General features: G+C 76.8%; 46 protein-coding genes, 2 tRNA genes and 1 pseudogene. 17 read left to right on the top strand and 32 right to left on the bottom strand.

What is annotated here, in order from left to right; genetic code table 11:
- Positions 1 to 7: 7 nt before the first annotated feature.
- Positions 8 to 1,819: a hypothetical protein gene (locus WDV85_RS06780; protein ID WP_339569913.1), complete on the bottom strand. Its 1,812-nt coding sequence runs from the start codon at positions 1,817 to 1,819 to the stop codon at positions 8 to 10.
- 192 nt (positions 1,820 to 2,011) lie between these two features.
- Here WDV85_RS06780 and WDV85_RS06775 point away from each other — a divergent pair, with 192 nt between their 5' ends.
- Entirely contained in the window at positions 2,012 to 3,274 is a 1,263-nt protein-coding gene (locus tag WDV85_RS06775) for an isochorismate synthase (protein ID WP_339569912.1), read from the top strand.
- A gap of 33 nt (positions 3,275 to 3,307) precedes the next feature.
- Here the strand turns inward: WDV85_RS06775 and WDV85_RS06770 are convergent, their stop codons facing one another.
- Together WDV85_RS06770 and WDV85_RS06765 are read right to left on the bottom strand one after the other, a co-directional pair.
- Positions 3,308 to 5,671 carry an HNH endonuclease signature motif containing protein gene (locus WDV85_RS06770; protein ID WP_339569911.1) on the bottom strand — a complete coding sequence of 788 codons (2,364 nt, stop codon included), beginning with the start codon at positions 5,669 to 5,671 and terminating at the stop codon, positions 3,308 to 3,310.
- A 192-nt stretch (positions 5,672 to 5,863) separates the two neighbouring features.
- Positions 5,864 to 6,637: an HAD family hydrolase gene (locus WDV85_RS06765; RefSeq protein WP_339569910.1), complete on the bottom strand. Its 774-nt coding sequence runs from the start codon at positions 6,635 to 6,637 to the stop codon at positions 5,864 to 5,866.
- 296 nt (positions 6,638 to 6,933) lie between these two features.
- Between WDV85_RS06765 and gndA the strand changes: the two genes are divergently transcribed.
- Positions 6,934 to 8,457 (top strand): NADP-dependent phosphogluconate dehydrogenase, encoded by a 1,524-nt coding sequence (gndA, locus tag WDV85_RS06760; protein WP_339569909.1) that lies wholly within the window; start codon positions 6,934 to 6,936, stop codon positions 8,455 to 8,457.
- Positions 8,458 to 8,517: 60 nt separating this feature from the next.
- Here the strand turns inward: gndA and WDV85_RS06755 are convergent, their stop codons facing one another.
- Complete coding sequence (locus tag WDV85_RS06755; RefSeq protein ID WP_339569908.1) at positions 8,518 to 10,893, bottom strand: putative bifunctional diguanylate cyclase/phosphodiesterase; 2,376 nt, start codon at positions 10,891 to 10,893, stop codon at positions 8,518 to 8,520.
- Positions 10,894 to 11,072: 179 nt separating this feature from the next.
- On the opposite strand from WDV85_RS06755, the gene WDV85_RS06750 reads away from it, so the two are divergent.
- Together WDV85_RS06750 and WDV85_RS06745 are read left to right on the top strand one after the other, a co-directional pair.
- The gene (locus WDV85_RS06750; protein WP_339569907.1) at positions 11,073 to 11,861 is read left to right on the top strand and encodes an SDR family NAD(P)-dependent oxidoreductase; all 789 of its coding nucleotides are present in this window, start codon (positions 11,073 to 11,075) and stop codon (positions 11,859 to 11,861) included.
- A 131-nt stretch (positions 11,862 to 11,992) separates the two neighbouring features.
- Complete coding sequence (locus WDV85_RS06745) at positions 11,993 to 12,691, top strand: hypothetical protein (RefSeq protein ID WP_339569906.1); 699 nt, start codon at positions 11,993 to 11,995, stop codon at positions 12,689 to 12,691.
- Between the two features lie 61 nt (positions 12,692 to 12,752).
- Here WDV85_RS06745 and WDV85_RS06740 read toward each other — a convergent pair whose 3' ends face one another.
- From WDV85_RS06740 to WDV85_RS06695, 10 genes are all read right to left on the bottom strand, one after another.
- Positions 12,753 to 13,775, bottom strand: coding sequence for an aldo/keto reductase (locus WDV85_RS06740; protein ID WP_339569905.1), 1,023 nt, complete (start codon positions 13,773 to 13,775; stop codon positions 12,753 to 12,755).
- 88 nt (positions 13,776 to 13,863) lie between these two features.
- A complete protein-coding gene (locus tag WDV85_RS06735) occupies positions 13,864 to 14,835 on the bottom strand; it encodes an aldo/keto reductase (RefSeq protein ID WP_339569904.1) in 972 nt (323 codons plus the stop codon).
- Positions 14,836 to 14,971: 136 nt separating this feature from the next.
- Entirely contained in the window at positions 14,972 to 16,192 is a 1,221-nt protein-coding gene (locus tag WDV85_RS06730; protein ID WP_339569903.1) for a multidrug effflux MFS transporter, read from the bottom strand.
- A gap of 86 nt (positions 16,193 to 16,278) precedes the next feature.
- On the bottom strand, positions 16,279 to 16,665 hold the full coding sequence (locus WDV85_RS06725) for an STAS domain-containing protein (RefSeq protein ID WP_339569902.1): 387 nt from the start codon (positions 16,663 to 16,665) through the stop codon (positions 16,279 to 16,281).
- Positions 16,666 to 16,825: 160 nt separating this feature from the next.
- Entirely contained in the window at positions 16,826 to 17,758 is a 933-nt protein-coding gene (locus WDV85_RS06720; protein WP_339569901.1) for an ATP-grasp domain-containing protein, read from the bottom strand.
- Positions 17,755 to 18,630: an ECF transporter S component gene (locus tag WDV85_RS06715; RefSeq protein ID WP_445263251.1), complete on the bottom strand. Its 876-nt coding sequence runs from the start codon at positions 18,628 to 18,630 to the stop codon at positions 17,755 to 17,757. The genes WDV85_RS06720 and WDV85_RS06715 overlap by 4 nt, the downstream gene beginning before the upstream one ends.
- A gap of 80 nt (positions 18,631 to 18,710) precedes the next feature.
- Entirely contained in the window at positions 18,711 to 20,486 is a 1,776-nt protein-coding gene (locus WDV85_RS06710) for an ABC transporter ATP-binding protein (protein WP_445263250.1), read from the bottom strand.
- 17 nt (positions 20,487 to 20,503) lie between these two features.
- Complete coding sequence (locus WDV85_RS06705; RefSeq protein WP_339569898.1) at positions 20,504 to 21,568, bottom strand: CbiQ family ECF transporter T component; 1,065 nt, start codon at positions 21,566 to 21,568, stop codon at positions 20,504 to 20,506.
- An 88-nt stretch (positions 21,569 to 21,656) separates the two neighbouring features.
- Positions 21,657 to 22,490 carry a hypothetical protein gene (locus WDV85_RS06700; RefSeq protein WP_339569897.1) on the bottom strand — a complete coding sequence of 278 codons (834 nt, stop codon included), beginning with the start codon at positions 22,488 to 22,490 and terminating at the stop codon, positions 21,657 to 21,659.
- A gap of 379 nt (positions 22,491 to 22,869) precedes the next feature.
- Positions 22,870 to 22,942 (bottom strand) — tRNA-Arg (locus WDV85_RS06695).
- 139 nt (positions 22,943 to 23,081) lie between these two features.
- Here WDV85_RS06695 and WDV85_RS06690 point away from each other — a divergent pair.
- Positions 23,082 to 23,169: transfer RNA gene (locus WDV85_RS06690), tRNA-Ser, on the top strand.
- 84 nt (positions 23,170 to 23,253) lie between these two features.
- On the opposite strand, the gene WDV85_RS06685 is transcribed toward WDV85_RS06690, so the two are convergent.
- A complete protein-coding gene (locus WDV85_RS06685) occupies positions 23,254 to 24,738 on the bottom strand; it encodes an LCP family protein (protein WP_339569896.1) in 1,485 nt (494 codons plus the stop codon).
- Between the two features lie 282 nt (positions 24,739 to 25,020).
- Between WDV85_RS06685 and WDV85_RS06680 the strand changes: the two genes are divergently transcribed.
- Complete coding sequence (locus tag WDV85_RS06680) at positions 25,021 to 27,057, top strand: penicillin-binding transpeptidase domain-containing protein (protein WP_339569895.1); 2,037 nt, start codon at positions 25,021 to 25,023, stop codon at positions 27,055 to 27,057.
- 58 nt (positions 27,058 to 27,115) lie between these two features.
- On the opposite strand, the gene WDV85_RS06675 is transcribed toward WDV85_RS06680, so the two are convergent.
- The 7 genes from WDV85_RS06675 to WDV85_RS06645 form a co-directional block, all read right to left on the bottom strand.
- On the bottom strand, positions 27,116 to 27,682 hold the full coding sequence (locus WDV85_RS06675) for a DinB family protein (RefSeq protein WP_339569894.1): 567 nt from the start codon (positions 27,680 to 27,682) through the stop codon (positions 27,116 to 27,118).
- Positions 27,679 to 28,128: an SRPBCC family protein gene (locus WDV85_RS06670; protein WP_339569893.1), complete on the bottom strand. Its 450-nt coding sequence runs from the start codon at positions 28,126 to 28,128 to the stop codon at positions 27,679 to 27,681. Before WDV85_RS06670 ends, WDV85_RS06675 begins: the two co-directional genes overlap by 4 nt.
- Before the next feature lie 198 nt (positions 28,129 to 28,326).
- The gene (glgX, locus tag WDV85_RS06665) at positions 28,327 to 30,372 is read right to left on the bottom strand and encodes a glycogen debranching protein GlgX (RefSeq protein ID WP_445263249.1); all 2,046 of its coding nucleotides are present in this window, start codon (positions 30,370 to 30,372) and stop codon (positions 28,327 to 28,329) included.
- Between the two features lie 142 nt (positions 30,373 to 30,514).
- Positions 30,515 to 31,771: a hypothetical protein gene (locus tag WDV85_RS06660; protein WP_339569891.1), complete on the bottom strand. Its 1,257-nt coding sequence runs from the start codon at positions 31,769 to 31,771 to the stop codon at positions 30,515 to 30,517.
- On the bottom strand, positions 31,764 to 33,419 hold the full coding sequence (locus tag WDV85_RS06655; RefSeq protein ID WP_339569890.1) for a hypothetical protein: 1,656 nt from the start codon (positions 33,417 to 33,419) through the stop codon (positions 31,764 to 31,766). Before WDV85_RS06655 ends, WDV85_RS06660 begins: the two co-directional genes overlap by 8 nt.
- Before the next feature lie 208 nt (positions 33,420 to 33,627).
- The gene (locus tag WDV85_RS06650; RefSeq protein ID WP_339569889.1) at positions 33,628 to 34,980 is read right to left on the bottom strand and encodes an MFS transporter; all 1,353 of its coding nucleotides are present in this window, start codon (positions 34,978 to 34,980) and stop codon (positions 33,628 to 33,630) included.
- A complete protein-coding gene (locus tag WDV85_RS06645; RefSeq protein WP_339569888.1) occupies positions 34,977 to 35,642 on the bottom strand; it encodes a GntR family transcriptional regulator in 666 nt (221 codons plus the stop codon). The genes WDV85_RS06650 and WDV85_RS06645 overlap by 4 nt, the downstream gene beginning before the upstream one ends.
- 88 nt (positions 35,643 to 35,730) lie before the next feature.
- Between WDV85_RS06645 and WDV85_RS06640 the strand changes: the two genes are divergently transcribed.
- Both WDV85_RS06640 and WDV85_RS06635 read left to right on the top strand, forming a co-directional pair.
- A complete protein-coding gene (locus WDV85_RS06640) occupies positions 35,731 to 36,783 on the top strand; it encodes a TIGR03885 family FMN-dependent LLM class oxidoreductase (protein ID WP_339569887.1) in 1,053 nt (350 codons plus the stop codon).
- Positions 36,780 to 38,417 (top strand): alpha-amylase family glycosyl hydrolase, encoded by a 1,638-nt coding sequence (locus tag WDV85_RS06635; protein ID WP_339569886.1) that lies wholly within the window; start codon positions 36,780 to 36,782, stop codon positions 38,415 to 38,417. Before WDV85_RS06640 ends, WDV85_RS06635 begins: the two co-directional genes overlap by 4 nt.
- A gap of 108 nt (positions 38,418 to 38,525) precedes the next feature.
- Here the strand turns inward: WDV85_RS06635 and WDV85_RS06630 are convergent, their stop codons facing one another.
- The 5 genes and pseudogenes from WDV85_RS06630 to WDV85_RS06615 all read right to left on the bottom strand — a co-directional run bounded on the left by WDV85_RS06630 (position 38,526) and on the right by WDV85_RS06615 (position 45,119).
- Positions 38,526 to 39,536, bottom strand: a complete 1,011-nt coding sequence (locus tag WDV85_RS06630) for a GntR family transcriptional regulator (protein ID WP_339569885.1) — start codon at positions 39,534 to 39,536, stop codon at positions 38,526 to 38,528.
- Between the two features lie 41 nt (positions 39,537 to 39,577).
- Positions 39,578 to 40,651: a 4-hydroxythreonine-4-phosphate dehydrogenase PdxA gene (pdxA, locus tag WDV85_RS17080; RefSeq protein ID WP_445263248.1), complete on the bottom strand. Its 1,074-nt coding sequence runs from the start codon at positions 40,649 to 40,651 to the stop codon at positions 39,578 to 39,580.
- A gap of 174 nt (positions 40,652 to 40,825) precedes the next feature.
- A pseudogene (locus WDV85_RS17075) lies at positions 40,826 to 42,085 on the bottom strand (four-carbon acid sugar kinase family protein); the annotation flags it as partial.
- Positions 42,086 to 42,144: 59 nt separating this feature from the next.
- Positions 42,145 to 43,110: a 2-keto-3-deoxygluconate permease gene (locus WDV85_RS06620; protein WP_445263247.1), complete on the bottom strand. Its 966-nt coding sequence runs from the start codon at positions 43,108 to 43,110 to the stop codon at positions 42,145 to 42,147.
- A 473-nt stretch (positions 43,111 to 43,583) separates the two neighbouring features.
- Entirely contained in the window at positions 43,584 to 45,119 is a 1,536-nt protein-coding gene (locus tag WDV85_RS06615; protein ID WP_339569882.1) for a cryptochrome/photolyase family protein, read from the bottom strand.
- Between the two features lie 66 nt (positions 45,120 to 45,185).
- Here WDV85_RS06615 and WDV85_RS06610 point away from each other — a divergent pair, with 66 nt between their 5' ends.
- On the top strand, positions 45,186 to 45,893 hold the full coding sequence (locus WDV85_RS06610) for a hypothetical protein (RefSeq protein ID WP_339569881.1): 708 nt from the start codon (positions 45,186 to 45,188) through the stop codon (positions 45,891 to 45,893).
- On the top strand, positions 45,815 to 46,798 hold the full coding sequence (locus WDV85_RS06605) for an LLM class F420-dependent oxidoreductase (RefSeq protein WP_339569880.1): 984 nt from the start codon (positions 45,815 to 45,817) through the stop codon (positions 46,796 to 46,798). Before WDV85_RS06610 ends, WDV85_RS06605 begins: the two co-directional genes overlap by 79 nt.
- Positions 46,799 to 46,984: 186 nt before the next feature.
- Here the strand turns inward: WDV85_RS06605 and WDV85_RS06600 are convergent, their stop codons facing one another.
- From WDV85_RS06600 to WDV85_RS06580, 5 genes are all read right to left on the bottom strand, one after another.
- On the bottom strand, positions 46,985 to 48,172 hold the full coding sequence (locus WDV85_RS06600; protein WP_339569879.1) for a cysteine desulfurase family protein: 1,188 nt from the start codon (positions 48,170 to 48,172) through the stop codon (positions 46,985 to 46,987).
- Positions 48,169 to 49,074: a carboxylating nicotinate-nucleotide diphosphorylase gene (gene nadC / locus WDV85_RS06595; RefSeq protein ID WP_445263246.1), complete on the bottom strand. Its 906-nt coding sequence runs from the start codon at positions 49,072 to 49,074 to the stop codon at positions 48,169 to 48,171. Before nadC ends, WDV85_RS06600 begins: the two co-directional genes overlap by 4 nt.
- A gap of 53 nt (positions 49,075 to 49,127) precedes the next feature.
- Positions 49,128 to 50,684: an L-aspartate oxidase gene (locus tag WDV85_RS06590; protein ID WP_445263245.1), complete on the bottom strand. Its 1,557-nt coding sequence runs from the start codon at positions 50,682 to 50,684 to the stop codon at positions 49,128 to 49,130.
- A 68-nt stretch (positions 50,685 to 50,752) separates the two neighbouring features.
- Complete coding sequence (nadA, locus tag WDV85_RS06585; RefSeq protein WP_339569876.1) at positions 50,753 to 52,057, bottom strand: quinolinate synthase NadA; 1,305 nt, start codon at positions 52,055 to 52,057, stop codon at positions 50,753 to 50,755.
- Between the two features lie 102 nt (positions 52,058 to 52,159).
- Complete coding sequence (locus tag WDV85_RS06580) at positions 52,160 to 52,852, bottom strand: NUDIX hydrolase (protein WP_339569875.1); 693 nt, start codon at positions 52,850 to 52,852, stop codon at positions 52,160 to 52,162.
- A 164-nt stretch (positions 52,853 to 53,016) separates the two neighbouring features.
- Here WDV85_RS06580 and WDV85_RS06575 point away from each other — a divergent pair, with 164 nt between their 5' ends.
- The 7 genes from WDV85_RS06575 (at position 53,017) to WDV85_RS06545 (ending at position 57,658) form a co-directional block, all read left to right on the top strand.
- Complete coding sequence (locus WDV85_RS06575) at positions 53,017 to 53,397, top strand: ArsR/SmtB family transcription factor (protein WP_339569874.1); 381 nt, start codon at positions 53,017 to 53,019, stop codon at positions 53,395 to 53,397.
- 92 nt (positions 53,398 to 53,489) lie between these two features.
- Positions 53,490 to 54,206 (top strand): cation transporter, encoded by a 717-nt coding sequence (locus tag WDV85_RS06570; protein WP_445263244.1) that lies wholly within the window; start codon positions 53,490 to 53,492, stop codon positions 54,204 to 54,206.
- A 95-nt stretch (positions 54,207 to 54,301) separates the two neighbouring features.
- The gene (locus WDV85_RS06565) at positions 54,302 to 54,685 is read left to right on the top strand and encodes a PGPGW domain-containing protein (RefSeq protein ID WP_339569872.1); all 384 of its coding nucleotides are present in this window, start codon (positions 54,302 to 54,304) and stop codon (positions 54,683 to 54,685) included.
- Between the two features lie 70 nt (positions 54,686 to 54,755).
- A complete protein-coding gene (locus WDV85_RS06560) occupies positions 54,756 to 55,190 on the top strand; it encodes a DUF1810 domain-containing protein (protein WP_339569871.1) in 435 nt (144 codons plus the stop codon).
- A gap of 60 nt (positions 55,191 to 55,250) precedes the next feature.
- On the top strand, positions 55,251 to 55,883 hold the full coding sequence (locus WDV85_RS06555; RefSeq protein ID WP_339569870.1) for a hypothetical protein: 633 nt from the start codon (positions 55,251 to 55,253) through the stop codon (positions 55,881 to 55,883).
- Positions 55,884 to 56,049: 166 nt separating this feature from the next.
- Complete coding sequence (locus WDV85_RS06550; RefSeq protein ID WP_339569869.1) at positions 56,050 to 56,862, top strand: YcnI family copper-binding membrane protein; 813 nt, start codon at positions 56,050 to 56,052, stop codon at positions 56,860 to 56,862.
- 109 nt (positions 56,863 to 56,971) lie between these two features.
- Entirely contained in the window at positions 56,972 to 57,658 is a 687-nt protein-coding gene (locus WDV85_RS06545) for a copper resistance CopC family protein (RefSeq protein ID WP_339569868.1), read from the top strand.
- The last annotated feature ends 13 nt before the right edge of the window (positions 57,659 to 57,671 follow it).

The raw sequence follows: 57,671 nt of genomic DNA, 5'->3' as shown, positions 1-57,671 counted from the left end.
CTACTCCCTACTGGTAGGAGACGAAGTCGGGCATCGGCTCGACGGCCATCGTCTCCGCCGGCGTCATCGTCGGGGTGTCCTCGTCGTAGAAGTTCTTCCAGCCCCAGCGCATGCCCTCGGGCGCGTCGGTCTGCAGCGCGCGGTAGGTGTCGAGCTTCTGGCCGGGCGTCCCGTGCCCGTCGGCGTGGACGAGCGGGACGAGCTCGTCGTGCGACATGTCCAGGCGCTCGCGGTCCACGATCATCCGGGTCTGGAACTGGTGGAGCAGGAAGACCTTGGGCGGCAGGTCGTCCTCCCGCACCAGCTCCGCCAGCCAGTCGCCCACGGCGTTGACCTCGTCGACGCCGACCTGGCCCACCTGCCGCAGGTGCCGCTGGTCGGGCTCCAGCCGCCACTCCGGGTCGAGCGCGAGGCCGACGCCGGGGTGGGTGAGCAGGTCCTCGTAGCGCTGCGCCTGCGTGAGGAAGTCGGTGCGCCCCGGCTGCAGGTCGAGGACGACGTACACGCCCGCGTCCGCCGCCGCCTCGATCCACGGCCGGATGACCTCGGGGTCGAGCTCCTGGGAGTAGTCGCCGTCGTCGCCCGCCGACGCGGAGGCGACCGTGGTGATGATCTCGAAGGTGGGGACGACCGGGTCCTCGACGAGGTCGTCGTACTCGGCGGCGACCTCCTTCGCGCGCTCGACGGCGGCGTCGACGTCCTGCTCACCCATGACGCCGAGCGAGGGAGTCCCCGGGGCGCCGTAGAGGGCGATCATGTGGCGGCCCGGGAAGGGCACCTGCCCGCCGCCCGGCAGCTGGTAGCCGGTCTCGACGACGTCCATGCGCTGGGCGAGGCGGTCGGTGTCGCCGAAGTCCGGCGACAGCGCGAGGACCGACGCGGGGGGCGCCGCCGAGGCGCTCTCGACGAGCGCGCCGTCCGCGCGCGGGTCCCCGCCCGGGACCTCCTCGACGCTCGCCCCCGCGGCCCGCGCCGTCGCGGCCGGGGCGAGGTCGGCGGCCTCGCCCGTGGACAGGACCAGCAGGCCCTCGCCCGCCGCCGACCCCTCGTCGGTGGGGGCGGCGGAGGGGGTGGCCGCACCGTCCGCGGAGGGCTCCGCCCGCTCCGGGGCCTCGACGTCGTCGCTCGCCGCGTCGAGCACCTCGGCGTCGAGGGCGCCCTCGGCCCAGGCGCGGGAGTCCTCGTCGGCGGCCAGCACCTGCTCGGCGCCGAGGCGCTCGACCTCCGCGACGACGGCGGCCGGGTCGGCGCCCGGCACCGCCGGGGCCGGCGGCTCGGCGGCCGGGGGCGCGCCCTCGACGACTCCTCCCCCGTCGGTGGTCGCGGTGGCGTCGTCCGTCGGGGTCGCGCTCGTCGTGGCGGCCTCCGTCGGGCCGCTCTCCGTCGGGGCGCCGTCCGTCGGGGTGGCGGTCGAGGGCGCTCCGCCGCCCGAGGGCGAGGCCGACGGCGCGGGCGCGGGGACGGCGACGACGAGCAGCGGCACGCCCAGCTCCTCGGCGCGGGAGCCCGCCGCGGCGACGTCCGCGTCCGCGGCGACGAGGACGACGAGCGGCGAGGCCGCGAAGAGCGCCTCGCTGGCGGGCACGGACCGGTCGCCCTCCGCCTGGAGCACCGAGACGGCCGGGAGGGCGGCGAGCTCGACGGTCGGCTCGTCACCGCCGCCCAGGAAGCCGCCGACGCCACCGCCACCGCCGCCGCCGTCGCCACCGGTGCAGCCCGTCAGCAGCAGGAGGCCGACGACCCCCGCCGCCGCGGCACGGGCGGAGCGGCGGCTGCGGGTGCCGCTCGACGGGTACGGGGCGGGCGTCGTCGTCCTCATCACCGCAGACGGTAGCCGCCGCGCGGTGCTCGACCGGGTCACGCGCGGCCCTCGGCCGCGTCCCGCTCGAGCGCCGGGCGCCCGTCGCTCCCGCGAGGGGCCGGCGGTCGGTGGAGGCGCCGGCGGTGCGAGCGCTCGGGCCGCCGCCGGGGCGGCGTCGCCCGGCGCGCCGGGCGGGGGGATGATGGAGCCGTGGCAGCAGCGGGCAGCGGGACGGCGCGGGCGCAGCGCGGAGCGCCGCCCCCCGTGGCGCCGCCCCGCGAGGGCGGCGAGCGCGCGCCCGCACCGGCGGACCTGCTCGCGGCCCTGCGACCGCACGAGGACGTGCTGTGGTCGTCCGCCCGCGGCACCGCCCTCGCGCGCGGGACGGCCGAGCGGCTCGACCTGCCGTGGACGGTCGACCTGCCGGGTGCCGTCGCCGACCGGCTCCGCGCCGTCGCGGCCTCGCGCGCGGGAGAGGCGGTCGTCGTCGGGGCGCTCCCCTTCCGCACGGGGGAGCCCGCGGCGCTGGTGAGGCCCGAGCGGGTGCTGCGGACCCCCGGGCGGCTCGGCCCGGCGGCCGCGCGCGGCGCCGCCCCGGTGGTCGTCGCCGAGGAGCCGTCCCCGGCGGAGGACGTGTACCGCGACTCCGTCCGCACCGCCCTCGACCTGCTCGGAGCAGGGGACCTCGAGAAGGTCGTGCTGGCGCGGGCGCTCGACGTGACGGCGCGCGAGGACGTCGACGTCCGGGTGCTCGTCGCCGCGCTCGCCCGTCCCGACGACGACGCCCGCGTGTTCTCCGTGCCACTGGCGACGGACGCCGGCGGGGTGACGTCCACGGCCTCGGGCGTGGTCGGTCGTCCGCCGGTGCTCGTGGGCGCGAGCCCGGAGCTGCTCGTGTCCCTGACCGCCGGGCGCGTCCTCGCGACCCCGCTCGCCGGCTCGACGACCCGCGCGGCCGACCCCGAGGAGGACGCGGCGCGCGCCCGGGCCCTGCTGGCCTCGGACAAGGACCGCCGCGAGCACGCGCTGGTCGTCGAGGCCATGGTCCGGGCGCTGCGGCCGTGGTGCGCCGACCTCGTCGTCCCGGAGGCTCCCGAGCTGGTGGCCACGCCGACGGTCTGGCACCTGGCGACCCGGCTCGAGGGGCGCACGGCGGACCCGTCCACGACCTCGCTGCACCTCGCACGCGCCCTGCACCCCACGCCCGCCGTCGGCGGGACGCCGTCGGGCCCGGCCAGGGCGGCGATCGACCGGCTGGAGCCCGTCGACCGCGGCTTCTACGCGGGCGCCGTGGGCTGGACCGACGCCTCCGGCGACGGCGAGTGGGCCGTCACCATCCGCTGCGGCGTCGTCCAGGGGCGCTCGGTGCGGCTGCACGCGGGCGCGGGCATCGTCCGCGGCTCCGACCCCGACGCCGAGCTGGCGGAGACGACGGCGAAGCTCGCCCTCCTCCGCTCCGCGCTGGGGGCCTGACCCCCGCAGCGGGCTCACGGACCGGGCGGGTCGTCAGTACGGCGGGGCCCCCTCGTCCCATCCGCCTGCTCCGCCCGTGACGCCGGTCGGGTCGTCGCCGGGACGAGCAGGCACCGGGCCGCCGCCCTCGAGCTCACGCTGCTGCCGTGCGAGCTCGGCGTGCACCCGGGCGAGGTCGTGGGCGGCGGAGTCGCGGGTCGGGTAGCGCGCGGGGCCCAGGAGTCGCTCCTCGAGCGCGGCGGCGGCTGCGGACTCGGCCCTCATCGCGGCACGGACGGCGTCGGCGACAGGCGGCGCGGGGCGCGGCAGCAGGGGCTGGACGGAGACGTGGACGACCTGGCCGAGCGGGGTGATCCAGGTCAGGCCGGGGTCGCGGGCGTCGTCGGTCATGGGCACGGCCTTCCATCCGAAGTGGTGCTTGGCGAGGTGGTGGCGCCGGCACAGGACGTCGAGGTTGCACGGGCACGTCGGGCCGCCGGTGGCGTGGGGGGTGCGGTGGTCGAGGTCGCAGCGGGTGGCGGGCATCCGGCAGCCGGGGGCCTGGCAGCGCGGTGAGCGGGTGCGGACCCAGCGGGCGCAGGCCTCGGTCGGCGTGTACGGGCCGGGTCCGCCGGTCGCGGCGGCGTAGGAGCAGGCGGACCGTCGGGCGGCGCGGCGCAGCGAGGCGTGCCGCGAGGTCGGTGAGGAGCCCGTCACCGGGCCCGGCGGGGACGGCGGCGGTGACGGGAGCGGCGGCGTGTCCCCGGCTGCCCGCGCCTCTGCCGTCCCGACCGCGGATGCGGTCGCGGGCGCGACCGCGGCTGCGGCTGCGGCTGCGGGCGCGACTGTCCGCCCAGCTACGGCTGCGGCTGCGGTCTTGGCGGGGTCGGTGGGTGGCGGCGCTGGCGACTCCGGCGCTTCCGGTGGCGACGGCGCGGGGTCGTCGGGGGTGTCGACGCGCACGGTGATGGCTTCCTTGCGGCCGCGTCGGGCGGGTGTGGTCCGGGGGCCCTTCCCCGACGGACCGGGTAGCGGCGCGGCCGTGGTGGTGGGGTCGAGGGTCATCAGGTGGCCGTCGAGGCCGACGAGGTGGCCGGAGACCGGCGCGGTCAGGGCGCGGCGGAAGCGGTGCCCGGCAGCCAGGAGCTCGGCGACGGCCACCGCCGGGACGGGTCCGAGGGTGGGGTGCTGGGCCGGGTCGTCGTCCAGGCCCAGCAGACTGGTCAGGGCCACGGTGACCTGCGGGCCGTGCGGGCTGCGCGCCCGTGGCGTCACCGGGCTGGTCGCCGAGGCCGACTGCCCGGTCCCGGCGGTGTCCCCAGTGGCCGTAGCCCCGCCGCGAGCACCGGCACCAGCGCCGGCGACCAGGTCGGTGGTGCTGGCCGGGTCGGTGGTGGTGGCGAGGTCGACGAGGGCGTCGAAGCGGCGCGCGTCGATGCCCCGCCGGTCCGGCAGCCCCGCAGCCGCGTCGCCCAGGGCGAGGGGGTCCAGGCCCGCGGACGTCGCGGCGTGCGGGTCGACCCTGCCGTGCTCCCCGGCCCGCGCCCGGGCCGTGGTGGGCAGGCGCTCGAACACGCACGCCAGGTCCAGCACCGGGCCCGTCGCGACCAGCTGGGCCATCCCGTCGTCCACCGGGAACAGGCGCACCCCGCGGGCGCAGGTCGCGCGCCGCACCCGCCGCCGCACCGCCTCCGGGTCCGTCGTCGCGACGAGATGACGCACCCGCGCCCGCAGCGCCGGGACGGTGAGCGGGCCGAGGTCGCCGGCCAGGGCCGCGTCCACCTCCGCCGCGTGAGGGGCCGAGAGAGCGACGGTCTCGTCGGCGACCAGGCGGGAGCGCTGCGGGTCGATCCGCCCGGCCTCCAACGCGGCTAACGTCACCGGCAGGCGGGTCGTCACCGCGAAGGCCTCGGCGACCAGGTCCTGCGCCCGCCGCAGCGGCACCACCAGCGCGACCGCCAGCTCCGCCGCGGCGGCCTCGAACGCCAGACCCGCAGCCCACCCCGACCCCGACCCAGGCATCGACGCCGGGCCTGCACCCGCGCTCCCTTCCGCGACCCCGACCGTGCCCATCGCGCGCCCGCCCGTGCTGTGGCCGTCGTCGTCGGCCACCGGTGCCGCCGGCCCACCCGACGCGCCCACCTCGTCCACCAGCGCCGCGACCTGCCGCAGCAGCCCCGCCCACGCCACCGACCGCGCCGCCTCCAGCGCGACCACCGCCTGCACCCGACCCAGCGCCCCGGCCCGCACCGCCGCCCGCACCCGACCGACCTCACCCACCAGCTCGACGGCACCGCCGTCCCGGCCCGCGGCCGCACCCGTCACGTCAGGGGCGCCGGCGCCACGACCGGCGCACGGCGAGGCGCACGGCAGGACGGCGTCGTCCCCCTCGGTCCCGCTCCCGCCCGTCTCGAACACGCGTACGACGCTAGGGGTGGGGTCCGACAGCGCCCCGCCGGCTCCGCGGCCTGTGGACGAGACACCGCTCCGCCAGCCTGTGCGCAGCCGCCGGACACCGCCATCGACTCGGCTCGGGAGGGAGAACTGCCCTGCGCAGGAGTCGAAGGCCCGCGCCGCCGGCCGTCTCGCCGACCGGGTCCGGCCTCCCTCTCACGCGCGTCGCGCGCCGACCTCGCCGCCCCCGGCGTCGACGACGTCGACGGGATCGGCGGCCCCCGTTCCCGCCCAGCGCAGCACCTCGACGTCCCGGCCCAGTCCCCTGCGGAGGCGACGCAGGTCTCGGCGCGTCGGGTCGACGACGTGGGGCACCCGCGCCCCGCGCAGCAGGGGCAGGTCGCGGGCGCTGTCGGAGTACGCGTGGTCCACGGGCAGCTCGACGCCCGCCGCCCGCAAGGCGGCCACCTTGCCCGGCCCTCGGGCGTGCACGACCGGCGGTGGCGGTCGCCAGCGGTGGCGGACCAGCCGGGTCGCGACCACCTCCACCTCGTCCAGGCCCAGGACGTCGCGCACGGCCAGCGCCAGCGGCTCCGCGCACCCCGTGGCGAGGACGACCCGGTCCCCGCGGCGCAGGTGCTCGCGCACGCGCGCCACCCCCGCGCCCGCGACCCGCCCCCCACCCGCGTGGACGGCGGCGACGCGCCCGACCTCGGCGGTGAAGGCATCGCCGTCGAGCCCCAGGCCGGCGAGCCACACGAGGCCGCGCTCGGCGGCCGAGCGCGTCGGCGGCAGCACCAGCGCGGGCCCCCACAGCGGCGCGGCGACGACGGCCACCAGCAGGCGCAGCCGGTGGCGGGACAGCAGGTGGCGCAGGAGGGCGCCGAAGGCGTCACCCGCGACGAGCGTGCCGTCGAGGTCGACGACGACCGTCGCGCGCTCCCCGCCACCGCTCCCGATGTCGGGTGACGACGGCGCGGAGGTGCCCATGCCGCCACCGTGGCAGGCGCCGACCCTCCCTGCTCGCCGCGCGCGACGACGACACCGGCCCGCTCGTGCCCGGCGACGCCGGGCGCCTGAGCCCCGGCCCGGCGGACGCGGGCTCCCCGGTCCAGCGCACGACCGCACCGCGGGTCCGGCCGACGGACCGTCCTGCCGGGCGCGCCGGTGTCGGGCACGATCGGCAGCGGCCCCCGGCGCCCCGCGCCGGCGGGCGCGACGCTCCCCTCGAGCGCCCTGACCCCGCCCCGGGCCGCTGCGGCGGCCCCGACCCTCCGGGAGACCGCATGGCCGGCACGACCGACACGACCTCGAGCACCCCCGCGAAGCCCGACCCGGGCGGCCTCGCCGACGTCGGCGTCACCGGCCTCGCGGTGATGGGGCGCAACCTGGCCCGCAACATCGCCCGGCACGGCCACGCGGTGGCGGTGCACAACCGGACGGCGTCCCGCGTCGACGAGCTGGTGGCCGAGCACGGCGACGAGGGCGACTTCCGCCCGTCGCACTCGCTCGAGGACTTCGTGGCCTCCCTCGCCAAGCCGCGCCGCGTGATCATCATGGTCAAGGCCGGGAAGGCCACCGACGCCGTCATCGACGAGCTGGTGCCCCTCCTCGAGGAGGGCGACATCGTCGTCGACGCCGGCAACGCGCACTACGAGGACACCCGCCGCCGCGAGCACGACCTGCGCGAGCGCGGCCTGCACTTCGTGGGCACCGGCGTCTCCGGCGGCGAGGAGGGCGCCCTCGAGGGGCCGAGCATCATGCCCGGCGGCTCGCGCGAGTCCTACGAGGCCCTCGGACCGATCCTCGAGGACATCGCGGTCGACGTCGACGGCACCCCGTGCTGCACCTACGTCGGCCCTGACGGCGCGGGCCACTTCGTCAAGATGGTCCACAACGGCATCGAGTACGCCGACATGCAGCTCATCGCGGAGGCCTACGACCTCCTGCGCCAGGGGCTCGGCCTCTCCCCCGCCCAGCTCGCCGACGTCTTCGACGAGTGGAACGAGGGCGACCTCGAGTCCTTCCTCGTGGAGATCACCGCCCGGGTGCTGCGCCACGAGGACGCGAGCACGGGGCAGCCCTTCGTCGACGTCGTCGTCGACCAGGCCGAGCAGAAGGGCACCGGCCGCTGGACGGTGCAGTCCGCGCTCGACCTCGGCGTGCCCGTCACCGGCATCGCCGAGGCCGTCTTCGCGCGCGCCCTCTCCGGCGCCGCGGGCCAGCGGAAGGCGGTGCTGGACAAGGGGCTCGCCGGCCCGAGCGGCGGCCGCCTCGAGGGCGCCGACGCCGAGGGCTTCGTCGACGCCGTCCGCCAGGCGCTCTACGCCTCCAAGGTCGTGGCGTACGCGCAGGGCTTCGACCAGATCACCGCGGCCAGCCAGGAGTACGGCTGGGAGATCGACCGCGGGATGATGGCGACGATCTGGCGCGGCGGCTGCATCATCCGCGCCCGCTTCCTCGACCGCATCAAGCAGGCCTACGACAAGGACCAGCACCTGGCCTCGCTGCTGCTCGACGACTACTTCGCCGAGGCCGTCGCCGACGCGCAGGACGCCTGGCGGCGCGTGGTCGCCACCGCGGTCCGGCTCGGCGTCCCCGCCCCCGGCTTCTCGAGCGCGCTGGCCTACTACGACGGCCTGCGCCGCGACCGCCTGCCGGCCGCCCTCGTCCAGGGGCTGCGCGACCTCTTCGGCGCCCACACCTACCGGCGCGTCGACGCCGAGGGCACCTACCACGTGCTGTGGTCGGAGGACGGCTCCGAGGAGCGGCAGGACACCCAGGACCAGGGCTCCCACAGCCCCCACTGAGCCCGCCCGACCCGCTCGGCGGCGCGGGCCCGGCACCCCTGGGGTGCCGGGCCCGCGTCGTCAGGGGACGGCGTCCGGGAGCGGCGCGGACGGCAGCGCCTGGAGCGGGACGGCGGGGGCCGGCACGGGCGCGCGCCCGCCCGTCGACCGGGTCGACCGGTCCCCTGGCACCGGAGGCACCGGAGGCACCGGAGGCAGGAGCCCCGCCATGTGCTCGGCCGCCAGCGCCGGGGAGAACAGGTGCCCCTGCCCGTAGCGGATGCCGAGGTCCACGAGCGCGCTGCGCTGCTCGGTCGTCTCGACGCCCTCGGCGAGGACGTCGAGGCGCAGCGCCCGCGCCATCGCCGCGATGCCGGCGAGGAGGTCGAGGTCCTCCTCGAGGGACGTCACGAGCGAGCGGTCGAGCTTGAGCAGGGAGACGGGGAAGCGCTGCAGGTAGCCCAGCGAGGTGTAGCCGGCCCCGAAGTCGTCGAGGCTGATGCGCACGCCCGCGTCCTGCAGGGCCCGCAGCTCGCGCACCACGGCCGCGGACGCGGGCACCTGCTCGTGCTCGGTGATCTCCAGCCGCAGCAGGGACGCCGGGACGCCGTGCCGCCGCAGCTGCCGCTCGACCCGTGAGGCCAGACGCCCCTCGACGAGGCTCGCCGGGGTGACGTTGACGCTGACCGGGACGGCGTCGAGCCCCCGGCCGCGCCAGTCGGCGAGCTGGCCCAGGGCCAGGTCGAGGACGTGGGCGTCGACGTCGACGTCGCGACCCCCCTCGTGGGCGACGGGCAGGAAGTCGGCGGGCGGCAGCAGGCCCAGCAGCGGGTGGTGCCAGCGCACGAGCGCCTCGGAGCCGACGACCTCCCCGGTCTCGAGGAGCACCAGCGGCTGGTGGTGGACGACGAGCGAGCCCACCCGGGCCGCCGGCGCGCCCTCGAGGACGAGCCGCAGGTCCTCGGCGAGGCGCTGGCGGCGCTGCACCTGGGTGCGCATGCGCGGCCGGTACGTCGTCACGCCGGCCTTGCCGGCCGCCTTCGTCTCGTAGAGCGCGATGTCCGCGCGCGTCAGCGCCTGCGGCAGCGAGGACGGGGCGCGCACGTGGACGACGCCGACGCTCCCGCTGCCCCGCAGGTCGTGGCCGGCGACGGTGCGCGGGCGCTGCAGGGCCTCGACGAGGCGCCCCGGGGTCCCGTCGTGGAGCCGGCGGCGCTCGGCGTCGACGGCCCCGGACGCGGACCCGCCCGGGGCCAGCGCCTCCGGGGTGGCGGGCAGCAGGACGACGAACTCGTCGCCGCCCTGGCGCGCGACGACGGCGTCCGGGCCCGCCGCGCGCACGAGCGCCGCGGCGACGTCGCGCAGGAGCTCGTCCCCCACCTCGTGGCCGTGGGTGTCGTTGACGGCCTTGAAGTCGTCGAGGTCGACGAGGCACAGCAGCAGGCCGTCGGGCCCGCGGACCATGCGGCGGAAGGCGGCGTCGAGGCCGCGGCGGTTGCGCAGCCCCGTGAGGGCGTCGTGGTCGGCCGCGCGCTCGCTCGCCCGCAGGGCCACGACGCCGCGCAGCATGCCGAGGGCGGCCAGCAGGGCCCCGCCCCCCACGACGGCGCCGGCCGGCAGGGCGGCGCTGCCGGAGGTCCGGTCGAGCGCCCACAGCGCCGGGGCGACGACGACGAGGGGCACGAGGCCGAGGAGGCGCCCGGAGGCCGGTCGAGCCGAGCGCCCACCCGGCTCGAGGGCCCCGTCCATGGAGGGCAGGAGGGCGGCGCCGCCGAGGACGACGAGGCAGACGGCGCCGAGCACCTGCAGCAGGCCGCCCGGTGCGGCGGCGGAGGGGTGGACGGCCGCGCCGAGGTGGTAGCCGACGCCCGTCAGGGCCCCGACGACGAGGAGGCGGGCCGAGGCGCCGAGCTCCGTGCGCGAGAGGGCGAAGCGCAGGACGAGGGCGAGCAGGACGACGTCGAGCGCGGCCCCGGTGGCTCCCGGGCCGTCGGCCCCGTCGCGCAGGAGGCGCGCGACGAGGTCGGCCACCGCGAGCGCCACCACCGCGGCCAGGAGCAGGTGCTCGAGGAGGACGCCCGGGTCGCCCTCGCGCCCGCGTCGTCGCCGACGCGGGAGGCCGCCGGCGACGAGGCGGACGACGACGCCCGCACCGACCACCTGGCCCACCGCCACGGCGTCCTGGGGTAGGCCGCTGCCGGGGGCGACCAGCGCGGCCGTGTGGCCGACGGCCCAGCACGCGAGCATGAGGCCGGTGGCGGCCCACGCCCGGCGGTGCGGCGGCCGGTGGACGACCACCCCGACGAGGACGGCGGCCACCGCGGCCCAGGCCGCGGCGGCGAGGAGCGCGGGGCGCAGGCCCGGCGCCGCGGCACCGGCGAGCGCGGCACCGGCGGCCACGACCAGGACGGCTCCGAGAGCCGCGCGCTCGGCGCGCGCCGACGACGGTGCGGGCACCGGCCACCTCCCCCGCCGCCCGGCCGGGCGCCGGGCTCACGCCTCCTCCCGTCGGCGGGCGCGACGACGCTCCTGAGGCGCGGCGCCGCCCGGAGGCCCAGCACCGCCCGTCCGGCCCCCCGGCCCCCCGGCCCGGCCCTCCCCGCTCCTGCCCCTCAGGCGCCGCTAGCCTCGCCGCCGTGCAGCTGGAGCGGACGACGGCCCTGGTCACCGGCGCGGGCAGCGGCCTCGGGGCGGCGACGGCGCTCGAGCTCGCGCGGGCGGGCGCCCGCGTCGTGCTCCTCGACCGCGACGCCGACGCCGCGGCCCGCACGGCCCGCGCGCTCCCGTCGTCCGCCGCGGGCGCGCACGCCGCGCTGGGCGGGGACGTCACCTCGGAGGCGGACGTCGGAGCCGCCGTCGAGGCCGCCGGCGCCGTCCCGGGCGCGGCGCTGCGGGCCGTCGTGCACTGCGCCGGGGTCGGCACCCCCGGCAAGGTCCTCGGCCGCCGCGGGCCCCTGCCGCTCGAGGCCTTCGAGCAGGTCGTCCGGGTCAACCTCGTGGGGACCTTCAACGTGCTGCGGCTGGCCTCCGCGGCCATGGCCGCCTCCGAGCCCGCCGGCCCGGACGGCGAGGAGCGCGGCGTCGTCGTGCTGACGGCGTCGGTGGCCGCCTTCGACGGCCAGGTCGGGCAGCCCGCGTACGCCGCCTCGAAGGCCGGGGTGGCGGGCCTCGTCCTCCCGGCCGCCCGCGAGCTGGCCGCGCACCGCGTGCGCGTCGTCGCCGTCGCGCCCGGCGTCTTCCGCACGCCCATGGTGGCGGGACTGCCCGACGAGGCCGTCGCCGGCCTCGAGGCCGGCGTCCCGCACCCCGGCCGGCTCGGGCGGCCCGAGGAGTTCGCCGCGCTCGCCCGCCACGCCGTCGAGAACCCCTACCTCAACGGCGAGGTCGTGCGGCTCGACGGCGCCCTGCGGATGCCGCCGGCGTAGCGCTCGCGCCCGGACGGGGGAACGGCGGTCACGAGACGGCCACGCCCCGGCGGAACGGCTGCGCGACGGCGTCGCGGTGCGCTCTCCTCGCCTCCTCGCCGTCGCCGACGGCCCCGCCACGAGGAGGCGCGGTGACGCCGCCCCAGCCCCCCGACGAGCCCCCGCGTCCCGCCCCCGACGGGTGGACCGCCGTCTGGGCCCGCCCGGGCCCGTCGGCCCCGGCGTCGGGCGTCGAGCCGTCGACGGCGCCGGGCGCTGCGCCGGCGTGGGGCGCCGCGCCGCCCCCACGGCCTCCGCGTCCGGCGTGGCGGTGGGTCGTCGGCGCCGCGGCCCTCCTCGTCGTCCTCGTCGGTGGCGCCGTGCTCGCCGTCACGGGCGCCAGCGCGGCCTGGGACGCCCTCGGCGGAGGAGCCTTCCTCGGCGTCGAGGACGGCGAGGAGTACGGCGACAACCCGGTGCTCGACGCGCTCTGGGACGAGTGCGAGGCCGGCGACGGGCTGTCGTGCGACGACCTGTACTACTCCTCCGAGGTCGGCACCGCCTACGAGACCTTCGGGCTCACCTGCGGGGAGCGCTTCTCCGAGGCCCGCGCCCCCGAGTACTGCGAGGACGAGCTCGACGGGTCCCCGGCGCGCGAGGACGTGCGCCCGGCCGACGACGCCGTCCTCGACCGCCTCCGCGACGGCTGCGGGGCGGGCGACGGCGTGGACTGCGACGAGCTCTACGCCCTGGCCGAGGAGGGGTCGGACGACGAGGACTTCGGCCTCACCTGCGGCGAGCGCTACTCGGAGCTGCGCGCCCCGGACTTCTGCGCCGAGGCGCTGGGGTAGGGCCATCGGGGCCCGGTGGGTCGGCGGGAGGGGCCGCCCCAGCGGGCGGCCCCTCCCCTGCTCAGTCGAGGGTGCGCGTGCGCTGCGCGACCCCGGCGGGGCCGTAGGGGTAGTCGGCCACGACGGGGGCGCTGGCCTCGTCGAGCTTGGCCGTCTCGACGTCGGTGAGGTGCAGGCCGACGGCGCCGAGGTTGCCCTCGAGCTGCTCGGGGGTGCGGACGCCGAGGATGACCGAGGAGACGCCCGGGCGGTCGTGCAGCCAGGCGAGGGCCACCTGCGCCATCGTCGCGCCGCGCCCCTCGGCGACCTGCTGCACGGCCTCGAGGACGTCCCACGTCTGCTGGCTGCCGCTGCGCTTGTCGTAGGCCTCCATGCCGCGCTGCGGGTCCTCGCCCAGGCGCGTGGCCCCCTCGGGCCGGGCGTCGCGGCGGTACTTGCCGCTGAGCCAGCCCCCGGCCAGCGGGCTCCAGGGCAGCAGGCCGAGGCCCCCGGCGACCGCGGCGGGCACGATCTCGTGCTCGGTCTCGCGGACGAGCAGGTTGTACTGCGGCTGGTGGCTCACGAGCGGGAACCGCCCGGCGGCCAGGGCGGTCATCGTGGCGGTCTGCCAGCCGGTGTAGTTCGACAGGCCCGCGTAGCCGATCTTGCCCTGGTGCACGGCGTCCTCGAGGAAGCCGGCGGTCTCCTCCATCGGCGTCACGGCCTCGTGGGCGTGCACCTGGTAGAGGTCGACGTGGTCGACGCCGAGCCGCTGCAGCGAGCGGTCGAGCGAGCGGCGCAGGTTGCGGCGGGAGCCGCCGGCGTCGCGCGGCTCGACGCCGCGGCTGGGGAAGCGGCCCTTCGTGGCCAGGACGACGCGGTCGTGCGTGCTCGAGCCCTGCGCGGCCATCCAGCGGCCGATGATCGACTCGGACAGTCCGCCGGCGTAGACGTCGGCCGTCTCGAGGACGACGCCGCCGGCGTCGACGTACTGCGACATCATGCGGTGGCTGCTGGCCTCGTCGGCCTCCGCGCCGAACGTCATGGTGCCGAGCGCGTAGGTCGAGACGGCCAGGCCGCTGCGGCCGAGGGTGCGGTGCTCCATCGCGGTGCTCTCCTCCGGTGGGGTGTCCGCCCACCCTGCCCCTCGGGGACGTCCCGGGCGAGGTGGGACGGACCGCCCCTCCCCCGGCTCAGGCGAAGCCGGCGTTCTCCCGCGGCGCGTAGTGCTCCTCGAGGCGGGCGGCCTCGTCGTCGGTGAGCTCGAGCTCGACGGCGGCGACGGCGTCGTCGAGGTGGTGGGGCTTCGTCGTCCCGACGACGGGCGCGGACACCGCGGGACGGCGCATGACCCAGGCCAGCGCCACCTGCGCCGGCGTCACGCCGCGCTCGCGGGCGACCTGCGCGACGGCGTCGACGATGCGCGCGTCGTCGTCGCGGTAGAGGCCCTTGCCGAACTCGTCGGTGTCGCTGCGCGCCGTCTCGGAGTCCCACGGCCGCGTCAGGCGGCCCCGGGCCAGCGGGCTCCAGGGGATCGCGCCGACGCCGGTGGCCTCGCAGTACGGCAGCATCTCGCGCTCCTCCTCGCGCATGAGGAGGTTGTAGTGGTCCTGCATGGAGACGAAGGGCGTCCACCCGTGGCGCTCGGCGACGTGCTGCATCTGCTGGAACTGCCAGGCCCACATCGACGAGGCGCCGAGGTAGCGGGCCTTGCCCGCGCGCACGACGTCGTGGAGGGCCTCCATCGTCTCCTCGACCGGCGTCATCGGGTCGAACCGGTGGATCTGGTACAGGTCGACGTGGTCGACGCCGAGCCGCCGCAGGCTGTTGTCGACCTCCGTGAGGATCGCCCTCCGCGAGAGCCCGGCGCCGTTCGGGCCCGGGCGCATGCGGCCGTGGACCTTCGTCGCGATGACGACGTCGTCGCGGGAGGCCATGTCGCGCAGCGCGCGCCCGACGATCTCCTCGCTCGTGCCGTCGGAGTAGACGTTGGCGGTGTCGAAGAAGGTCACGCCCGCCTCGAGCGCGCGGCGGATGGACTCCCGGCTCTCCTCCTCCGGCATGGACCAGGGGTGCCCGCCCCGCTCGGGGACGCCGTAGCTCATGCACCCCAGGGCGATCCGCGAGATCTCCAGCCCGGTGCTGCCCAGCCTCGTGTACTGCACGTCGACCTCCTGCTCCGCGTCCCGGGCGGGTCCCGCGGCGCGGTGACCACGCGACCACGTCCGCGCCCCCGCCGCACCCCCGGGCCGCGTGCCCGGGCCGGACCGCGGGCCGGACCGCCCGGCGTCCCCGCCCCGGTCAGGCCGTCGCGCGCCGCGACGCGAGGAGCGCCAGGGACAGGCCCAGCGTCATCAGCGCCGCCATCGGCACCACGGAGCCCGTGCCGACGGCGCCGGTCACCGGGATGACGAGCGCGCCGCAGGTGAAGGCGAGCCCGCCGCTCAGGGCCGAGGCCGTGCCGCGCGCCCGGTCCCCGGCGGCCTGCGCGAGCGCGAAGCCGGCCGGCAGCACGAGCCCCATGCCCGCGGTGAGGCCGGAGAGGAGCACCCAGACGAGCGGGAAGGGCGGCGCCCCGCCGGCCACGGCCGGCGCCAGCAGGGCGGCGACGAGCAGGAGGGCCGACGACCCGGCGGCCACCGCGAGACCGGTGCGGCGCAGCGCCGTCGCCGGCCAGCGGTGCACGAGGCGGGCGAAGGCGAAGCTCGTCGCCGCCATCGCCGCGCCGTTCGCCGCGAAGACGAGCCCGTACGTCGCGGCGCCGACGCCGTAGACGCCCTGGAGGACGAGGCTCGAGCCCCCGATGTAGCTGAAGAAGCCGACGGTGGCGAGGCAGGCGACCACCACGTGCCGGGTGAAGCGGCGGTCCCGCAGGAGGTCGACGACCCGCGCCGCCGTGGCGGCCGCCGTCGCCCCGCCGCGCTCGTGCACCGGGAGGCTCTCGGGCACGCCCCGCCAGGCCCCCAGCACCTGCAGCAGACCGATTCCCGCGAGGACGCCGAAGACCAGGCGCCAGTCCCCCACCTGCAGCACGCCGGCGCCGACGGTCGGCGCGACCACCGGCCCGAGGAGCCCGACCGCCGTCAGCAAGCCGAAGCGGGCGGCGGCGTCGGCGCCCCGGTGGGTGTCGCTGACGACGGCGCGGGCGCACACCGCCCCCGCCGAGGCGGCGACGCCCTGCACGAGGCGCGCGACGACGAGGACGCCGGCGCCCGGCGCCAGCGCGCACAGCACCGAGGCGACGGCGAAGGCCGCGGGCCCCAGCAGCAGCAGCGGCCGCCGCCCCACCGCGTCGCTCACCGGCCCCAGCAGGAGCGATCCCCCGGCGAAGCCGACGAGGAAGGCGGTGAGCGTGAGCTGCGCGGCGACGTCCCCCGCCCCGAGGTCGCGGCCGACCGCGGGCAGGGCGGGCAGGTACATGTCCGTCGCCAGCGCCGAGACGCCGCTGAGGAGCACGAGCACCCAGAAGGCCGGCGCCCGGGTCGACGTCGTCCTGCTCGCGACCGGTCCTCGTGCTGGCACGCCCCCACCTCACCACGCCGCGGGGACGGGCCTCCGGCCGACGGTCCTGCGGGGACGGGCCGGCGCGGGCCCGGGGCGGCTCGCCGTCAGGCGGGCGGGCGCAGCCCGTCTGCCGCGGCGCCGTCGCCGCCCGGGACCGCCCGCATCTCGAAGAGCGCGTCGACGCCGAGCATCTCGAGCAGCTGCTGCACCTGCGGCGAGGCGCCCAGCAGCGCGGGGCGCTCGGTCGGGGCCTCGCGGCCGCGGGGGGCGGCGACCCGCAGGAGGAGCCCGAGCCCCTGGGTGTCGACGAAGCTGACGCCGCTGACGTCGATGGACCGGACCCAGGCGAGGTCGTCGCTCGCGCTGCGGTCGAAGGTCTCGACGGCCGACAGGTCGACGTCGCCCTCGAGGACGAGCAGCCGCTCGTCGGGCAGCGCCTGCACCCGGCCGGCCGGCCGCTCGACGTCGTGCCCCCGGGGGGTGCGGTCCATGCGTCTCCTCGCCCGTCCGCCGGTGCTCCGTCGCGCTCGCCGGTCTGCTCCACCGAGCCCGCAGGGCCGTCCCGCGCGTCCGCCGGCGGGCACTGGTGCGTACACCGTAACCGCCGGTCGGACGGGGAGGGCGCGCGGGTCACCCCTCCGTGCGGGCCCGTCAGCCGCCGGGGGTCGCCGCGCGGGCGAGCACCGCGGCCGCGAAGGCCTCGGTCGCCCCCGGTGCCACCTCGAGGAAGAGCGAGGGCTCCGCCAGCTCGAGCTCGAGGAGCAGCGGGCCGTCCGGGGAGGGCAGGAGGTCCACCCGCGCGTACAGCGGCGTCGCGCCGGTCCGGGCGCGGACGACGTCCAGCGCCCTCCGCGCGACGTCCGCCTCGGCCGCCGACGGCTCCCGAGCGGTGATCTCCTCGGGGGCGAAGAGGCCGTCCACGAGGTCGGCCGAGCGTCGCAGCAGCGGCCCCTTGCGGGCGGCGTGGGAGGCCCGGCCGTCGAGCAGGACCACCGCCGTCTCCCCCTGGTCGTCGACGCCCGCGAGGTAGGGCTGCACCAGGGCCGTCCGGCCGCTCGCGTGGACGGCGCGCACGTGCGCCCGCGAGCGCTCCGCCTCCTCGGCGCCCAGGCGCAGCGCGTCCTTCGAGCCCGCCGAGACCGACGGCTTGACGACGTGCTCCCGGTCGAGGAAGGGGTGCTCCTCCCCGTCCCCGGGGGCGAGGAGCACCGACGGGACCACGGGGAGCCCGGCCGCCCGCAGGTCCTCGAGGTAGGTCTTGTCGGTGCTCCAGCGCAGCAGGTCGGGCGGGTTCTCGAGCGCGGTGACGGCGGCCACCCGCTCCCCCCACGCGAGGAAGTCGGCGCGCCGGGGCACGTAGTCCCACGTCGAGCGGACGACGACGAGGTCGGCGGCCGCCCAGTCGACGTTCCCGTCGTCCCAGACGGCGGGCCGGGCGTCGGCGCCCCGGCGCCGGAGGGCGCGCACGAGGCCCTGGCCCTCGGCGTCGAGGTCCGGCAGGTCGCGGCACGTGGCGAGCAGCACGAGCGGCCGACGGGTGGAGGGGTCACCGGTGGGGCGGGCGGACGGCGGGACGGCGGTCACCCGGCCATCCTGCCGCCCGGCGCCCCGCCGGCCGGGTCGTCGGCGGGTGGGTCGTCGGCGGGTGGCTCGTCGGCGGGGTCGTCGGCGGGGTCGTCGGCGGGTGGGGCGTCGGCAGGAGGGGCGAAGGAGGTGCGGCGGACCACCCGCCGCAGGCCGGCGAGGACCGCGGGCCCGGCGAGGAGGACGCCGACGGCCGTGGTGACCGCGCGGCCGACGTCCCAGCCCAGCGAGGTGAGGGCCGAGTAGAGCAGGAGCCGGCCGAGGTTGTCCGCGAGCGGGGCGCCCGCCACGTAGGACGCGCCCGTGCCGGCCGTCGCCAGCGGCCAGCCCCACAGGTTCATGAGCAGCCCGAAGCCCAGGGCGGCGACGACGGCGTACCCGGTGAGCAGCGCCACCTCGGCGCGTCCCCGCGGTCGGCGGGGCAGCAGCCCGGCGCCCAGCCCCACCCACCCCGCGGCGACCATCTGGAACGGCAGCCACGGCCCCACCCCCGCCGTCAGCACGGCCGAGGCGAGCAGCGACGTGCAGCCGAGGACGAAGCCGAACCCCGGGCCGAGCACCCGCCCGGCGAGCACGAGGAGGAAGAAGACGGTCTCGACGCCGACGAGGCCGGCCCCGAGGGCCCGCAGGCCCGCGTTGACGGCCGACAGCACGCCGAGCAGCGCGAGCGCGGAGACCTCGATGCCGCCGTCGGCGAGCTCGGCGAGGACGACGGCGAGCACGAGCGGCAGGAGGAGGGCGAAGAGCAGCGGGGCGCCGGCGCTGCCCGCCAGCGCGGCGCCGGCGGGCACGAGCAGCGGCCACGCGAACATCAGCAGACCGGCGACGGACGCCAGCGCCAGCACGAGGGCCGAGCGCGGCCGCAGCCGCACCGCGGCGGGTCGCGGGGCGGCCGGGCGGGGGGCGGCGGGGCGGCGCGCTGCGCGGCCGGGCCACCGGCCCTCGACGCCGTTCACGACGCCTCCTCGACCACGAGCGCGGCCCGCACCTCGTCGGGCACCAGCCACGGCTCGGGGGCCAGGACCTTGGCGGTCTGGGGCGCGAAGGCGGGCGAGGAGGCGACGACCTCGGCGGTCGGGCCGTCGGCGACGACACGGCCCTGGGCCATGACGACGACCCGGTCGGCCGCCGCCGCGACGAGCTCGACGTCGTGGGTGGCGAGCACGACGGCGCGGCCCCCGGCGGCGAGCGCGCGCACGACCTCGCCGACGCGCCGCTTGGCGCCCTCGTCGAGGCCCCGGGTCGGCTCGTCGAGCAGGACGACGCGCGGCGCCGCCGCGAGCTGGACGGCGAGCACGAGCGCGAGGCGCTGCCCCTCGGACAGGTCGCGCGGGTGCCGGTCGTCCGGGACGCCGGGCGAGACCTCGTCGAGCAGGGCCCGGCAGGTGCCGGGCGGGCGGCCCGACTCGACGTCCGCCTGCGCGCACTCGGCGGCCACGCTCCCGAGGTAGAGCAGGTCGCCCGGGGTCTGGGGCACGAGGCCGACGAGGGCGCGCGCGGCCGCGGGCGCCAGCGTCCCGGGGTCGCGGCCACCCTCGGCGTCCGGCCCCTCGACGGGTCGCCGGCCCGGCCGAAGGAGGTCGCGCAGCCCGGGACGGCGACCGCGGGGCGCCGTCGTCGAGAGGTGCGCGTCCGCCCCGGCGCCCGCCGCCACGAGCCGCGGGACGTCGCCGAGCACGCGCACGTCGCCGCCCGAGCGGGGACCCGAGCCCTGCCAGGCCCACAGCAGCGACGACTTCCCGGAGCCGTTGCGACCCATGAGCGCCACGACCTCACCGGCCGCGAGGTCGAGGTCCACCCCCGCGACGGCGCGCACGGCCCCGGCGCCGCGGCCGTGGACGACCGCGACGCCGCGCGAGCGCAGGAGCGGCGGGCCGTCGTCGCGCCCGGGCGTCGGGCGGGGGGCGGGGCGACGCCCCGCGAGGCGCTCGACCAGCGGGCCGGCGCGCCGGCGGGCGTCGCGCACCGACAGCGGCGGCGGGTCCCAGCCCGCGACGCGCGCGAGCTCGACGACGGGCGGGGCGCCGTCGTGGTCGCGCATCATCGCCGCGGGCTCCCCGGCGCGGACCCGGCCGTCCCGCCCGACGAGGACGACGCGGTCGGCGTGCTGGACGACGCGCTCGAGCCGGTGCTCGGCCACGAGCACGGTGACGGCGAGGTCGTGCACGAGCCGGACGAGGGCCGCGAGGACGTCCTCGGCGGCGCCCGGGTCGAGGGCGGACGTCGGCTCGTCGAGCACGAGCACCCGCGGCCCGGCCGCGAGCACCGAGCCGATGGCCACGCGCTGCGCCTGCCCCCCGGACAGGGTGCGCAGCGGCCGGTCGCGCAGGTCGGCGACGCCGAGGAGGTCGAGCACCTCCTCGACGCGACGGCGCATCGCCGGGACGGGGACGGCGAGCTGCTCCATCGCGTAGGCGAGCTCGTCCTCGACCGAGTCGGTGACGAAGCCCGCCACCGGGTCCTGGCCGACGAAGCCGACGAGGTGGGCGAGGTCGCGCGGCGGCGTCGTCCGGGTGGAGGCGCCCGCGACGAGCACCTCGCCGGTGAGGTCGCCGCCGGTGAGGTGGGGCACGAGGCCGCAGGCGGCCCCCAGCAGCGTCGACTTGCCGCTGCCCGTCGGCCCGGCGACGAGGCACAGCTCGCCCTCGGCGACGTCGAGCTCGACGTCGCGCAGCACGGGCCGCGCCCCGCCGGGGTAGGTCACGCCGAGCCGGTCGAAGCGGAGCACCGCGGCCGCCCCGGGGCTCATCGGGCGCCCCCGCGCAGCGCCGCCGCCGGCGCGGCCGGTCGCGCCGTCCCGGCGCTGCCGACCGGCGTGCGGCGGAGCCGCGGCGCCGCGCCGGGGCGCGGGGCCAGGACGGCGGGGAGAGCGGCCACGAGCACGGCCGCCAGCGCGAGGACGCTCGGCTCGGGCCAGGCGGGCGGCGTCGTCGACGGCGCCACGCCCGTCGGGTCGAGCGCCGCCGCCAGGACCATGGCTCCGGCCGAGGCCGCCCCCGCCGCGACGACGGCCCACTCCGGGGCCCCCCACGGGTCGGGGCGGTGGGCCGTCCGGCGCACGCGCGCGGAGGCCAGCCGCAGCCCGAGGACGGCGAGGAGGGCGCCGCCGAGCAGCACCGGCAGGCCCGTCGCCGCCCCCGCCGTCGGGTCGAGGAGGCCGACGAGGCCCCAGCAGGTGCCGAGCAGGCCGCCGAGCAGCAGCGCAGCCGACGTCCGCCGGGCGCGGCGCGGCACGTCCGCCGTGCGCCCGTAGCCGCGCACCGCCATCGCCCCGGCCAGGGCGAGCGAGCGGTCCAGCGCGTCGGCGAGCACCGGCGAGAGGACGGCGGGCAGCGCCCGCACGCCCTCGGCCCCGCCCGCCCGCAGCCGGCGCGCCCGCCGCACCCGCCGCACGCTGTCGAGCAGCTGCGGGGCGGCGGTCAGGGCGATGACGACGGCCGTCGAGACCTCGGCGAGCGCCCCCGGGACGGCGCGCAGCAGGCGGCGCGCGTCGGCGAGGGAGTTCGCCGCCCCCACGCAGACGAGCACGGCGGCGAGGCGGAGCCCGTCGTAGACGCCGGCGAGCAGCGACCCCGCCGTCACGGGCCCGAGGAGCGTGACGCCGGAGAGGAGGTCGGGCAGCGGCACCGCCGGCAGGTCGAGGACCACCGGCCCGGTGCCGAGCGCCGTGCCGCCGAAGAGGACGCGGAAGAGCGCGCGGACGGCGACGACGACCCCGGCGAGCACGAGGTAGGCCCGCAGGTCGAGCCCGTGGGGGGCGTCCGGCCGCCGGGCCACGACGACGAGGCAGGCCACCGCGACGACCCCCACGAGGAGGAGGGGGTCGCTGGTCCGGCTCGCCGCCGCGGCCAGCCCGAGCGCCCACAGCCACCAGGCGCCCGGGTGGAGCCCGCGGCGGTCAGCGCGCGTCGGACCTCCGCTCGTCCATCTCCTCGTCGCGGCGGCGACGGGCGCGCAGCGCGCCGAGCACGAGCGCCAGGACGACGACCGCGGCGACGACCACCACGACGACGACCGTCGTCCACGGGACGCTCGCGGCCTCCTCGCTGCTCGCCTCCACCTCGGACGCGTCGGCGCCCTCGGGGTCGACGGCCGGGGAGCCGCCCTCCGTCCCGTCCTCGGGCGCGCCCGTGGGCGTGGACGACGGCGACGACGTGGCGGTCGGGGCCGCCTCGCCGGCGACGGGCAGCGCGGCGACGGCGGCGGGCTCCACCCGCGGCGGGGCCCCCTCGAGGCTGTCGCCGGACAGCTCGGTCCACGACCAGGCCTCGACGCCGCCGACCTCGGGTACGCGGTCGGCCGCGCCGACCTGGCTGGAGGTCCACTCGCCGTCCCGCGGCGCGTACCAGTACGCCCAGTACCCGTCGTTGAGGCAGTCCGCCTCGTCCGGCGCGGGCAGGCCCTCGATGGTGCAGACGAAGCCGGGCTGGCTCTCCGTGGCCGTGAAGCCGGCCTCGGTGAGCGCCGTCAGCCCGTCGGGCGCGTCGAGCGCGCAGCCGGCGGTCGGCGCGGCGAGGTCGCCGCCCGCGAGGCCCTGCGGGTCGACGAGGACGGTCGCGCCCTCGTCCTCGGGGCAGGCCTCGCCCGCGAGCTCGACGTCGGCCGACGCCGAGGGGGCGGCGGACGACGTCGCCGAGGGGGTGGCGGCCAGGGCCGGTCCGGCGCCGAGCGCGAGCACGAGGCCGGTGGTCGCGGCGAGGGCGGCGAGGCGGGAGGTGGGGGCGACGGGCACGAGGAGCCTCTCGGGAGGGGCCGGCCGGGCGTCGCCCCGACCGGGCCCGGCCCGGCACGCCGAGGGGCGCGCAGCGGGAGGCCGACCGGGCTCCGCCCCGCAGACCACGGCGGGGATGGCGGGAGCCGCTGGCCCCCGGCGGGCGTTCCGGCTCGCGACGGCCCGGACCGCCGTGGGCGGCGCCGGTCGTCGCCCACGGCTGCGGGTCAGCGCCGGCGTCGGACCGGCTTCCCCCGCGCGGGGACGGGCAGTTCTCGTCGGCGAGGGTAGCCGCCCCGGTGGGGGCCGGCGCCCGCGCGCCCGCGCTCGGAGGGCCCGGGACGACGACAGCCCCCCAGCACGTCTGCTGGGGGGCTGTCGTCGTCGCTGTCTCAACGAGCGCGCCCGGAGGGACTCGAACCCCCAACCTTCTGATCCGTAGTCAGATGCTCTATCCGTTGAGCTACGGGCGCAGCGGCCCGCCGTGCGAGCCGTGGAGAACAGTACCCGGTCCGGGGCGGAGCCCGAAATCCGATCCGCTCCGCGTCCCCGCGCCGGGCGCTCCGCGGGCGGCTTTGCGGGCGGCGCCGCGCCGTCTGTACCCTCGCCCGCGGAGGCGTCGCCTAGTGGTCTATGGCGCCCGCCTGCTAAGCGGGTTTGGGGTGATACCCCATCGCGGGTTCAAATCCCGCCGCCTCCGCAGTGACCGAACGGCGCACGACCCGCGGGTCGTGCGCCGTTCGTCGTCCCGAGGCGTGCAGGGCGCGCGTTCCCGAGGGCGGGGTCAGGAGGCGCAGATGTCCTCGGACGCCGAGCGGGCCTCGATGGCGGTCGCCGGCTCGCTGCGGTCGGGCAGCGGCTGGTCGCCCAGCCGGTTGGGGACCTCGACGACGTCCGGCGCACCGGCCCCGAGGGTCACGACGACCCGCCCCTGCAGGCTCGGGTCCTCGACGACGTTCGCGCCCGGGAAGGCCGCGGCCACCGTCTCGGCGGCGTCCTCCGCCCCCGTCGGGTACGACACGCGGACACCGTCGGGAGCGCCCGGCTCGGCGTTGCCGGCGACCGGGACGGTGAAGCCCTGCAGCTGGAGGTCCGCCTGCGCCTCGCCGGCCCTACCGCCCTCGCCCGTGCCGTTGTAGACCTCGACGGTGATGGAGCCGGGCGAGACGGTGAGCGGCGCGGGCTCGGGCGCCGGGTCCGCGGCCGCCTCCGCCTCCGGGGAGCCCGGGAGCGGGGCGTCCTCGCGGATGCTCGCCCACAGGTCCTCCGCCTCCGGCGCCCACTGCAGCCGGTTGGGGTCGGGCGCGTAGGCCTCGAAGGGCACGGTGACGAAGGAGACGTCGTCCGGCCGCAGCCCGGACGCGCTCTGGGCGAGCCGGGTGAGCTCGCCGACGCTGTCCAGTCCGGGGTCGGTCGTGAGCGACTCCGTCGCGGCGTCGAGGAACCGCACGAGCCGGTCGGGCCGCAGGAGGATCCCGGCGCTCGTCACCTCCTGGACCACCGAGGACAGGAACTGCTGCTGGCGCCCGATCCGGCCGATGTCGCTGCCCTCCGTGCCGGGGACGTTGTAGCGGGCGCGGACGTACGCCAGGGCCTGCTCGCCCGACACCCGGCTCACGCCGGCCGGCAGGTCGAGATGGCTCTTCGGGTCCTGCACCGCCTCGGGCAGGCAGACCTCGACGCCGCCGAGGGCGTTGACGACGTCCTGGAAGCCGTCGAAGTCGACGACGGCGAAGTGGTCGATGCGGACACCGGTGTTCGCCTCGACCGTCGCGATGGCGCACGCGGGTCCGCCCTCGGCGAGGGCCGAGTTGAACATCGCGAGGCGCGTGCGGTCCTCGCCCCGCGGGTCGCCGCACCCGGGCACCTCCACCATCGAGTCGCGCGGGATGCTCACGGCGACGGCGCGCTCGCGGTCCCCGGAGAGGTGGACCAGGAGCGTGGTGTCGGAGCCGCCACCGCCGATGTCCCCGCCGAACGCCTGGCCCCCCTCGCGGAGCTGCGACCGGTCGTCGGAGCCCATGACGAGGACGTTGAGCGGCCCCGTCTCGCCGGCCGCGGTCGGAGCCGCCTCGGGGCGGTCGTCCCCGAGCACCGAGTCCACCTCGACGGACGTGATGTTGCCGTCGAGGTGGGCCACGACCGCCGCACCCGCCGCACCCGCCACCACCACGGCGCCCGCGACCGTCGTGGCGACGACGGCGACGGCACGGCGCGCCCGGGAGCGGGCGCGGACGTGGCGGCCTGCGGCGGTGCGCGGGGACGTCATGCGGGCGGGGCCTCTCCGTCGTCGGGCGGTGCTTCTCGGGCGGTGGTGCACGAGCGGTGGTGCACGGACGGGCGCCCGAGGGTCGGGCGGGGCCGCTGGGCCGCCCCGCGGGCGGGGGCGTGGGCCACCGCGGACCGGTGTCCATGGTAGGGGCGTCATCGGCACGTCCCCCGGGCCGCGGGAGGTCCGGGAGCCGGGAGCTCGCTGGGAGAGCGCACCGACCACGGGCGAGGGGCGACGTCCGGCCACGGCGCGGGAGCCCGGGGTGGCAGGGTCGGCCCCGTGCAGCGCCCCTCGCGTCGGACCACCGCCCTCCTCGTCGTCGGCGCGGTCGTCGTCGTCGCCGCCGCGGGGACGGGCACGGCCGTCGTCCTCGGCCAGCGCGCCGACCGCGACCGCGACGAGGCCGCCCGCGCCGCCGCGGAGCAGGTCGTCGCGGCCTGGACGGGCGGGGCCCTCTCCGGGGCGCCCGTCGTCCTCGCCGGGGGTGGTGGCGCCGACGCCGTCGCCGCCGCGGAGGAGGCCCTGACCGCGGGCATGGGCGACCTCGAGCCCGCCGTCGAGCTCGTCGCCGTCGAGCGCGACGAGGCCACGGCCAGCGCCGACCTGCGCGTCACGTGGCCCGTGGGCGACGGGTGGACGAGCGAGACGTCGCTGCCGCTGGCCGCCACGGGCGAGGACCGCGAGGCCTCCGGGTGGACGGCGACGTGGTCGCCGTCGGCCCTCGCGCCGTCGCTCGAGGACGGCGACGCGCTGCGCCTGGACCGGGTGCGCGCCGAGCGCGGGCAGGTGCTCGACCGGGACGGCGCGCCCCTCGTCACCGACCGGCCCGTCGTCGACGTGTCCGTGGACCCGGCGCAGGCCGGGGACGCCGTCGCCCTGGCGCAGGGCCTGTCCGACGTCCTCGGCGTCGACGCGGGCTCGCTGGCCGAGCGCATCGCCTCCGCGCCGCAGGGGCAGGCGGTGCCCGTCATCACGCTGCGCCAGGAGGCCTTCGACGCCGTCAGGGCGGAGCTCGACGCCCTCCCGGGCGTGCAGTGGGTGAGCGGCCAGCGGGCGCTGGCGCCCACGAGCGGCTTCGCCCGCGACCTGCTCGGCGTCGTCGGCGACGCGACGGCGGAGGTCGTCGAGGACTCGGACGGCCGGGTCGCCGCGGGCGACCAGGCCGGCCTGTCGGGCGTCCAGCGCCAGTACGACGAGCGCCTCGCCGGCACCGCGGGCGCCACGGTGGTGCGCGTGCCCGGCGGGGCCGAGGACGCCGACGGCGAGGCGGGCGGGGACACGGGCGGGGACACGGGCGGGGACACGGCGCCCGAGGAGCAGGTCCTCTTCTCCCAGGGCCCCGTGCCGGGCGGGGACGTGCAGCTGTCCCTCGACCCGCAGGTGCAGCTCGCCGCCGACGCCGCGCTCGAGGGCCGGCTGGGCGACGGCGGGGTCGGCGCGGCGGTCGTCGTGGACGTCGCGAGCGGGGACCTGCTCGCCGTGTCCTCCTCCCCCGCCGGCGGCTTCGACCGCGCGCTGCAGGGCCGGTACGCGCCCGGGTCGACCTTCAAGACCGTCTCGACGCAGGCCCTGCTCGCCGCGGGCCTCGCCGTCGACGAGGTGGTGCCCTGCCCGCCGTCGGTGACCGTGGGCGGGCGGACCTTCGGCAACGCCGAGGGCGGCGCGCTGGGCGAGGTGCCCTTCTCGACGGCCTTCGCCCAGTCGTGCAACACGGCGTTCGTCTCCCTCGCCGACCGGCTCGACGCCGGCGCGCTGCCGGCCGCGGCGGCCCCGATGGGCCTCGGCGTCGACTGGTCGGTCGGCGTGCCCGCCTTCACCGGTGAGGTGCCCGAGGCCGGCTCGGAGGACCTGCAGGCCGCCGAGATGATCGGCCAGGGGCAGGTGCTCGCCAGCCCCGCCGGGATGGCGGTGCTGACGTCGACGATCGCCCGCGGGTCCTGGCTGCCGCCGCGCGTGGTCCTCGACCCGGCCCCCGAGGAGGGCGCCGCTCCCCCGGAGCCCGTCGCCGACCTCGGCGCCGTCCGCGACCTCATGCGCCTCGTGGCGACGGAGGGGACGGCGTCCGCGGCCCTGGCCGGGCTGCCGGGCGCGCCGGTCGGGGCCAAGACGGGCACGGCCGAGGTCGGGCAGCCGGACGCCGACGGCACCTTCGCCACGAACGCGTGGACGGTGGCCTTCCAGCCGGGCACCGGGCCCGCCGGCCCCGACGGCGAGGGCGTCGCCGTCGCGGTCGTCGTCGAGGGCGGCAGCGCCGGCGGCGCCGTCGCCGCGCCCGTCGTCGCCGACCTCCTGACCGCGCTGGCCGACGAGGGCTGAGGCGCCGGGCGGGACCCGGTCCTGCGCACGGGCCCCGCGAGGCGCCGAGAGCTCCCGCTCAGGCCCGGTCGGCGACGTCCTGCAGCCGCGCCCGGTGCGCGGCCCACCGCTCCGCGTCGCCGTCGGGCAGGTTCGAGACGTCGCGCCGGTGCCCGGCGGCCCCGTCCACCAGCTCGCGCGCCAGGTCGGCGTGCCCGGCGTGGCGGTGGGTCTCGGCGACGAGGTGGACGAGCACCCGCTGGAGGGTCACCGCCCGGGCTCCGGGACGCCACCACGGCACCTCGCCCGGGGCGTCGAGCGGGAGCGCGGCGATGGTCGCGTCGGCGTGCGCGTGGACGCGGCGGTAGAGCGCCACGACGGCGGCTGGTGACTCCTCCGGCGTCGCCCACAGGTCGGCGTCCGGCTCCGCGTCGAGCTCCATCCACGAGAGCGGCTCCGGGAAGGGGCGTCCGAAGACCACGCCCAGGTAGCCGGCCTCCACGCCCGCCAGGTGCTTGACGAGGCCCAGCAGGTTCGTGCCGGTCGGCGTCATGGGGCGCCGCACGTCACGCTCGGGCAGTCCCTCGAGCTTCCACAGCACGACGTCGCGGCCCTGCCGGAGGTAGTCGTGCAGGACGTCCTTCACCGTGGCGCCGCCGACAGCTCCTGCACCCGCGCGAGCGCGTCGTCCCAGGCGGCGGTCATGGCGTCGTAGTGCTCCTCCCCCATCGCGGCCGAGACCTCCAGCCGGGTGCCGCCGGGCACGGGGCTGAGCCGGTAGGTCTCGTGGGCACCCCGGTACTCGCGGGCGCTCTCGCTGTCGACGTCGTCGCGGCCGTCGACGACGAGGCCGTCGAACTCGACGTCGACGAGCTCGGGGCGACGGCTCGCGACGACGCGGCCGAGCATCCCGGACCGCCCGGGGCCGAGGAAGCGCACCTCGCTGCCCTCCGCCCAGTCGGTCTCGGCCCAGCAGTCCTCGGCGAAGGCCGCCGTCCACCGCCGGTAGGTGGCGTCGTCGAGCAGCACGGCCCACACGCGCTCGGGCGGTGCGGCGACGTCGACGGTCTTCTCGATCACACGGATGCCCATGGCTCCTCCTCAGCGGTCCTGGTGGAGGTGGGACCGCTCAGGGGGCCGGTACTCATCGCGGCGGCGCACGTCACGACGACGAGGACGGGAGGAGCGACGGGTCCCCGCTCCCGGACTTCGTAGCCTTCGTCCGCCCTCGAGGGCCCCGCAGGCGGAAGAAGGCCACGAAGTCCAGGGGTGGGGACGGCAGCGCCGGCGTCAGGCCGAGCGCAGCAGCGTGAAGGACCGGTCGCGGACGAAGAGGTCCTGCACCTGCTTGCCGACCTCCTGCTCGGGGTCGCTCGACATCGCCAGCGTCCAGGCGCCGCCCGGCGCGTCGGGCACGGAGAAGTCGACCGGCCCGTCGGCGGCGTTGAGCAGCAGGAGGAACGACGCGCCCTCCTCCGCGCCCTCGCCCGGGCTCATCTGGACGCCGAGCGACTTGGCCGCCGGGTCGTCCCAGTCCTCCGGGCCCATGTCGGCGCCGTCGGCGCGCAGCATCCGCACCGAGCGGGTGCCGGGGCCCTCGTCGCCGTACCAGCGCGGGCGCAGCACGGGGTTGTCGCGCCGCAGGGCGAGCAGCTCGGTCGTGAAGGCCTGCAGGTCCCGGTCGGCCTGCGCCCAGTCGAACCAGGAGATCTCGTCGTCCTGGCAGTAGGCGTTGTTGTTGCCGCCCTGGCTGCGGGCGATCTCGTCGCCGCCGAGGACCATCGGCACCCCGGCGGACAGCACGAGGGTGGCGAGGAGGTTGCGGCGCTGGCGGTCGCGGCGCTCGTCGACCTCGGCGTCCGCCGTCGGGCCCTCGGCGCCGTTGTTGTCGCTGCGGTTGTCGCTCTCGCCGTCCTCGTTGTCCTCGCCGTTGGCCTCGTTGTGCTTCTGCTCGTACATCGTGAGGTCGGCGAGCGTGAAGCCGTCGTGCGCGGTGACGAAGTTGACGCTGCACAGGGCCGAGCGGCCCGCGCCCTCGTAGACGTCGGGGCTGCCGGTGAGCCGCTGCGCGAGCGCGCCGAGGGCGCCGTCCGCGCCGCGCCAGAAGTCGCGGACGTCGTCGCGGAACTTGCCGTTCCACTCCGACCACCGCGCCGGGAAGCCGCCCACCTGGTAGCCGGCGACGTCCCAGGGCTCGGCGATGAGCTTGACCCGGGCGAGCACCGGGTCCTGGTGGACGAGCGTGAGGAAGGCGCTGTGGACCTCGGCGTCGCCGTCCTGGCGCGTCAGCGTCGTCGCGAGGTCGAAGCGGAACCCGTCGACGTGCATCTCGGTGACCCAGTAGCGCAGCGAGTCCATGACGAGCTGCAGCGCCGCGGGGTGGCCGACGTTGAGGCTGTTGCCCGTGCCGGTGGTGTCGAAGTACGCGTCCGGCTGGTCCTCGACGAGCCGGTAGTACGCGCCGTTGTCGATGCCCTTCAGCGACAGGGTCGGCCCGAGGTGGTTGCCCTCGGCGGTGTGGTTGTAGACGACGTCGAGGATGACCTCGAGGCCCGCGGCGTGCAGCGCCTTGACGAGCGCCTTGAACTCGCCCACCTGCGCGCCCCCGTCGCCGGCCGAGGAGTACTCGCCGTGGGGCGCGAGGAACGCGATCGAGTTGTAGCCCCAGTAGTTGCGCAGCCCCTTCTCGAGGAGGTGGCTGTCCTGCGCGAACTGGTGGACGGGGAGCAGCTCGACGGCGGTCACCCCGAGGTCGACGAGGTGCTGGACGGCCGCCGGGTGCGCCAGGCCCGCGTACGTCCCCCGGATCTCCTCCGGCACGTCCGGGTGCTGCTGCGTGAAGCCCTTGACGTGCACCTCGTAGACCACCGTGTCGGCCATCGGCGTGCGCGGCGGCGCGTCGTCCCCCCAGTCGAAGGCGTCGTCGACGACGACGCACCGCGGGCTCGAGGGCGCCGAGTCGGCCTCGTTGAGCGTCTCGGGGGCGTCGTGGTGGTGGCCGAAGACCTCCTCGCCCCAGGTCCACCCGCCCTCGACGGCGCGGGCGTGCGGGTCGAGCAGCAGCTTGTGCGGGTTGTGGCGCAGCCCCCGGTCGGGGGCCCACTCGCCGTGCACGCGCAGGCCGTAGCGGGTGCCGGGCCCGGCGCCGTCGACGAGGCCGTGGAAGACGTGGCCGGTCCGCTCGGTCAGGCGCACCCGCCGCTCGTCGTGGGGCTCGTCGGCGGTGCCGAAGAGGCAGACCTCGACGGCGTCGGCGGTCTCGGAGGAGACGGCGACGTCGAGGACGCCGTCGCGCCACGTGGCGCCGAGCGGGTAGGGGCGGGACGCACTGATGATCACTACGCAATAGTAAGAGGTCCTGCGTCATAGCGCGCCTCAAAGTTTAGTCAGCGGTGGCGTACCCATGTCGTCACCTTGCGTATTACACAACCCTCCGATTCGAACCCACGCGCACCCAGCGACTTCGGCCACCCAAGGGCTAGCATACGGCTAATCGATCAAGACGCTCCCGCAAAGCCTCACAGTGACGCTCATTAATCTCCGGCTGCGTCTCGACGTAGTTTCCAAGGTCAGCGACGTCGCCGATTAGTCGATCGACGGTCGGCAGCACAAGCACAGCGTCTACATTCAACGAGCACAACTGACGGTCATGGAAGAACCGCTTGTCATCTCTGCTGCTGTGCGTCTGCAAGACCAATCGGGCGCTCGGGTGAACTCGCTCGATTCGACCCAGTATGTGCCGCACGAATCTAAGGTGGTCAACACCGCGCGCTTTGGCCACGAGGCGGAGTTCTTGATCTGGCGTCATGCACTCAGCAAGGCCAAGCGCAAAGTCCTCGAACTTCTGAGGGTTGGCACTCGCTGCATTAAGCAGGTAAGGGTCGACCCATACGGACGGGCCGAGCGGATACATTCTCGCCGCCAACCACCACCCGCGCATGCGCCCCTGCCCCTGACTGCCCCCCGGCGCGTCAGAGTGAGTCAGTTCTAGAAGCGCTGACACGAATGATATATCCGCCAGGAGTGACGGCGAGGGGCGAGTGCGCCCATCTTCACCAGTCAACAGCAAGGGGTGAAGGTCGGCATCGCCCTCGACACTTCGTCGCCCTTGCTTGCCTCCGACCTCCTCGTTCAGTACATGTCGCAGACGTCTTCTCGATTTGGAACGCACGAGGTGTGGATAGTGGTCATCCAGCAGCGCCCTTCTGCTCGAGACTGCACCGTGCGGCCAAGACAGCACGTCTTCGGCCGCGCCCCTCACGAGATCTTCCCAGGCCACGCGTTTGGCGCGGTCACTGAAGGCCATAGATTCCGGCGCGACCGGCAAGAGATCGCGACAGGTCAGCCACACAACGAAGCGTTGCGACCCTTCTTCCGGGTCCTCACACGCAAAGGCAAGAGCCCCCAGGCTGATGTCCAATTCTTCAGTGACTCGGAGATGGGGGTTGTTGCAGTCACTTAGAATGATGGCCGTCAATAGGTCACCCGACTCGGCTAGTCCACCAGGCCCCATTAGGGACGGGCCCCGTTCTAACCAGGAGATCAGAGAGGAGGCGACGCCGTGGTCTAGCGGCGAATGCGAAACTACGTCGACACGACTAAACTCCGCGGCGAGGGCAGAATGCAAAAGCGGCATTCGACTGACGGGCACGCCGGTCACCACCACTCCTCCAGCAGACAAGGCCTCGAAAACAAGGTCGTCAGCCAATTTGGCGTATGGCTCCGCCTCAAACATCTACTTGACCTTCAATCTCCTCCTTCGTGAGGGTCGTCATCGCCCGCAAGGTCACTCCGCCCTCTTCGTCGAGCAGGGCGTACCGATTAGCGAACGAGAGAGCTTCGGCGGACAGAGGCGTCGACGCGCTATCAATATGGTCAAGCACCTCTAAGAGCCGGTAGGGGTTGTACTTGTAGAGACTCCGCAAGATTTCTCGCACCTCCTTGTGTGTACTCTTCTCCCCCCGCAATTCGACGGCCGCCCTCACGGCCTCGTGTGAGATGGGAAAAGGAACAGCCTCCCCAAGACTGCCGGTGCGCGCCCTGGCTGCCGCGATGGAACAGGCATGTCGTATGAGGAAGGGATGACCGCCATACATGCCGTGCAGTAGATCGACGCTTCGGTGATCCGGGAAAGTGAGGCCACTGCGCTTCCCCAGCTGCCGAACGAGATTTGCCACGGCATGCCGCTCCAGCGGCCGCAGCGCAATCGATCGCGCAAAACTATAAAGGTAATTATCCTCCCCCCAGAGGTTCGTGGACTCAGTGAGTGCGCGATTGATACCCGCAAAACCGAAAAGGAGTTGTCCGGACAGGGTCGGCTCCTCTTGAGTAAGGCCTCGCAATTCGTACAAGAGACCGAGCCGCTCACGTCGTGCATCCATACTGCCTGGAGACGCCACCGCACTTAACGGCGGCAGGGATAGGTCAGTCTCGTCCACGAAAAGGACTACTGGTCGTTCCGGCGAGCAAGCGACGAGCCTGGTCAATAGGTCACCGAAGTACGTCCCCGTTAAGGGGGGCTTGAGGTTCTGGATTTCATCCGACAGCCCGGCGGGTACAACGTTGTGAGAAAATCTCGATGTAGCGTGCATCGCCTGGAGGAGTTGTCGCAAGACGGCCAGCCGTAGCGCTGGCAAGTCGTCGTTGATACGCCTGGAGAAATCCAGCGATCCTGTCGCTACGCCTCGACCTCGGAGTGCCACGCGCGAGATGTTGAGCGCCGACGACTTACCGGCCTTTCGCAGACCATAGATGGCGACATTCTGCCGATCTATGAGGAGTGTACTCTCAATCTCTCGCAGCACCTCGCGACGCCCGAAGAAGTCGTCCTCACTTTCGAGTGCCTTCATTCGCAGGAAGTAGTCGGCGCTTTTTACCGCCGCCGCCAGATGATGTCTAATAGGCGCCGAATTCTCAGCCAACTCATCAGGCGTCAAGTGCACGATACGGCGATCAGCCTGTGGAATGGCCGCCTTCAACCCGCCCACGTCGGCTATAAGAATGGCGATGTCATTGTCCGTGTCAACGTTCCGCGCCATGCGTCGGAAATGCTGAACTAGTTGCGCCGAGTTGGCGCTGTCGTCAGTCGCGATAATCATCGGCAGAAGACCGTCGATGCCGAATTGACTCGCTAGTGGTCGTCCCACTTCTAAGGTAAGCCACCAAGAATTGTCATATACGCCCCTGCCGCGCTTGCGATCGTGGTTAGTTCCCGGTTGGGCCATCGTTATTATGCTGGCTCCGTCCGGGGCGAGCGTCTGAAGGGAGTCGCCTTCGATGGCAAGATTGAGGAGTCGCCGAATGCGGGGAGCGAGGTCTGGAAACTGACTCTCAAACTGCAGCCAGTTACGTCGGGCGTACTCTGAATTTTCCACAACGGCCATGCCGCTCCTCTCGCACCGCTTGAGGGGCCGTCAGCAACCCCACAGTCGACAACCTACGTGCCCTTGCTGACGCCGTACAGAGCCAAGCGGGCCTTTACGCGGTAGAAGCGGTCACGTGGGACTACTGGCCAGTTCCGTGATGCATCACGTTGCACAGCAGTCCAACGTCTCCCGGCCAGTTGTGGTGTGGCAGAGGCCAGGCGCGACCTCAGGCCCGCCAGAGGGGCCGCGTGCCCCACACCTGCCGCAGCGGCAGCACGTCGACGCCGCGGGCGGCCAGCTCGCGGCGGGCGACCCGCCGCGTCCGCAGGACCATGACGACGCCGGCGCCCCAGACGACGTACTGCAGGGCGAGGGCCGCGCGGAAGTCGGCGAGGTCCGGCGTCGCCGCCCCGGCGAGCAGGTCGAGGGCCACGCCGATCCCGAGAATGGTGAGGAGCGAGGCCGTGAAGCCGCCGGTGTTGACGACGCCGGTCGCCGTCCCCAGCCGGTCGGGCGGGTTGTCCGTGCGCGCGAAGTCGAAGCCGACCATCGACCCGGGGCCGTTGACGGACAGCACGAGCACGAGCAGCGCGACGACGAGCAGCGGTGGGCCGCCGGGCCAGGCGAGCACCACGGCCCAGGCGACTGCCGTCGTCGTGACGATCCCGAGCACGAGCGAGGAGCGCCGCAGCGGGTGCAGGGCGGTGAGCCGGCCGACCACCGGCCCGGCGGCGACGCCGCCCGCGACGAGCAGCGTGAGCAGGGAGCCGGCGGTCACCGGCGCCAGGTCGAGGCCCTGGGTGAGGAAGGGGTAGCCCCACAGCAGGGCGAAGACCATGCCCGAGAACTGCGAGGTGAAGTGGCACCAGAAGCCGAGACGGGTGCCCGGCTCGCGCCACGCCCCGGCGAGGTCGCCGCGCACCTCGGAGGCCGACCGCCGGCGCCGGACGACGACGGCGTCCGGCGGGGCGTCGCGCAGGACGGCGAGGACGAGCACGGCGACGAGCGCGCCCACGGCCGCGGCCCCGCCGAAGGCGGCCGACCAGCCGGGACCCGCGAGGACGGCCGCCAGCGGGATGGCCGAGAGCACCTGCCCCAGCTGGCCGAGCAGCCCGGTCAGCTGCGTGAGCACCGGCACCTGCCGGGCGGCGAACCAGGCGGGCACGAGGCGCAGGACGCTGATGAAGGTGACGGCGTCCCCGAGCCCCACGAGCACGCGGCCGACGAAGGCGCCCGGCACGTCGGTGACGACCGCCAGGACGCTCTGCCCGGCCACCATCGCCACCGCGCCGGCGACGAGCAGGCGCTTGGTGCCGAAGCGGTCGACGAGCACGCCGACGGGCACCTGCATCGCCGCGTAGACGACGAGCTGGACGACGGCGAAGACCGACAGCACCGCCGTGCCGGTCGAGAACCGCTCGAGCGCCGTCGGTCCCGCGACCCCGAGCGAGGTGCGGTTGAAGACCGCGACGACGTAGGCGAGCACGCCCACGCCCCACACGAGGTAGGCGCGCGCCCGGGTGCGGCGCAGCCGCGGCGGTGCGGTGGTGCTGACCACCTCCCCGGCAGCCCCGCTCACCGCGAGCCCCGCAGCACGTCGCCCGCCCCGCGCACGTGCTCGGCCGACAGCCGGGCGAAGGCCTCGCCGTCGCCCGCGGCCAGCGCGTCGCGCAGCCCGGTGTGCTCGCGCACGGCGCGGTCCCGGCGCGCGGCGCCCATGTCCATGCTCGCGACGCCCATGCACAGCTGCCGGTCGCGCAGCGAGGCGTACAGGCGCGAGAGGACGGCGTTGCCCGCGGCGTCGACGACGGCCTCGTGGAAGGCCCGGTCGGCCTCGACGAGCGCCGGCGCGTCGCCGTCGTCGCGCGCCCCGACCATGGCGGCCAGGTGGGCGTCGAGCACCGGCAGGAGACGCTCGCGCTGCTCGACCGCGCGCGGCGCCGCCCACCGCTCGACGAGCTCGCGCGCCTCGAGGACGTCGCGGGCCTCGACGTCGCTGACGGCCAGGACGAGCGCGCCGCGCTTGGGGAACAGCTGCACGAGCCGCTCGGCCTGCAGCTGCAGGAGGGCCTCGCGCACGGGGGTGCGGCTGACGCCGGTGCGCTCGGCCACCTCCCCCTCGGTCACGAGGGAGCCGCCCGGGTAGGTGCGGTCGAGGATGCCCGCCTTGAGGTGGGCGTAGACGCGGGACGAGGCGGGCTCGGCGCTCGCGGGGACGGTCGGGGCGGGGCTGGGACGCATGATGCATCTATGGTGCCGCGCCCCGGCCGGGTGACGGCCCGGCGTCCCACGGAGCGGGACCGGGCCCGCGCCCCTAGCGTTCGCGCCCGTGACCGTCGTCGGCTTCCACGCCTCCCACGAGCAGATCCCGCCGAGCCGCCTGCTGCGCGACGTCGTGCGCGCCGAGGAGGTCGGCTTCAGCGCGGCGATGTGCTCCGACCACATCACCCCCTGGAGCACGGCCCAGGGCCAGTCGGGCTTCGCCTGGAGCTGGCTCGGCGCCGCGCTGGCGAGCACGCGCCTGACCTTCGGCGTCGTGCACGCACCGGGGCAGCGCTACCACCCGGCGATCAGCGCGCAGATGGTCGCGACGCTCGCCGAGATGTTCCCGCAGCGCTTCTGGGCGGCCCTCGGCACCGGCCAGCTGATGAACGAGCACGTCACCGGCACCGACTGGCCGCACAAGCGGGAGCGCGACGCCCGGCTCGCCGAGACGGTCGACGTCATGCGGCGCCTGCTCGCCGGCGAGGAGGTGACCCACCGCGGGCGCGTCGTCGTCGACCGGGCGCGCGTGTGGAGCCGCCCGCCCGCCGAGGCGGCGCCGGCGCTGCTGGCCGCGGCCATCACCCCCCGCACCGCCGCGTGGGCGGGCACGTGGGCCGACGGCCTCATCACCGTCAACTCCTCCGACGACGTCCTGCGCGAGGTGCTCGGCGCCTACCGCGACGCCGGGGGCCGCGGACCGGCCTGCCTGCAGGTGCACGTGGCCTGGGCGCCCACGCGCGACGAGGCCCTCGCGCTCGCGCACGACCAGTGGCGCACCAACGTCTTCGCCTCCCACGTGCTCTCCGAGCTGGCCGTGCCCGAGCAGTTCGACGACGTCGGCCGGCAGGTGCAGCCGCCCGGCGTCGACGGCCCGGTGGTCGTCGAGCACGACCTCGGCCGGCTCGCCGAGCGCCTGGCCGAGATGGCGGGCCTCGGCTTCGACCGCCTGTACCTCCACCACGTGGGGCAGGACCAGGAGGCGTGGCTCGACGCCGCCGGGCAGCACGTGCTGCCGCAGCTCGACGTCACGGCGCCCGAGCCCCTCGTCGGCACCACGGGCGCGGGCACGACGGCGGAGGCGCTCGCCGCCCGCGCGCCGCAGGGGGCGTCGGCATGAGGCTCACGACGACCGCCGACCACTGGTGGACGACGAGCGTCGGGTACTGCCTCGACGTCGAGCGCTTCGCCGACTCCAGCGGCGACGGGCACGGCGACCTCGTCGGCCTCGGCCGGCACCTCGACCACCTGTCGCGCCTCGGCGTCGGCTTCGTGTGGCTGCAGCCCTTCTACCCCTCCCCCGAGGGGGACGACGGCTACGACATCACCGACTACTACGCCGTCGACCCGCAGACCGGCAGCCTCGGGGACTTCGTCGAGGTGGTGCGCGCCTGCCGCGAGCGCGGGATGCGCGTGCTCGTCGACCTCGTCGTCAACCACACCTCCGCGGACCACCCGTGGTTCCAGGACGCGCGGTCGTCGAAGGAGTCGCGCTACCGCGACTGGTACGTGTGGCGCGACGAGCCGGACCCGGCGGACGCCGACGCGCAGAACGTCTTCCCCGACGCGGAGGACTCCATCTGGTCCTACGACGAGGAGGCCGGGCAGCACTACCGGCACCGCTTCTACTCCTCGCAGCCCGACCTCAACACCTCGAACGAGGACGTGCGCGAGGAGATCCTCCGCATCATGGGCTTCTGGCTCCAGCTCGGGGTCGCGGGCTTCCGCGTCGACGCCGTGCCCTTCTTCGTCGAGACGGCGAGCCGCACGGGCGACGCCGACGACGCGGGCGCGCCGGACGGCGAGGGCGTCGACGACGCCGGCCAGGGCGGGGAGCACGAGGACCACATGGCCGAGTCCATGCGGATGCTCGACGTCATGCGCGCCTTCCTCGCCCGCCGCAGCAGCGAGGCGCTCATGCTCGGGGAGGTCAACCTGCCGTACGCCCAGCAGCAGGAGTTCTTCGGCGACCTCGGCGACCGCATGACGATCAACTTCGACTTCACGCTCAACCAGTCGATGTACCTGGCGCTGGCCCGCGGGACGAGCGAGCCGCTGCGCCGCACGCTCGCCTCCCGGCCCGAGCTGCCCGAGGGCAAGTCCTTCGGCGTCTTCGCGCGCAACCACGACGAGCTGACCCTCGACCAGCTGGGCGACGACGAGCGCGGCGAGGTGCTCGCCGCCTTCGGGCCGCGGGAGGACCAGCAGCTGTTCGGGCGCGGCCTGCGCCTGCGGCTGCCCACCATGCTCGACGGCGACCAGGACCGCCTCGAGATGGTCTACGCGCTGGTGTTCTCGGTGCCCGGCGTGCCCGTCCTCTACTACGGCGAGGAGGTCGGCCAGCGCGAGGACCTCTCGGTGCCCGGCCGGGTCGCCGTGCGCACGCCCCTGGACTGGGGCCGCGACGCGCCCACGGGCGTGGCGGCGCAGGAGGCCGACGCCTCCTCGCTGCTGCACGCGACGCGGCGCCTGGTGGCGCGCTACCGCGACCGCCCCGAGCTCGGCGCCGGGTCGCTGGAGCTGCTCGACGTCGGCGACGAGCGGGTCCTCGCCCACGCCTGCCGCTGGGACGGCCGGACGACGGTCGCCGTGCACAACCTGTCCGACGCGGAGGTCGAGGTGCGCCTGCCGGGCGACGTCCTCGGCGACGACGTCGTCGAGCTCTTCTCCGGCGACCCGGTGGACGTGCCCGCCGACGGGCTCGCGCTCACGCTGCCGCGCTACGGCTACCGCTGGTACGGCGACGCGGGCTGAGCATCGCCCCGGGCGGACCTGTTCGTCGGACGTGACCGTGCTCGGTCACGTCCGACGAACAGGTCCGTCCGGGCGGGTCATCGGCGGAGACGGAGGGGAGGGCCAGGGTCATCGGCGCTCCTGGTCGCGGGCGGCGAGCAGCTCGTCGACGGAGATCGCGACCCCGCTCGCCTCGACTCGCCGCTCGATCCGGGACATGAGGTCGTCGTCCGACGGACCCGTCGCGGGGCCGGACCGGGCGAGGAGCACCGCCAGGCGGTCACGGACGTCGTCGAGGTCGGCGAGGAGCCGGTGCGCGTCGACCGCCCGACCCTCGGGCGACGTCGTCGTCGTGGACGACGCCGTGCTGGCCGAGCCCGAGGCGTGGCCGTGGCCGGCGTCCGCCGCGGCGAGCGGGCGTGCCCGCACGTCGTCGACGTCGAGCTCGAAGGAGACGGCGTCGCCGCGGTGCCACGTGGCGAAGACCTCCAGCGGCGTCCCGTCCTCGGCGGCGCCGCGCCCCTCGAGCAGGAGCAGCGGGTCGCCGGCGCGCACCCCGAGCTGCGCGGCGAGGCCCTCGTCGGCGGCGACGGCGCGGACCTGCCGCGACCCGCGGCGAGGCCGGACGCCGACGAGGGCCTCCATCGCGGCGTGCAGCGAGGCGTCCTCGAGGTCGTCGGCGCGCAGCCCGGCCAGCAGCGGCAGCGGCAGGTGGGTGCGGATGCGCGCGACCGGGCGCCCGTCGACGCTGCGGACGCGCTCCAGCCGCAGCACCTCGTCGGCGCCGAGCCAGCGGGCCACCTCGGGCGCCGGCTCGACGACGGCCTCGAGCACGTGCGTGGTCACGACGGCGCCACCGGTGGCCAGCTGGTCGTGCAGGCCGCCGGCCCGCTGCACGAGGCGGCGGTGGTCGGCGCGGTCGACGACGACGGTGCCGCGGCCCTTCTCGCGCCGCACCCGCCCCTCCCCCTCCAGGGCGGCGAGCGCCTGGCGGACCACCGAGCGGCTCACGCCGAAGCGCTCGGTGAGCGCGGACTCGCTCGGCAGCAGGGTCCCCGGCGGCGCCGCGTGGTCGTCGACCTCCGCCCGCAGCGCCGCCGCCACCCGGGCGTGCAAGGGCCGGCGCACGTCGTGGTCCACGCGCGGGAGGGTAGGCGACCGCCGGGGAGCGCCGGGGCGGCTCAGGAGGCGACGTCCTCCTGCGCCTCCTGCTGCTGCACCTCCTGCTCCTGCACCTCGTGGGCGGCGTCGCGCACGTGGCCCCAGCCCGGGGCGAGGGCGGCGGCCCGGCGGCAGGAGAGGACGAGGCTGGCCTCGCGGGCGATCCCCTGGCCGGCGATGTCGAAGGCCGTGCCGTGGTCGACCGACACGCGCACGACGGGAAGGCCGACGGTGATGTTGACGCCGTCGTCGCCGTAGACCGCCTTGAAGGGCGCGTGGCCCTGGTCGTGGTAGCAGACGACGACGAACTCCCACCGGCCCTTCACGGCCGCGGGGATGAGGGCGTCGGCGGGCAGCGGGCCGTGGGCGTTGACGCCGCGCTCCTGCGCCCGGCGCACGGCGGGCTCGAGGACGTCGGCGTCCTCGTCGCCGAAGATCCGGTTCTCGCCCGCGTGCGGGTTGAGGCCGGCGACGCCGATGCGCTCGCCCGGGCGCCCGAGGGCGCGGCTGAAGGCGTCGACGAGGGTGAGGACGGCGTCGGTGCGCTCGGGCGTGACGTCCTCGATGGCCTGCCGCAGCGAGACGTGCGTCGTGAGGTGGAAGAGGTAGAGGTCCCCGGCGGACAGCACGAGGCTGAAGTCCTCGACGCCGAACTCGTGGGCCAGCAGCTCGGTGTGGCCGGGGAAGGCGTGCCCGCCGGCGTGCATGGCGGCCTTGTTGAGGGGCGCGGTGACGATGCCGTCGACCTCCCCCGCCTTCGCGAGGTCGCACGCCGCGACGACGAAGCGGTACGCCGCGTCGCCGGCCACGGGGCTCAGCTCGCCCACGGTGATCTCCGGCAGGGGGTCGCCGACCTGCACGACCTCGACGACGCCGGGCGCGTTCGTCGCGTCCCGTGGCCGCTCGAGCACGCGGACGGCGTCCGGGTCCCCGCCGACGTCGCGCACCGCGCGGCGCATGACGCCGGCGTCGCCGAGCACGACGGGCACGCACTCGGCGCGCAGGTCGTCGTGGCCGAGCAGCGTCTTGGCGGTGATCTCCGGGCCGATGCCGGCGACGTCGCCGATGGTGACGGCGAGGACGGGGACGTCCATGGGGGTTCCTCCTGGGGTGGGCCGCGAACGGGGCTCGGGGGTGTCGTCGTGCGGGTCCTGCTGGTGGGCGTGCTCGTGGATGGTGCGCTGCTGAGCGGTGGGACCGGTCGGGGCGGACCCGTCGCCGGGGCGCGCGTCGCGCAGGCGGTCGACGACCTCGACGAGCGTGCCCGGCTCGCCGAAGCCGCCGGCCTTGCTGGCGAAGGGAAGCCCGGCGGCGCGGCCGCCGACGAGGACGCCGGCGGGCACGCCCTCCGCGAGCGCCGCCCGCACCTCGAGCCCCGTGGAGCCCCAGCGCTCGAGCAGCGCGGCGGCGCCGTCCCCGCCGACGGCCACGACGGCCGCGGCTCCCGCCCCGCCGTGGACCCGGTCGTGGAGCCGCTCGAGGAGGGCGGCGGTGCCGGTGGCCACCCGGGCGGCGCTGCGGCGCGCGGACGGCGCCGCGCCGTCGGCGGGCGGCTCGGGCGCGAGCACGACGACGACGTCCGCGTCCGGCACCGCGGGGTCGCCGGCCCCGGCGCCGCTGCGCCCGCCGCTCGCGAGGTCGTCCGCGGAGGGCCGCACGACGACGGTGCCCGACCGGGCGGCGAGGCGCTCCACCTGCTCGCGCGCCACCGGGTGCAGCGACGTGACGAGGACGAGCACCGGCCCGTCGGCGCCCCTCTCCGCCCCACCGCGCCCGGACGGCTCCTCGGCGACGGGCGCGGGAGCGACGGTCGCCTCTCGCCACAGCCGGGCGACGGGCTGCGCCAGCCCCGCCGACCCGACGGGCAGGGCCCGCCCGTCGCAGCGGACGAGCGCCCGGGCGACGACGTCGAGCGCGGCGTCGTCGTCGGCGTCGACGGTGAGCAGGCGGTGCCCGCCGTCGGCCGCCGCGAGCAGGGCCGCGGCCAGCGCCGCGGCGGCCGTGTCGGCGGCGTCGGCGGCGTCGGGCTGCTCCGGCGCGGGCACGTGGTGCGCCCCGGGCAGCAGCTCGGCGAGGACGGACGTGCGCACGGGCGTCACCGGGTCCGACCCCGCCGGCCCCTCCTCGAGGGGCCGCCCGCGCACGAGGGCTCGCCCGCCCGTGACGGTGCGGCCCATCGCCGGGTAGGCGGGGCAGACGACGGCGAAGCCGTCGGGGCGGGCGGCCACCCAGGCGGCGAGCGCGCCCTCGACCTGGTCGGCCACGGAGCCGCGCAGGGTCGAGTCGACCTTGAGGTAGACGCGCGGCGTGCCTGCGCCGAGCAGCGCCGCGACCCGTCGGCGCACCACCTCGCGCGCCACCGCGGGGGCGGCGGCGCGGACGTCGGTGCTCGTCGCGAGGACGCAGGGGTCGTCGCCGCCGGGGGCCGCGGCCGTGCCGGCGTCCGCGCCGACCGCCAGCAGCGTGCGCCAGCCGAGGTCGGCGAAGCGGACCGCGCTGTCGCCGGCGCCCGTGAGGTCGTCCGCCACGAGCGCGGCGTCCCACGGGCGGCCGGGCAGGTCCGTCCCGGGAGCGGTGGGGGCGTCCGTCACAGGCCCGTCCCCCGGCCCTCGTCCACCGGACCGGTCCCGGCGTCGGCCGTGCTCGAGGACTCGTCGAGGGCGCCGGCCCGCTTGAGGACGAGGGAGGCGAGCACGGGCGCGAGGATCGCCGTCACGAGGACGGACGCGGCGACCTGCGCCGTCGCCGTCCCCACGTACTGCTCGAAGCGGGGGTCGGCCGCCGCGACGATCGCCGGCGTGGCGATGGCGTTGCCCGCCGTCGTGCCCGCGGCGAAGCCGACGCCGGACTTCGCGCCGCGGCGCAGGAGGAAGCGCCAGCCGACGTAGACGAGCGCGCCCGTCACCGGGGCGACGACGACGCCGAGGGCGAGGCCGGACAGGCCGCCCGTGACGACCGACCCGAGGTCGATGCCCGTCCCGAGCGCGAAGGCGAAGAAGGGGATGACGATGTTCGGCACGGGCTTGAGCACGTCGCGCCACTGGGCGTCGAGGTTGCCGACGAGCACGCCGAGCAGGAAGGGCACGATCGCGCCGACGAGGGCGAGGAGCGGGATGTCGCCGAGGCCCGACGCGCCGAGGAAGAGCAGCGTGAGGAAGGGCCCGTCGTTGACGGCGGAGGCGATGTACGCGCCGCGGTCGCGGGCGTCGCCGTAGCGGCCCGTGAAGGCGAGCCAGAGCCCGCCGTTGCTGTTGTCGAAGGAGGCCAGCAGCGCCAGGATCGAGATCCCCAGGATGCCGTCGAGGCCCACCACCGAGCCGATCGCCACGACGAGCGTCGCCGGGATGAGGCTCTTCATGAGCAGCGCGACCCCGGCGTGCGCGAGCACGGGCCCGCTCGTCGCGCCCGTCACCTGCGTGCCCGTCATGAAGATCAGCAGGCCGATGAGGGGCAGCGCGCTGTCCTGGAAGAGCGCCGTCGTGAAGCTGCCGATGCCGAGGGCGCCCGGGGCGAAGGTGCCCACGACCGACCCGAGCACGAGCGGCACGAGCATGAGCCCGCCGGGGATGCGGTTCATCGTCGCGAACATCGGCACCCGCGACCGGGGGGCGCTCTGCGTCTGGGACACCTGGTCCACCTCCACGACGCACACCTGCGGGCGCCGGATCGTCACCTGTACGGACGACCTGTCCGTACAGGTGGGTACTGTGGACCCGGCGGCCGGTGCGGAGCAACCCCCGTGGCACCGCACCGGTCGTCCTCCACGTGTGCCCCACCTCGGCGTCGCCCCACCCGCAGGGGCGATGTGTGGCCATGTCGCCCTACGCCACCGCCCCTCCGGGGCGACGTGTGGCCATGTCGCCCTGGCGCCGCCCCCCTCGGGGGCGACGTGTGGCCATGTCGCCCCCTCGCACCGCCTCCGGGGCGACGTGTGGCCATGTCGCCCTCGAGACGCTGCGGGGACGGCGACGTGTGGCCATGTCGCCCTTCGGGCCTGCGGGAGGACGACGTCGGAGCGCGTCGCCGTCAGGGCGCGTCGCTGCCCCGCTCGCGCTCCTGGACGACGAGGTCCTCGAGGTCCTTGAGCCGGTGCCGCCCGTCGAGGGCGCGCTTCATGCGGAAGTTGCCCTCGAGGCGCTTCGCGTTGCGGTCGAGGAACCACCAGTAGCCGGCGGTGAACGGGCAGGCGTCCTCCCCCACGCGCACCGTCGGCTTGTAGCGGCGGCCGCGGCAGTGGTCGCTCATCCGGTTGATGTACGCGCCGCCCGAGGCGTAGGGCTTCGTCGCCATGAGCCCGCCGTCCGCGTGCTGGCTCATGCCGACGACGTTGGCCGCCATCACCCAGTCGTAGCCGTCGACGAAGCTGCGCTGGAACCAGCGCGTGAGCTCCTCCGGGTCCCACCCGCGCTGCAGGGCGTAGTTGCCGAGCACCATGAGGCGCGGGATGTGGTGGACCCACCCGCGGTCGCGGACGCCGCGCAGCGCGTGGGAGAGGCAGCGCGCCTCGACGGCGTCGGCGTCGAGGTCCCAGAACCACGGCGGCAGCGGCTCGTGCGCCTCGAGGGCGTTGCGCCGCGTGTAGTCCGAGCCCGCGTACCAGTAGACGTGCCAGATGTAGTCGCGCCAGCCGATGAGCTGGCGCACGTACCCCTCGACGGACGCCAGCGGGGCGTCGCCGTCGCGGTAGGCGCGCTCGGCGCGGTCGACGCACTCGAGCGGGTCGAGCAGCCCGAGGTTCATCGGCGCGGAGAGCATGGAGTGCGCCATCCACTCGTCGCCCTCGAGGATCGCGTCCTCGTGCGGGCCGAACGCGGGCAGCCGGTGGTCGACGAAGTCGTCGAGCGCGGCGAGCGCCTCCGCCCGGCTCGCCGCGAAGGCCCGCGGGCCGTCGCGGCCGACGAAGGAGACGTCGCCGTCGGCCTCCCAGCGGTCGAGGTCGGCGCGCACCTCCTCGTCGATCTCGTCCTCCTCCGGCATCCACGGGTGCGGCAGGCCGAGGTCGTCGGCGCCCTTGGGCGGGGGCTCGCGGTTCTCGTGGTCGAGGTTCCACTGCCCGCCCACCGGCTCGGCGCCGTCCATGAGGACGTCGTGGGCGCGGCGGGCGCGGCGGTAGAAGTCCTCCATGAGCAGCTGCTTGGTGCCGTCGGCCCAGCGGCGGAAGTCCTCGCGCGGCGTCGCGTAGCCCCGCGCCGGGAGCACCTCGACGGCGGGCAGGTCACCCGAGCCGTCGAGGGAGCGCACGAAGTCCTCGGCCTGGCGCGACGTCGGCGAGCAGACCGACAGCGGCAGCGCCTTCTTGGGCAGCTTCGCCAGGCCCTCGGCGTAGGTGTCGGTGCGCAGGTAGGTGCAGCGGTCGCCGAGCTCGGCGGCGCGGTGGCGCATCGCCGAGAGGATGAGGTGGGCCTTCTGCCGGTGGAAGCGGCGGCGCGTGAAGACCTTCCGCGACTCGATGAGGACGACGGGCTGCTCGCCGTCGTCGCCCGGACTGCCCGTGTCGCCGAGGAAGTGCGGGCCCAGCTGGTCGCCGAAGAGCCACCGCGTGGGGCCGGGGGTGGTCGCCATGGGGTGATGCTGTGGCAGGTGGCGGTGGGACGCCCGTCGACGCGCGCGCGAGGGCACGATGCCGGGGTGACGACGACCTCCACGAGGGCGCGAGGACGGACCGGGCGCTTCCGTGTCGGCCTCGCCCTCGCTCTCGGCGCCGTTCTCCTGTGGTGCCTGCTGGTCCTCCTCGTCCTCGACCCGATGACCACGGTCTCGCCGGACCTCGCCGCGCTCTACGGCGACCCGCTCCGCGGCGGCGCGGCGGTCGCCGTCGTCGCGGTGGTGCTCGGCGGGGTCGCCGCGGGGGCGTGGTCCCTCGCCGTCGGCACGGACGCCGCGGTGGGCCGGGTGCCGTCGGCCGTGCGAGCGCGCCTCGTGCTCGCGGCGTCCGCGCTGGGCGCGCTCGGCGCCGTCGCGACGACCACGGGAGTGCTCGGCTTCCCCGTGGGCCTCGGCTTCTACAGCCGCGCCGAGGAGCTGGGCGTCGCGCCGCCGAGCGGGTCGCTGAGCACGGCGCTGGCGGTGACGTCGGGCGTGGGGGTGGCCGCGGTCGCCACCGGTGCGCTGCTGGCCCTCGTCGCCGTCGCCCTCCGCTGCCGCGGAGGTGGCTGCACGAGGACGGCGTGGAGACCGTCGTCGTGCAGCCACCTGCCCGTGCGGCCCCCTGGCGCGTCGCGACGGCGCGACGCCGCGAGCGCCCTAGCGTCCGTTCCATGCGCTTCGGACTGTTCGTGCCCCAGGGCTGGCGGCTGGACCTCGTGGGCGTCGAGCCCTCCGACCAGTGGGCGGTGATGAAGGGGCTCGCGCAGCGCGCCGACGCCGGGCCGTGGGAGTCGGTGTGGGTCTACGATCACGTGCACACCGTCCCGGTGCCCACCGAGGAGGCCACCCACGAGGCGTGGACGCTCATGGCGGCCTTCGCCGCCGTCACCGAGCGCGTCCGCCTCGGGCAGATGTGCACGTGCATGGGCTACCGGAACCCGGCCTACCTCGCGAAGGTCGCGGCGACCGTCGACGTCGTCTCCGGCGGCCGGGTCGAGATGGGCATCGGCGCCGGCTGGTACGAGCACGAGTGGCGCGCCTACGGCTACGGCTTCCCGCGCGCGGGCGAGCGCCTCGCGATGCTCGAGGAGGGCGTCGAGGTCATGCGGCAGCTGTGGACCGACGGCGTCGCGACGCTCGACGGCGAGCACTACCAGGTGGACGGCGCCATCTGCCGTCCGCTGCCGCTGCAGGAGGGCGGCATCCCCTTCTGGATCGCCGGGGGCGGGGAGAAGAAGACGCTGCGGACGGCCGCCAAGTACGCGGGCTACACGAACTTCGACGGCTCGCCCCAGGGCTTCGCGCACAAGTCGTCGGTGCTCGAGGGCCACTGCCGCGACCTCGGCCGCGACTACGCCGAGATCACCCGCTCGGCCAACTACAACGTCGTCATCGGCCGCGACGAGGCCGAGGTCGCCGACCGCCTCGAGCAGGTCCGCGCCCGGGTCGCGTCCGTCGCACCGGAGAGGGCCGACGAGGTGGTCGAGGGCCTGCGCTCCGGGCCCGCCGTCGGCACGCCCGAGCAGGTCGTCGAGAAGCTGCGCGAGGTCGGCGACCTCGGCATGACGTACGCCATCACCTACTTCGCCGAGGCCGCCTACGACACGTCAGGCATCGAGCTCTTCGAGCGCGAGGTCGTGCCCGCCCTCGCCTGAGCCCGCGCCCTCGCCTGGCACGTGTCCCACCCCGCACTTCGTCGTCACTTCGCCCTCCTGACGCTCTCCAAGCGGCGATGTGTCGACGACGTGCGAGGAGAAGGGCGCCCTCAGGGGCGATGTGTCGACGAAGTGCGAGAGGAAGGGCGACCTCGGAGCAGCGGCGTGACGACGACGGGCCGTCGCTCAAGCGGGCAGGAGGGCGGCGCCGCCGGCGGCGGCGAGGGCCTCGGGGAGCAGGCGGACGACGTCCTCGACCTCCTCGGGCGTCGTCGAGGGCCCGAGGGCGAGGCGGACGGCGGTGCGCGCGGCGTCCGCGCCGAGACCCATGGCGAGCAGGACGTGCGAGGCGTCGTCGCTGTCGGCCGCGCAGGCCGAGCCCGACGAGCAGACGACGCCGCGCTCCTCCAGCTCGAGCAGCACCGCCTCCCCGCCGAAGCCGGGGAAGACGAACGACGCGTGGCCCGGCAGGCGCGCCGGTGAGCCGTCGGCGAGCCGTGCGTCGACCGCCGGACCGGTGAGGACGGCGCCCGGGACGGCGTAGAGGACGCCCGCGACGAGCCGGTCGCGCAGCGCCGCCAGCCGCGGCGCGCCGGCGGCCCGCCCCTCCTCGGCGAGGCGCAGCGCCGCGGCCGTGCCGACGGCGGCCGCGACGTCGACCGTCCCCGACCGCCGCCCGCGCTGCTGACCGCCACCGTGGATGACGGGCGCGAGCGGCACGGCGCCCCGGACGGCGAGCGCCCCGGCGCCGCGGGGCCCGCCGAGCTTGTGGGCCGAGACCGACAGCAGGTCGGCGCCCAGGTCGTCGAGCCGCACGCCCAGCTGCCCCGGCGCCTGCACGGCGTCGACGTGCAGCGGGACGCCGACGGCCCGGCACAGGGCCGCGACCTCGCGCACCGGCTGCACGGCGCCGACCTCGTTGTTGGCGAGCATCACCGAGCAGATGGTCGTCGCCGGCGTCAGCACGGCCGCGAGCGCCGCGAGGTCGACGACGCCGTCGCCGTCGACGCCCACCTCGTCCACCCGGAAGGGCTCGCCCAGCGCGCCGGCGCCGAGGGCGCGCGCCGTCTCGAGGACGGCGGGGTGCTCGACGGCCGTCGTCACGACCTGCCTGCCCCGGGGCGCGGCCGCCGCGACGCCGAGCAGCGCCAGGTCGTCGGCCTCCGTGCCGCCGCTCGTGAGCACGACCTCGCCCGGCCGGCAGCCGAGGACGCCCGCGATCTCCGCGAGCGCCGCGTCGAGCCCGGCCCGGGCCGCGCGCCCCGGCCCGTGGGCGCTCGAGGGGTTGGCGAAGACCTGCGTGAGGTAGGGCCACTGCGCCTCGAGGACGGCGCGCGACGGCGGCGCGGTGGCGGCGTGGTCGAGGTAGATCACGGGCGCTCCCCCGACGGACTCGCCTCCACGTCGACGTCCAGCCCCAGGTCCAGGCACGGCGCCGCTTGCGTGAGCGCCCCGACGGACACGAGGTCGACGCCGCTGCGGGCGATCGCCCCCACGGTCGACAGCCGCACCCCGCCGCTGGCCTCGACGAGCGCCCGCCCCGCGACCCGCTCGACGCCGCGGCGCAGCTCGTCGGGCGCCATGTTGTCGAGCAGGACGACGTCGACCCCGGCGGCGAGGACGGCGTCGAGCTGGTCGAGGCGGTCGACCTCGACCTCCACCGACGTCGTGTGCGGCAGCCGCTCGCGCAGCCGCCGCAGGCCGTCGGAGACGACGGCGTCGTCCCACCCGCCCGCGGTGAGGACGGCGAGGTGGTTGTCCTTGACCATCACCGCGTCCGAGAGCGTCATGCGGTGGTTGCGCCCGCCGCCGCAGCGCACGGCCGCGCGCTCGAGCGCCCGCAGCCCCGGCGTCGTCTTGCGGGTGTCGACGACCCGGCACCCCGTCCCCGCGACCTCGGCGACGAAGGCGGCGGTGAGCGTGGCGACGCCGGACAGCCGCTGCACGAGGTTGAGGGCGACGCGCTCGGCGCGCAGCACCGCGCGGGCGCTGCCCTCGACCTCGGCGAGCACGGCGCCCGCGGCGAAGCGCTCGCCGTCGGCGACGAGGAGGCGCACCGACGGCGGCGGCGTCCCCGGCGCGTCGGCCAGGGCGGACGCCTGCCGCAGCGCGGCGGCGAGGACGCCGACGTCGGCGAGCACGCCGTCCTCGCGCGCGACGAGCCGCGCCGTCGACCGGACGTCGGGACCGAGGAGGGCCTCCGTCGTCGCGTCGCCCCAGGGCGCGTCCTCGGCGAGCGCGGCCGCCACGACGGCCTCGACGGCGGCCACGGGCAGCGCGCCCGGGGCGCCAGCCCGCTCGAGGGTGCCGACCGGGGACGCCACCGCGGTCACGACGCCCTCCGCAACAGCACCGGCCGGTCGGCGCCGCGCGGCACGGCGCCCGCGGCGTCCGTGCGGAAGTGCGCGCCGAGGCTCTCGGGGCGCCGCTGCGCGGACGCGACGAGCAGCCGCGCGCACACCCCGAGCGCCCGGTCCTCCAGCGCGGCGACGTCGGCGGGCGCCTCCGTCGCGGCGGGGGCACCGTCGAGAGTCTTCGCCGCGACCTCGAGGCCCGCGGCGTCGCGCAGGAGCCCGGCGTGCTCCCACGCCAGCGCCTGCAGCTCGGCCCGCGGCAGGGCCGGGCCGGCCGTGCAGACGAGCTCCTCGACGCCCGCGGGCGCGTGCGGCTCCGCGGGGGCGCCGGCCAGCGACGCCGCGACGTCGGCCGCGGCGCGGTCGCCGAAGACGAGCCCCTCGAGCAGCGAGTTGGACGCCAGCCGGTTGGCCCCGTGCACGCCGGTGCGCGCGACCTCGCCGCACGCCCAGAGCCCGGGCAGCGAGGTGCGCCCGCGGACGTCGGTGGCCACCCCGCCCATCCAGTAGTGCGCGGCGGGGGTCACGGGGACGGGCTCGCGCACCCAGTCGAGCCCCGCGGCGGCGCACATCGCGTCGATGCTCGGGAAGCGCGCCCGCAGCCGCTCGCCCAGCCCGGTCGCGTCGAGCAGCGCCGGGCGCCCGTCCTGGCGGGCGACGACGGCGCCCACCGCGCGGGCGACGACGTCGCGCGGCGCCAGCTCGGCCCGCGGGTCGGCGAGCGGCGAGGCCGGGTCGGCGAGGAAGCGCGCGCCGTGCTCGTCGCGCAGCACGGCGCCCTCGCCGCGCACGGCCTCGGAGACGAGGAAGGGCGTCGCGGTGGCGGCGACGGTCGGGTGCAGCTGCACCTGCTCGAGGTCGGCGACGACGGCGCCCGCGCGCCACGCCGCCGCTAGGCCGTCGCCCGTGGCCTCGGGCGGGTTCGTCGTCCGCGCGAACACCTGCCCCGCACCGCCGGTCGCGAGCACGACGGCGCCCGCGAGGACGCGACGGCGCCCTCCCCCGGTCGCCGGTGCGCCGTCGAGCAGCAGGTCGGCGCCGACGACCCGGCCGCCCTCGACGACGAGGTCCGCCAGCGCCGCGCCCCCGAGCACCCGGACGCCCGCCGCGCGCACGGCCGCGACGAGCGCGGCCGACAGCCGCGCGCCCGTGGCGTCGCCGCCGGCGTGCAGCACGCGCGGGCGCGAGTGCGCCGCCTCGAGCCCGCGGCTCCAGCGGCGCGCGTCGGCCGGGTCGGCGGGGTCGGCGCCGTCGAGCACGAGGCCGCGCCGGGCCAGCTCGAGCAGCCGCGCGGGCCCCTCGGTGCAGAGCACCCGCACGGCCTCGGGGTCGCAGGCCCCCGCCCCGGCGGCGAGGGTGTCGGCCACGTGGAGAGCGACGTCGTCGTCCGCGCCCGTCACCGCGGCGACCCCGCCCTGCGCCCACGCGGTGCTGCCGCCGCCGGTGCCCCCGGCCCCCGGCGCCCACGGCGTCTTCGTCACGAGCAGGACGTCGTCGACGCCGCGCGCCCTCAGGCTCAGCGCCGCCGTCATCCCCGCGACGCCGGTGCCGACGACGAGCGCCCCCACCCGCTCCGGGGCCGGCGCCTCGGGGGCGGTGGTCACGGCCGCACCTCGAGCATCCGCTGCAGCGCCACCCGCGCGGACGCCGCGACGGCGTCGTCGACCCGCACCTGGTTGAGCACCTCCCCGCGCACGAGGGCCTCGAGGACCCAGGCGAGGTAGCCGGGGTGGATGCGGTACATCGTCGAGCAGGGGCAGATGACCGGGTCCAGGCAGGCGATCGTGAGGTCGGGGTGCTGGGCCGCCAGGCGCTTCACCATGTTGATCTCGGTGCCGATCGCGAAGCTCGTGCCCGGCGGCGCCTCGCGGACGACCCGCTCGATGTACTGGGTGGATCCGGCCTCGTCGGCGGCGTCGACGACCTCCTTGGGGCACTCGGGGTGCACGACGACGCGCACGGCCGGGTCGGCGGCGCGCGCGGCGTCGACCTGCGCCGTCGTGAAGCGCTGGTGCACCGAGCACCAGCCGCGCCACAGCAGCACGCGCGCGTCGAGGAGCGCGTCGGCGTCGTTGCCGCCCAGCGGCTTGCGCGGGTCCCACAGCGGCATCCGCTCCAGCGGCACGCCCATCGCCGAGCCCGTGTTGCGGCCGAGGTGCTGGTCGGGGAAGAAGAGCACGCGCTGCCCCCGCTCGAAGGCCCACGCCAGCACCGCCGCCGCGTTGGACGAGGTGCAGACGATGCCGCCGTGGTCGCCGCAGAAGGCCTTGAGCGCGGCGGAGGAGTTCATGTACGTCACCGGGACGACGGGGACGCGCCCCTCGGCGTCGGGCTCGGTGCCGTAGACCGCCTCGAGCTGCTCCCAGCAGGCGGTGACGCTGTCGAGGTCGGCCATGTCGGCCATCGAGCAGCCGGCGGCGAGGTTGGGCAGCACGACGCTCTGCTCGGGCGAGGTGAGCAGGTCGGCCGTCTCGGCCATGAAGTGCACGCCGCAGAAGACGACGTGGTCGGCCGACGTCGTCGTCGCCTGCTGCGCGAGCTGGTAGCTGTCGCCGACGAAGTCGGCGAACTGCACGACCTCGTCGCGCTGGTAGTAGTGCCCGAGGACGACGAGCCGCTCCCCCAGCTCCGCCTTCGCCGCGGCGATGCGCTCCTCGAGCTCGGCGACGGGCGCCCGGCGGTACTCCTCGGGGATGCGCTGCTGCACGGGCGTCGACGGGGGCGCCACGTCGGCGCTCGAGCTGCCGGGCCCGTACACCGGCGCGGGCGGCGCCTGGCCGGGGACGGCGTCCAGAGCCCACGGGCCCTCGGCCAGGGCCGGGTCGCAGAGGCCGTCGGCGGCGGCGGGGGCGCCGTCGGGCGCGCGGCGGGGGCGGGTGCCGATCTGCAGCGGGGTGGTCGTCATCGGTCCTCCTCGGCGCGACGGCGGTCGCGCCCTGCGGTGAGGTGCTCGGGTGGTGCGCTCGGGGTGCTGCTGGTGCGTGCTGGTGGACGGATCGGCGGAGGGTCAGGCCGCCGGCCCGGCGGTGGTCTGGAAGGGGCCGGTGGCGCCCTCGGGCACCACCGCCCGGTAGAGCCGCGGCGGGCGGTGGCGCCCGCCGGTGAGGTGCTCGTCGGTCGCCTCGACGGCGCCGCTGGCGGTGACCCGGCGGCGGAAGTTGGCCGGGTCGAGGGGGCGCCCGAGGACGGCCTCGTGGACCTCGCGGAGCTGGCCGAGGGAGAAGGTCTCCCCCAGCAGGTGGACGGCCACCTGCGCGTAGCCGACCTTGGCCCGCAGCCGCCACAGCGCGTACGCGACGACCTCGTCGTGGTCGAAGGCGAGGCCGCGCACCTCGTCGACGGGCGCCCAGCGCACGTTGTGCACCTCGGCCACGCGCGCCGCCTCGGGGCTGCGCACGAGGGCCGAGTAGATGACGGAGACGACGCGCCCGGTCGGCGACCGGTCGGGCCGGCCGAACGTGTAGAGCTGCTCGAGGTAGCTGGGGCGCAGCCCGGTCGTCTCGACGAGCGTGCGGCGCGCGGCCTCCTCGAGCCCCTCGTCGTGGGCGATCCAGCCGCCCGGCAGCGCCTCGGCGCCGTCGAAGGGCTCGCGCGTGCGGCGCACGAGCGGCAGGTGCAGCCGCTGGGAGCCCTCGTGCTCGAGCAGCGTGAAGATCACCGTCGAGACGGCGAGGGAGGCCGCCACCGCGCCACCGACCACGGCCCCTCCTTCGGGTCACGTCGACCATTACCGGACGGGGACCACCGTACGTCTCTTCTGGTCGAGACGACAAGTACGGCAGGTCCCGGCGCCCGCCGTCCGTCGGCGCTCGACCGACCTGCGCGGCGCACCGGACAGTTCACCGGACGCTGTACCGTCGCGGCGTGCTGACGACCTCCCTGCCCGAGGTGCTCGCCCGCTTCGGCCACGCCCTGTCCGACCCGACGCGGGCCCGGGTCCTGCTCGCCCTGCGGGACGGGGGCGCCTACCCCTCGGACCTCGCCGAGCTCGTGGGCGCGAGCCGCCAGTCGCTGTCGAACCACCTCGCCTGCCTGCGCGGCTGCGGGCTCGTCGTGGCGGCGCCCGAGGGGAGGCGGGTCCGCTACGAGCTGGCGGACCCCCGGCTCGCCGCGGCGCTGGACCAGCTGGCCGCGGTCGTCGTCGTGGCCGACCCGGCCTGCGCCCCCGGCCCCGCGCCGCAGGCCTCCCGGGCCGCCGCGAGCCCGTCGGAGCGCGCCGACGACGTCGCCCGGGTCGCGCCGTGAGCGCGCCCGCCGAGCGCCCCGCGCCCCGCCGCCGCGAGGTCGACGACTGCTGCGGCGCCGGCACCGCGGGCCCCTCGCCGGAGCGCGCGGCGGTGCTCTCGCGCCGGGTGCGCTGGGTCGTCGGCGCCACGATCGCCTACAACGTCGTCGAGGCGGTCGTCGCGCTCACCGCCGGGGCCCTCGCCTCGTCGTCGGCGCTCGTCGGCTTCGGCCTCGACTCGGTGGTCGAGGTGCTGTCGGCCGCCGCCGTCGCCTGGCAGTTCGCCGCCCCGGACCCGCGCACCCGCGAGCGCGCGGCCCTGCGCACCATCGCCGTCGCCTTCTGGGCGCTGGCGGTGCTCGTCGCCGTGGACGCCCTGCGCGCCCTCCTCGGCGGCGCGGAGCCGGACCCCTCCCCCGTGGGCATCGTCCTCGCGGCGGTGAGCGTGGCCGTCATGCCGGTGCTCAGCTGGTTCGAGCGCCGCACCGGCCGCGAGCTCGGCTCGGCGACGGCCGTCGCCGACTCGCAGCAGACGCTCCTGTGCACCTACCTGTCGGCCGTGCTGCTCGTCGGGCTCCTGCTCAACGCGACCCTGGGCTGGACCTGGGCGGACCCGGTGGCCGCCCTCGTCATCGCGGCGCTGGCGGCCCGCGAGGGCCTCGAGGCCTGGCGCGGGGACGCGTGCTGCGCGCCCGGCACCGCCCTGGCGGCCCCGGGCCCGGACGCCCGCTCGACGGCCGCGACGACGACCGGGACGACGACCGGGGCGCCCGCGGACGCGTGCTGCGCGACCAGCGCGCCGCGCGCCGGCTGCTGCTCCGACGGGTGAGCCCCGGCGCGACGCCGAGCCGCACGGCGCTCGCCGTGGCACCCTGCCGCCGGGCGCCCGCCGCGCCCGTCCGCCGCCCGCCGGGAGGAGCCGAGGTGCCCACAGCCGTCGTCGCCGTCGTCGGGGGCCTGCTCACCGCCGCGGGCGTGGCCCTGCTCGTGCTGCCCGGGCCGGGCATGGTGCTCGTCGCCGTCGGGCTGGCCGTGCTCGCCTCGCGCTTCGCGTGGGCCAAGCGCCCCCTCGGCTTCGCCCGCACCCGCGCCGAGGCCGGCATGCGGCAGGTCGCCCGCCGCCGGGCCTCGGCGTTCTTCGCCCTGGGGTGCGCCGTCCTGCTCCTCCTCGCCGCGGGCCTGCCCTACCTCGGTGTCGAGGTACCCGGGCTGACGAAGCTCACCGCCGTGCTGCTCGCCGGCAGCGGCGTCTTCCTCGTCGGCACCGTCGTCTGGGCGCGGCACGCGGGCAACCGCGCGCCCGTCTGACGCCGCGGCGCCGGGCCGCCAGGGCTCAGGGCCGCTGGCGCCCGCGCGCCGCAGCCCCCACGGTGGTCGGATGAGCGACGCCCACGACCTCCAGCGCTTCGTCGACGCCCAGGGAGGCGGCACCTACGACCAGGCGCTCGCCGAGCTGCGCGCCGGCCGCAAGCAGGGCCACTGGATCTGGTTCGTCCTGCCGCAGGTGCAGGGCCTCGGCCGCTCCTCGACGGCGCAGCACTACGGCCTCACCGGGCTGGACGAGGCGCGCGCCTACCTCGCCCACCCCGTGCTCGGCCCCCGCCTGCGCGAGTGCGCCCGCGCCCTCGCCGACCTGCCGGGCAGCGACCCGACCGCCGTGCTCGGGAGCGTCGACGCGCTCAAGGTGCGCTCGTCGACGACGCTCTTCGCCCGCGCCGCCGAGGCCGACGGCGAGGACGCCGGCGTCTTCCGCGAGGTCCTCACGCAGTACTACGGCGGCGAGGAGGACGACGAGACGCTGAAGCGCCTCTGAGGGGCCGGACGCACCGGGGCCGCCCCCGCGAAGCACCGGCCGCCGCGTAGCCTCGCGGGCGTGGAGGGCGATCACGGGCGGGCGCTGCAGCGCGTGCGCTCCGCGCTGGTCGCCGCCCTCGTCCTCTCCCTGGGCGCGGGCGCCCACGTCGTGGGCGGCGGCGACCTCCCCGACCCGCTGCTCGTCGGGCTGGCGGGCGCCCTCGTCCTCGCCGTCGCGTCCCTCCTCGGGCGTCGCCGCCTGCGCCTGCGGACCCTGGTCCCGGTGCTCGGCGCCGGCCAGGTGCTGCTGCACGCGGCCTTCGCCGCGCTGACCGTGCCCCCCGCCGGCGCGGTGGACGTCGTCCCCGCGACGGGGCACGGCGCCCACGTCCACGGCGTGCTGCTCCTGGCCACGGGCGGCGGGGGCGTCGACGCCGCCCTGGCCGCCGCCTCGACGGGGATGGTCGCCGCGCACCTCGCGGCCACGCTCGTCACCGCGCTCGCGGCCGTCTCGGCCGACCGGGCGTGGGCCGTCGCCGTCGCCCGGCTGGCGCAGTTCTTCCCCGCCCTCGGCGCGCTCCTCGTCGACCTCGTCGAGGGCCCCGCGCCGCGGGCGCAGCGGACCCCGGCGCAGCGGTGCGCCGTGCCCCGCGCCGTCGTCGTCGGCGCACGACCCCGGCGCGGGCCGCCGGCGGCCGTGCCGGCCGCCTGACCAGCGCCCCCGACCCAGCCGCGGACCGACCGCCGGCGACAGCCCCCGCGAGCGCGGGGCGCGTCGCCCTGCGCGGACGCGCCGAGCTGGTCGTGCGGCGTCGTGGGCGGCCGGCTGCCCGCCGTCCCGCCGGCGCCGCCGGCTCCCGCAGCCCCAGGAGACCTCCGTGACCCACAGCACCCCCACTCCCTCGACCAGCAGCGACGCGGCCACCACCGGCACGGCCGGCGACAGCCCGGCCCGCCCCCGGCGCGGGACGCACCGCACCGCGGCCGCCGCGCTCCTCGCCGGGGCGCTCGTCGTCGGCCCCGCGCTGGCGGCATCCGCCCACGTGCGGGTCAGCGCCGACGACCCCACCGCGGGCGGCTACAGCGTCCTGACCTTCCGCGTGCCCAACGAGTCCGACACCGCGGGCACGACCGCCGTCACGGTCGACCTGCCCACCGACACCCCGCTGCGCTCCGTCAGCGTCGAGCCCGTCCCCGGGTGGTCCGCGGAGGTCGTCACCGGCGACCTGCCCGAGCCTGTGGCCGTCGACGGCGGCGAGCTCGCCGAGGCGCCCCTGCACGTCACGTGGACGGCGGACCCGGGCGTCGAGATCGGCCCGGGCGAGTTCCAGCGCTTCGTCGTCTCCGCCGGCCCGCTGCCCGAGGCGGGCACCGACGTCGTGCTCCCGGCGACGCAGACCTACTCCGACGGCGAGGTCGTGGCCTGGGACGAGCCCGTGGTCGCCGGCGAGGAGGAGCCGAACGCCCCGGCGCCGTCCTTCACGACGGTCGCGGCCGCTGACGACGAGGTCGCCACGACCGACGCCGAGGTGACGGCGACCGCCGCGAGCGCGAGCACCACGGGCGCCGCCGCGGCGGACGCCACCGACAGCAGCGCGCGCTGGCTCGCCGGCGGCGGGCTCGCCGTCGCGGTCGCGGCCTTCCTCCTGGCCCTGGTCGGTGCGGCGGGGCGGCGTCGTGCGGCACGGTGAGGCGGTGCCGGCGCCCGTCCGGGCAGCCGCCGGCCCCGAAGACAGGACGACGGTCGCCCCCGGTGCGGGGGCGGCGAGCAGGCACGGGACGAGCGCACACGGAGGCGTCATGACCACGCGGGAGCGCACGCGCGCAGGCACCACCCACCGGACCGGACGGCGCGCCGCGGGCGCGGCCGCCGGGGTGCTGGCGGCCGGGCTCGTCGTCGTCGGGGCCCCCGCGGCGTCGGCCCACGACCGGCTCATCGGCTCCGACCCTGAGAGCGGGGGGGTCCTCGACGCCGTCCCCGCCGAGGCGGTGCTCACCTTCTCGTCCGAGGTGCAGGAGCTGGGCACCGTCCTCGAGCTCCAGGCGGCGGACGGGTCCTCGATCGCGGGCGAGACGGCGGTGTCCGGCCGCGACGTCAGCGTCCCCCTGCCCTCGGACCTGCCGTCCGGGGAGTACGCCGTGGTCTACCGGGTCACGTCGTCCGACGGGCACCCCATCAGCGGCGAGATCCCCTTCTCGCTCGAGGTCGCCGCACCCGCCACCCCGGCACCGAGTGCGTCGCCGTCGTCGTCGCCGTCGCCGAGCCCGTCGCCCTCGGCGAGCCCCACCCCCACCCCGAGCGAGAGCGCCGGTGCGGGCAGCACCTCCTCGCCGACGACCTCGGCCGCGGACGACGCCGAGGCCACGTCCGCGGAGTCGGGCGACGACGTGCCCTGGGCGCCCGTCGTCGTCGTGCTCGTCGTCGTGGTGCTCGGCGGTCTGGCCGCCGCCGTCCTGGGGCGCCGGCGGGGGCCGCGCACCCGCTGACCCGTCCGCCGCG

It is taken from the genome of Pseudokineococcus sp. 5B2Z-1 (genome assembly GCF_037482305.1).
GTDB lineage: Bacteria > Actinomycetota > Actinomycetes > Actinomycetales > Quadrisphaeraceae > Pseudokineococcus.
The sequence above is the reverse complement of the archived record's forward strand: the minus strand, read 5'-3'. Positions and strand labels throughout refer to the sequence as shown.

Coding starts and splice junctions, on each gene's coding strand:
- WDV85_RS06780 (WP_339569913.1), bottom strand. CDS start 1,819: ATGAGGACGACGACGCCCGCCCCGTACCCGTCGAGCGGCACCCGCAGC.
- WDV85_RS06765 (WP_339569910.1), bottom strand. CDS start 6,637: ATGGGCACCTCCGCGCCGTCGTCACCCGACATCGGGAGCGGTGGCGGG.
- gndA (WP_339569909.1), top strand. CDS start 6,934: ATGGCCGGCACGACCGACACGACCTCGAGCACCCCCGCGAAGCCCGAC.
- WDV85_RS06740 (WP_339569905.1), bottom strand. CDS start 13,775: ATGGAGCACCGCACCCTCGGCCGCAGCGGCCTGGCCGTCTCGACCTAC.
- WDV85_RS06725 (WP_339569902.1), bottom strand. CDS start 16,665: ATGGACCGCACCCCCCGGGGGCACGACGTCGAGCGGCCGGCCGGCCGG.
- WDV85_RS06685 (WP_339569896.1), bottom strand. CDS start 24,738: ATGACGTCCCCGCGCACCGCCGCAGGCCGCCACGTCCGCGCCCGCTCC.
- WDV85_RS06670 (WP_339569893.1), bottom strand. CDS start 28,128: ATGGGCATCCGTGTGATCGAGAAGACCGTCGACGTCGCCGCACCGCCC.
- WDV85_RS06660 (WP_339569891.1), bottom strand. CDS start 31,771: ATGTTTGAGGCGGAGCCATACGCCAAATTGGCTGACGACCTTGTTTTC.
- WDV85_RS06655 (WP_339569890.1), bottom strand. CDS start 33,419: ATGGCCGTTGTGGAAAATTCAGAGTACGCCCGACGTAACTGGCTGCAG.
- WDV85_RS06645 (WP_339569888.1), bottom strand. CDS start 35,642: ATGCGTCCCAGCCCCGCCCCGACCGTCCCCGCGAGCGCCGAGCCCGCC.
- WDV85_RS06635 (WP_339569886.1), top strand. CDS start 36,780: ATGAGGCTCACGACGACCGCCGACCACTGGTGGACGACGAGCGTCGGG.
- pdxA (WP_445263248.1), bottom strand. CDS start 40,651: ATGGACGTCCCCGTCCTCGCCGTCACCATCGGCGACGTCGCCGGCATC.
- WDV85_RS06620 (WP_445263247.1), bottom strand. CDS start 43,110: ATGCTCGTGCCGCTCGTGCTCGGGTCGGTCGTGGGCACCTTCGCCCCG.
- WDV85_RS06615 (WP_339569882.1), bottom strand. CDS start 45,119: ATGGCGACCACCCCCGGCCCCACGCGGTGGCTCTTCGGCGACCAGCTG.
- WDV85_RS06605 (WP_339569880.1), top strand. CDS start 45,815: ATGCGCTTCGGACTGTTCGTGCCCCAGGGCTGGCGGCTGGACCTCGTG.
- WDV85_RS06590 (WP_445263245.1), bottom strand. CDS start 50,684: ATGACGGCGGCGCTGAGCCTGAGGGCGCGCGGCGTCGACGACGTCCTG.
- nadA (WP_339569876.1), bottom strand. CDS start 52,057: ATGACGACCACCCCGCTGCAGATCGGCACCCGCCCCCGCCGCGCGCCC.
- WDV85_RS06560 (WP_339569871.1), top strand. CDS start 54,756: ATGAGCGACGCCCACGACCTCCAGCGCTTCGTCGACGCCCAGGGAGGC.
- WDV85_RS06545 (WP_339569868.1), top strand. CDS start 56,972: ATGACCACGCGGGAGCGCACGCGCGCAGGCACCACCCACCGGACCGGA.